The organism is Leucothrix arctica (assembly GCF_003172895.1).
GTDB classification, from domain to species: Bacteria; Pseudomonadota; Gammaproteobacteria; order Thiotrichales; family Thiotrichaceae; genus Leucothrix; species Leucothrix arctica.
The window spans coordinates 1-55,744 of sequence record NZ_QGKL01000044.1 but is presented as its reverse complement, the minus strand read 5'-3'; the positions used below and the strand labels follow the sequence as shown (position 1 = coordinate 55,744).

Below are 55,744 nucleotides of genomic sequence, written 5' to 3'. Positions count from 1 at the left end.
ACTCAGAGCGAATGATGTCAAACATGCCCTGTGCTTTATAATGAATGCTTTTCAAATTGGCAATATCATCTTGTTGTGAGTTCTCTTCCAAGTAGGCAGCAAGGTCAGATAGCTCCGTTGCGCCAAGATAAGCACAACTAGACTTCATGCCATGTGCAGCGGCCTTGACTGCTTCTGGGTCTTCATCAGAAAGACCTGTTTTGATGTTCTCTAGCGCTTGCTGGTTTTCAGTAAAGAAAATATCCAAGAACATTGGCAAGTCATCACCAAGTAATGACTTTATTTCGCCAAAGGTTTCGTCGTCGAGCAGCTTAGTCGTATCGCTCATAGTTACACCTCGATTAATTTTTTATTATGTGACGTTGGGTATAAACTTTATTCTACGACTTTAAAATGGAATCTCCGATGAACAACAGATAGTTTGGTTGCTTATTGGGTGTTTAAATTCGAGTTGACGGGCATGAAGCAACAGCCTAGGAGACCGACTTAAGCTTTCCAGCGGTGCATATAAGTCATCGCCCAAAATAGCGTGACCAATAAACTCCATGTGAACACGCAACTGATGAGTACGGCCTGTAATCGGTCGCAAGTCCATAAGCGTTGAGTCACTGTCAGTGTTACGCGACATGACATTAAAGAAAGTTACCGCTGGCTTACCCATCAGCATATTGACTTGTTGCTTTGGTCTGTTTGGCCAGTCTACAAGTAGCGGTAGGTCAATACGGCCACTGGTTTGGTGAACGATTCCCTCAACCACCGCACTGTAGTGCTTTTCTGTTTTTCGCTCTTGAAATAGCAGGCTTAATTCACGGTGCATGGACTTGTTTCTTGCTAGCACCATGACGCCAGATGTGTCCATATCAAGTCGATGTACGATCAGTGCCTCAGGATACTCTTGCTGCACACGGCTAATCAGGCAGTCTTGTTTGTCTTCGCCACGCCCAGGTACAGACAGCAATCCTGAAGGCTTGTCGATGAGTATCAGGTCATCATCCATTTGGAGAATATTTAGACCTTCATGGACGGGTGGTCGGTATGGATTTATATTCATTTGTCTTCAATGAGTGAAATTATGTCCCAGTGACGTTCCCGTGCGATAGCGGCAAGCTTATCGTCAGGGTCTACCGCGATAGCAGTTTCTACGCGTTCCATTAAGGGTAAATCATTATGTGAGTCGCTGTAAAAGTAACTTCCCTCTAATGTTTCGTCATTTGTCTTTAACCACTCTTCTAAGCGAGTCACTTTGCCTTCTTTGAAAGAGGGTGTACCTTCAACTTGTGTTGTGTAGCGACCATCGACGATTTTTGGTTCAAGCGCGATAAGGTGTTCGATACCAAAAGCGTCTACGATCGGACGCGTCACAAAGCTATTCGTTGCGGTGATGACCATCAGCGTATGCCCCATTGCCTTATGCTGTGCGATCAATGCTTTTGACTTACTCGACATGATTGGCTCAATGCTTTCGGTCATAAACTGTTGATGCAGTTCAGCCAGTTCATCCATTGTACGACAAGCGAGTGTTTCAAAGCTGAATGCTGCAAATTCATGGATATCCAAAGTGCCAGCGACATACTGCGCATAAAACTCATCATTTCTAGCAGTGTGTTCTTCTTTGTTAACGAGATTTTTAGAGACCAAAAACTGTCCCCACTGGTAATCGCTATCGCCGCTAAGGAGTGTGTTGTCTAAATCAAAAAGTGCCAATGTCATCGTAGAACTCATTTATGATTGGTTAAAAACCTACCATATATCGAATAGGTAAAATTTTTAACATAAAAAAGGAGGATTATAGCTGCTAACGTTTGCTGATTCATGACAGTTGTGAAAAAATCAACACACGAGAAAGGAAAGGGAGAATGTCATGATAGACGAAAATGGCTTCAGGCCAAACGTAGGCATCATCCTCTCCAATAATGACGGCAAAGTGTTTTGGGGTAAACGAATAGGGCAACGCTCTTGGCAGTTTCCTCAAGGTGGCATAAATGAAGGCGAAACACCTTTAGAAGCTATGTTCCGCGAGCTGGAAGAAGAAGTTGGTCTGACAGCTGAACACGTTGAAGTTATGGGTTTTACTGATGATTGGTTAAAGTATCACCTGCCAAAGCATTTGATTCGTCGACGTTCTACGCCGACGTGTATTGGTCAAAAGCAGCTTTGGTTTTTATTGCGCTTAACCACGGATGATTCTAGCGTCAACTTACGGGCCAGTGATGTCCCTGAATTTGATGGCTGGCGTTGGGTTCACCACGGTCGACCTGTTAGAGAGGTTGTATACTTCAAACGTTCGGTGTACGAAAAAGCGATGCAGCAATTAGCACCGCTTTTAGCGAGTACATAATATTGTAGCGGTTATTGTCGGACTTAAAACGGTTTGACAATAACCAACACAACTATCCCAATCAGCGCAATCGCAGGTGCTTCGTTAAACCAACGATACCAAGTATGACTACGGGTATTTTCACCCTTTCTAAACGTCAACATGATGCGGTAACACCAGTAGTGATACCCAAATAGCCCCAGTACAAATAATATTTTGACTTGAAACCATCCCGCTTGAACGAGGTAGCTAGCATTCATCATTAGTAATGCTAGTGCAAAGATGACGGTTGCCGCTGCGCCTATCGTCATTATCCCAAACAGTCGTCTTTCTAAGGTTTTGAATAGCTCGAAGCTTGCTTTGTTTTCTTCCATTGCGTTGTAGATGAAAAGTCGTGGTAGGTAAAACAAGCCTGCGAACCAAGTCACCATAAAGATAACGTGAAAAGCTTTAAGCCATAGGTACATGAGGTTTTCCTTGTGTTTGTTTTGTCAAAGGCCATAGATTGCCAAAGAATTCCCCGCTATTATACGGGGCACTAATTTACAGTTGCGAGTTATTATGAAAAAGATAGGCATAGTGGGTGCGACCGGTTATACCGGTGTTGAATTACTTCGGTTGCTAGCGATGCATCCGGGCGTTGAAGTGAGCTTTGTCACATCACGAAGTAATGCTGGCACACGCGTAGACGCTATGTTCCCTAACTTGCGCGGTCACTGTGATTGCTTATTTAGTGACCCTAGTGATGATGCGATGGCTGACTGCGACTTAGTCTTTTTTGCCACGCCAAACGGTGTCGCAATGAAGCAAGTGCCACAGTTACTAAAAGCAGGCGTTAAAGTTATCGATTTAGCGGCTGATTTCCGTATTAAAGATGTGGATGTTTGGCAGGAATGGTATGGCATGACTCATGCGTGCCCAGAGCTACTAGAAACAGCTGTTTATGGTTTGCCTGAAATGTTCCGTGATGAAGTTCGTGGCGCACAGTTAGTGGCCAACCCAGGTTGTTATCCAACGGCTGTTACCTTGGGTTTATTGCCATTGATTGAGTCAGGTAAAGTTGACTTAGAAAACTTAATTGCAGATACCAAGTCAGGTATTAGTGGTGCAGGGCGTCAGCCTAACTTAGCGAATATTTACAGTGAAGCAGGTGAGAGCTTTAAAGCGTATGCGACATCTGGTCACCGTCACCAGCCTGAAATCGTTCAGACACTTAATGCTGTTGCAGGCACGGACGTTGACTTAACGTTTAGTCCACACTTATTACCGATCATTCGTGGTATTCACGCGACGTTATATACGCGTGATGATCAGTCGTTAGATCTACAAAGTTTGTATGAAGAGCGTTATAAGGATGAGCGTTTCGTCGATATATTACCTGCAGGTTCACAACCAGAAACGCGTTCAGTGAAAGGCAGTAATATGTGCCGTATTGCAATGCACCGTCCGGGCAATGGTAGTCGTATTATCGTGTTGTCGGTGATTGATAATGTGGTTAAAGGTGCAGCAGGTCAGGCCATTCAAAATATGAATTTGATGTTGGGTTTTGATGAGGCTGAAGCATTGCGTCACCCTGGAATGCTTCCATAAACCAGACTTAACGATACGCATTGATGTAATTGGAGTATCATGAGTACTTGGGATTTGTGAGGGCTTGTCCCGAGTATTTGTGCGATGAGAGATGAGTAGGTGATTTGAGTATGTTTAAAAAGAACAAAAACAAGCAGGTTAAACCAGCAGCAGCGGCTAAAAAGCCGAGAGTGGACGCATCTTTAAACCGTAAGTTGAAAATTGCGGGTGATGTGTATTTCTCAGGTATCCTGCATGTTGAGTGTACGGTTGAAGGTGACCTTATCTCAGATGATGAGAACAGCACCTTGATTTTGAGTGATGCCGGACATATTAAAGGTAGTGTGAAAGCGGCTAATGTGATGGTTAATGGTCGCATTGACGGAAATGTACTGGCTAACAACAAGGTTGAGCTGTACGAGAAGTCACGAATTAACGGAGACTTGCACTATAATTTGTTAGAAATGGCAGCAGGTTCAGGCGTGAATGGTAAGTTGGTTCATCATGAGCTAGTGAGCTATAACCCAAATAACACGATCTCTGCAGAGGCTGCGAGTATTGCGGCTGAAGGGAAAGTATCAGTTAAATAGTCTGCTTTTTAGGTGGATTAGGAAAATATCGTTATACTCTATGTATTGACGAATAGGAGTTAAGTATGTCAGTTGAAACTATGTCGGCAGAAGATATGTCGCCGTTGAACTTTACAGATGCAGCAGCTGCAAAAGTGAAGACGCTAATTGAAGAAGAGAACAACGAAGAACTAAAGCTACGTGTGTTTGTATCAGGTGGTGGTTGTTCTGGTTTCCAGTATGGCTTCACGTTTGATGAAAACCTAAATGATGGTGATACATCTGTTGTTAAAAACGGTGTAACGCTATTGATTGACCCAATGAGCTACCAATATTTAGTCGGTGCAGATATCGACTATAGTGAAGGTCTTGAAGGCGCTCAGTTTGTTATTCGTAACCCGAATGCAACGACAACCTGTGGTTGTGGATCATCGTTCAACGTCTAATACGCGGTTGTTTTTAACGCGCTAGATATCAAAACCCCGCCATTGGCGGGGTTTTCTTGTTTCTTGGATACCTTATTTTATGACTACTCTTTCAATATACGATGCGGCTTATGCATGTTTGATGCAGCCAGTGCCTTCGTTAAAAGTAATGGCGACTCAGGCTTTGTTTGAGGAATACGCTAACAACGCACCGCTACGCCGTGAGGCAAGTGGTGAGGTATTGAAAGTAGCAGTTTCAGGACGTCCTGATAAGCCTGAATTGATTTCACCGCGTGATGTTAAGCAGCGAAAACTAACCACGCCAGAAGGTCGGGCTACGCTAGTTCACGCGATTTCTCATATTGAGTTTAATGCGATTAATTTGGCGTTGGATGCAATCTATCGCTTCCGTGATATGCCAGACCAATATTATCGAGACTGGTTATTAGTGGCTGCTGAAGAAGCAAAGCACTTTAGTATGTTGACGGTACGCTTAAAAGATATGGGTTATGAGTACGGTGATATGACTGCTCATAACGGTTTGTGGGACATGGCTGTTCGAACGGATCATGATGTTTTAACGCGAATGGCATTAGTGCCGAGAGTATTTGAGGCACGTGGTTTAGATGTCACACCAGGCATGATTCGGCGCTTGGAGCATACGGGTGATGATGAAACCATTACTGTTTTAAAGGTTATTCTGGAAGAAGAAATTGGTCACGTAGCCATCGGTTCACATTGGTATAAATACTGTTGTGAGCTTAAAGGTGTCGAGCCTGAGTCCACTTTTCGAGATTTACTGCTAAAGTATATGGGTGGCGGCTTACGCGGGCCATTTTATATGGAAGGACGTTTACAAGCAGGGTTCACTGAAGAAGAGATGGAAGCCCTCATAAAAATGTAAACTATCAGGTATACAAATAATTAACGTTTGCAGTTTCTCAGCTGAGATATACTGTCTTTATTGATAAGGCATGGATATAAGAATAATAAAATGTGCTTTTTTGTTGTCAGGGTTCGACGACTTTTAAAAAGAGTATGGATACATTGAAAAGAGTTATATTGCTTGCTGCTGCAAGTTGTAGTTTATTAGGCACGGCTAATGCTGATGAATCATTGTCATTAGAAAGCCGTCTGAAAGAATTTAATCAGCCTGCAGTTGTTATTGAGCGCGTTATATCCTCAAAACCTAAAGCTAAAAAAGTTAGTAATCACACTCCTACTTCTAAGCGCAGGCGCTTGACTGGGCCTTGTTATGAGTACTCGGCTGAAACATTGCGAAGCAAAGCAGATGCTTATCAACCACACATTCGAACGAATAGTGCTAAGTATGGTGTTGATGAAGCGTTAATTATTGCAGTAATTACTGCTGAGAGTTGTTTTCGTCAGACGGCGCGTTCCCCTAAAAGCGCTCAAGGTTTGATGCAGTTAATCCCTGCAACGGCTGCTCGATTTGGTGTGAGTGACCCCTATCAACCCTCTCAAAATATCCGTGGTGGTACTCGTTACCTAAAGTTCTTATTGAAGCGTTTTTCTGGAAAGATGGAACATGCAATTGCGGGTTATAACGCAGGTGAGGGTGCGGTTGACCGTTACTCGGGCATTCCCCCATACCGCGAAACAAAAGAATATGTCCGTCGTGTACTGAGTGTTTATCATCGATTAAAAGGCAGTAGTGCAGCCGTAAGGTATGCCCACAAGAGCCCTACGACTAAGGCTAAAGCGATTTACGCAGTACAGCGAAAGACTCCTGTACGTGGAAACTTCATCAAGCCTGACTATAAGTGGCGATCTCGAGCTGCAACTAAGGCAGCAGTGGCTGCACATGAGCGACAGCAAAGGCGTTTGATTGCTCAGAGAACTAATTCTTACACATGTCGTGACTCTAGCTCCTCTAAGATACGTCGATCATCTGACTTAATTAAGCGTACCAAGCTGTGGCGCCGTTTTTATACTGTAAGGAAGGGGGTTCCGTTGTCTACTATATCTAAGCAGACTGGGGTGGGCTTGAAGCATTTATTATCATTGAACCGCGGTATTTCTAGACTTAATGTTAAAGTAGGGCGAAAGGTCTTGGTATGGCAGTGCGTAAATCGTTAGCAGTTGCTTTGACTTTAAGCACTTCATGTACTATCTTATAAATCACTGCTTAGCAGTTGTTAAATAAAGAATAATAATAGAGCCAAACAGGCCAGTTGGGGAGGCGCCTGCACATTTTTTTGCTATGTTATTTACTTGTAGCAATTAGTGCTGAGTCTACATTTCACTATTTACAGTTGATCGGTAAAATTTATACCGTTGATTTGTTTCTTGGATTCCTCCTGGTTAGTTTCCTGTTAGTTTGACGGCTTAATGATCCGACTTTGCGTGGATTGGTTGTCAAAAGTCAGAGTTTAAGAGAATCTATTAATGAATAGATATATTCAGAAAGTGTCATGCGTAATCGTGACATTACCATTGATGACGATGTTCAGTGTGGGGCACGCAGCATCTAAATCAGTAGACACGATTGAGCAAGATTTACTTAAAGTAGTCGCGTTGCTTGATGATAAGCGTGTTAGCACTCAGTTTCCCCCTTCGTTAGAAAAGGAACTGAGTAAAAGTGTTAAAGATATTGCTGGGGCTAGTCAGTCAGCTAAAAGCAGGAACGTATCTAAAAATGCGTTAGCTGATATCAGTCAGTCAGACATGAAGTTGTTGCTTAATGCCTCGTCTAAGACAAGTACTCAAAAAGTGACGACAAAGGCTAAGAAACGTTCGCGTTATTTGCCTTGCTATCAATACGGTTACACTAAGATTCAAAGCAAATCTAAGCAGTATCAACGCTCAATTACCGAAGCTAGTCGTAAACACGGTGTTAATGAAAACCTCATTAAGTCGGTTATTACTGCTGAGAGTTGCTTCAAGATCCGTGCACGCTCACATAAAGGCGCACGCGGTTTGATGCAGCTAATGCCAGCAACAGCCCGTCGTTTTGGTGTCCGTAACAGCTATAGTAGTCACCAAAATATTGGTGCGGGTACTCGCTACCTTCGTTGGTTGTTGGACCGTTATAAAGGCAATATGCATTTTGCCCTAGCAGGTTACAATGCGGGTGAAGGTAAGGTTGATCGTTATGGTGGAATACCACCGTACAAAGAGACACGTGAATACGTACGCCGTGTAATGGGTGTTTATAAAACCCTTCATGGTAAAAAAGAAGTTTCTGCTTATGGTTCTTCGACTGCTCAGCCAAAGACAGTTGGCGGGCTTAAGAAGACAAGAGCGGATTACCAGCGTATTTGGAAGCAACAGCAGAACAAGCGAAAGACAGCAAGCCAAAGCACTCAGCCATTAAGTGAGCGACGTTGTTTAGAGGCTGTGCCTAACCATTTAAGTTACCAAACACGCTTGAAGCGTAGTGGTCATGGTGGCAGAATCTGGAGAAGATATTACAACTTACAAACGGGTGAAAATCTGTCGCATGTAATGAGAAAAACGGGTGTTCATATTAATACGATTAAACGTATGAATCATCTAACGCCTCAGTCGACAGTTTCAGCGGGTCAACAGTTGTTAGTATGGGAATGCCGTGCCTGATTAAGCTCATCGTACGGTTCAATAATTTTTTATGGAGAACCGTATGAGCCAGTTTTGGAGTCAACGCGTACAAGAGCTTGACCCGTATGTACCGGGTGAGCAGCCCAAAAATCAGCAGTATGTAAAACTTAATACCAATGAAAGTCCATACCCTCCATCGCCATTAGCAATTGCTGCAATGCTGGAGGGTGTTTCTGACACCTTACGATTATACCCAGACCCAAATGCTGATGACTTGAAGCAATCTATTGCTGACTTTTATAGTGTCGATAAGGCCTGTGTATTTGTTGGTAATGGTTCTGATGAGGTCTTGGCTCATGCCTTTGTTGGACTTCTAAAGCAGTCTAAACCTCTGTTATATCCAGATATTAGTTATAGCTTTTATCCAGTTTATTGCAAGCTGTTTGGTATTGATGCTGTCAAAGTGCCGCTAACTGATAACTTTGAAATAGACCCTAAAGACTATCAGCAAGAGAATGGTGCGATTATATTTCCTAATCCTAATGCACCAACGGGTATGGCTTTAGCATTAGATACTATAGAACAGATCTTAAAAGATAATCCAAGCTCAGTTGTTTTGGTTGATGAAGCTTATGTGGACTTCGGTGCAGAGACAGCGATTAGCTTAATTGGACAATATCCTAATTTGTTAGTGGTTCAGACATTATCTAAATCACGAGCGTTAGCGGGTATTCGTGTGGGTTTTGCCGTAGGTAGTCCAGAACTGATTGATGGGCTTGAGCGTGTAAAGAACTCGTTTAATTCGTACCCTTTAGGGCGAGTTGAACAGTTAGGTGCAACTGCTGCAATGAAAGATCGTGAGTATTTTGACGAGAGCCGTCAGAAGATTATGACAACACGGGAGCAAACAACGTCGACTCTGGTTGGGTTGGGTTATACGGTACTGCCATCAAGTAGTAACTTTATATTTGCGAAGCCGCCAGAAGGGCAGTCAGCTGAGAAGATTTACCTGTCATTGAAAGAGCAAGGTGTGCTGGTACGTTATTTTAACAAGCCACGCATTTCAGAATACCTCAGAATTACGATAGGTACTGATGATGAAATGTCCGTATTGTTTGATCGTCTAAAAACCGTCTGATTGATGAAGGTTTAGGTCTAAAAAATTAGTTTCGGGTGGTGGCATTTGCAAAAAGAAGCCACTGTCCTGAAGCTGCTTAATGACTTCTTGCGTGTCATAACGCATTAGCTTTCTACTCTCTTCAAGAGTGAAACTAAATGAAAACTCTAGTGTACCTACACGTCTTCTAAGTTCCTCTGGAATACTTTCAAAGTCGTCTTTTTTAGTCAGGTAGATATACATGCCTTTTTTGAATTTGCTACGGTATACATGACACTCAACTGAGTTACCCATTATCTCGCTGCCTTCTGAACCATTACTTCAACTGACTTAATATTACCTAGCATCATTTCATAGGCAATTTGGCCATCGCCATATTGTTCGATGAAAACGCTGCTAGCGGTTAGGCTAGTGATTCGACCGTCTGTGACATTGTGATCTACATCAGTAATTCGCACGATACGACCTACCAGTGCCTGAATATTATTTGCTGGGACTGACTCAAAATCAAGTCTATACAACGCCTTACTTGGTAAGCGCGTTAAGAATCTCTCTTGGCTAGTTACTGCTGTGTTTTGATTGTTATTCGGGGTAACGGTATTTGTATTGGCACCTATTGCCGAGCCATTCACCACTGTGACAGGTGAAGAGATTGCCGCAGTATTATGATTACCACCCCAGTACGATTGGAATGTATTACCTGCTCCAGCAAACCATGAACCTGCGGCTACTGCTAAGCCAATGATACCCAGTATTAACCATTTATTCGTTCTATCCCAAAGTGTCGGTAACGCGATTAGGTTTAGTACAGGGATAAGTGCTAGCAGACCTGTGATTACGTGGAACCGAAACCCTTCAAAAGCGAACTTTAGGTAACTAATGACAAAGAGGGTGATACCGATGATAGCGGCTATTAATACAGCAATTTCCATGATGAGGCAGGCGTCTCGTGGCTGAGAATATTATGAATTCCATTCTAACCTTATTGGAAGATGAAATGCTAATAAGTAGAGGTAAATGGCAGTTTTAGTATAATATTGATGCATGAGAATTATTACTGTGAATACCAACGGCATTAGAGCGGCAGCCAGAAAAGGCTTCTTTGAATGGCTAGCTCAGCAAGATGCGGACGTGGTTTGCGTTCAAGAAACAAAAGCGCAAATTGACCAACTATCTGACCCCATATTCCACCCTGAGGGTTACCACTGCTACTACCATGACGCAGAAAAAAAGGGTTATAGCGGTGTGGCATTATTTTGCAAACACAAGCCAGATGAAGTCATCGTGGGGATGGGGTTTGACGAACTGGACTGCGAAGGACGATATTTAGAAGCGCGTTTCGGTAAGTTAAGTGTCATGAGTTTATACCTACCGTCCGGCTCTGCTAAAGAAGAGCGCCAGCTGGTGAAATATCGTGGTATGGACTTCTTCTTACCTAAAATGAAAGAACTGCGCGATGAAGGTCGTGACTTTGTTATTTGTGGCGATTGGAATATCGCGCATAAAAACGAAGATATTAAAAATTGGAAAGGTAATAAGAAGAACTCAGGCTTTTTACCAGAAGAACGTGCTTGGTTAGATACGTTATTCGACGAAGAAGGCTTTGTTGATGCTTTCCGTGAAATCGAGCAGGAAGAGCATGCATATACTTGGTGGTCAAACCGAGGTCAGGCATGGGCAAATAATACGGGTTGGAGAATTGATTATCATATCTTGTCACCAAGCCTAAAGGGGACAGTGCAAGCGACTCAGGTCTACAAGGAAGAGCGTTTTTCAGATCATGCGCCACTGACGATTGACTATAACTATGAGATTGCTAATACATGAGTGAAGTAGCCGTTAAGCAAGGCTGGTGGGAAGTGATTTTAAGCTTCTTCCATCCTAGAGTCATAACCATGCTGTTTCTTGGTTTTTCAGCAGGTGTCCCTATATTGCTTATCTTCTCGTCACTTAGTTTGTGGCTTGGAGAGGCGGGAGTTCAGAAGTCAGCAGTCACCTTTTTTAGTTGGGCAGCATTGGGTTATTCGTTTAAATTTGTTTGGGCGCCCCTTGTAGATAAAATGCCCCTTCCGCTGTTAACTAAGTGGTTAGGGCGACGTCGAAGTTGGATGTTGCTATCTCAGTTTATGGTGATTGGTGCTATTTTATGGATGGCATTTACTGACCCCGCTTCAAGTCCAGGAAGTCTAACCATCATGGCGCTAGCCGCTGTATTGTTGGGTTTCTCGTCTGCAACACAAGATGTTGTCATTGATGCATATCGAATTGAATCTGCTCAAAACGAGCTTCAGGCATTGATGTCATCAACCTATATTGCGGGATACCGAATAGGAATGATCGCTGCGGGAGCAGGGGCGCTTTATTTGGCGCATTATTTTGGCAGTGAAAAAGACGCATATAACTACACTGCTTGGATGAATACTTATACCGTGATGGCCGGGGTGATGTTAATCGGCGTACTGACGACCCTAATCATACCTGAGCCTGCTGAATACCAAGCAAGTGGCTTAACTTATAACACCAGTGACTATGCTCGTTTCTTCCTACTCTTTGTATTAGCGGTTGCTAGTTTTATAGCTATCTTTTTTCTGAGCTCGAAAGCAGGGTATAAAATAGGCTATGGTCCGTTTTATGAGATGGTACAGGCTGCGAAAGAGCACCTCACTGCAATATTTTCAAATAAGAAACTTGCAAGTTTGTTAGTAGAAACAGGGCGCTTAAGTGCCGCGATATTGACTGCATGGCTTATTGCGAAAGTGATGATGGGTGCAAAAATTGTTAACGGAACAATGGTGAAAGAGTCCTATGTTGATCCTATCCGTGACTTCTTTACTCGCTACGGAATGGGTTTGGCAATTTTGCTATTATGCTTGGTTGGTTTTTACCGTATTTCAGATATTGTACTGGGTGCAATTGCCAATGTCTTCTATCAAGACTTAGGTTACACCAAGCTAGATATTGCGAATGCTTCTAAGGTCTTTGGCTTGGTTGCTACCATCATAGGTGGCTTCTTAGGTGGTCTCTTAGCTGTTCGTTATGGCGTGATGAAAATCCTATTTTTGGGTGCAGTTTTATCTGCATTGACCAATTTGTTATTTATTTGGCTATCTCAGACTGATGCATTCACCACTAACGCTTTCCTTTGGATGTCTCAGTCAGGTGTAAGCTTCTTTACTTGGATATCTTCATTAGGTTTCGATAGCCTCTCTGGCTTTTCTAGCGCAGGTGCTAACTTCTTTAATGGCTTGGCAGTGTCAGGCGCAGGGGTGTTCAAGTTATTTATTGTTATTGGTGCAGATAATCTGTCGGCAGGCTTAGCGAGTGCGGCATTCATCGCTTTCTTATCAAGCTTAACGAATATTTCATTTACAGCAGTACAGTATGCAATCTTCAGTTCGTTAATGACTTTATTCCCTAAAGTCTTGGGTGGTTACTCTGGGACGTTTGTCCAATCGATGGGGTATACCAACTTCTTTATTATGACGACTTTACTGACGATTCCAGTCGCTATATTAATTTTAGTTACGAGTAAGTACTTTAAAGGTGAAGTGAAGATGGCAACTTAAGATTGTTGTCGTTGGCTAGCCTCACTAAGGGCGCAGTGGCTTCATTGTCATTGCGCTTTTTTGTTGCATGTAATGCAGCCATTCGCCAACATTTACTTTGTAATCAATGCTATCCAAGGGCATTTGGATCATTAGGTCGATACCGGCAAGTCTCTTAAGTATCATTGTTGAATGTGCGATATTATCGATTCTAACGAGCATAGTAAAAAGAGAAATTCATGTCAGTAAAAATTGGTTTAGCTTTGGGAAGTGGTGCAGCACGAGGTTGGGCACATATTGGTGTCATTCGAGCGCTAGAAGAGCATGGCATAGAAGTGAGTGTTGTCAGTGGTTGCTCTATTGGTGCAATCGTGGGAGCAGCTTATACATCCTCTAACTTAGACGCGTTAGAAAAATGGATTAGGTCACTTAATCGTATGGATTTAGCGAAATATGCAGGATTGGGAGTAGGGTCAGGCTTTATTAACACTAGCCGATTGAACGATGACTTTGCTTTGAATATCTGCCCTAAGGGTACGCTAATAGAGTCATTTGATAAGCCATTTGGAGCGGTAGCTACTGACCTAACGACTGGTCGTGAAGTTTGGTTTACAGAGGGCGATGCACTAACGGCGCTTTGGGCGTCAATTGCAGTGCCTGGTGTTTTTCCTTCCGTTAGTCATAATGGAAGCTGGCTTGTGGATGGTGGTCTTGTTAACCCTATCCCCGTCAGTATGTGTCGATCTTTGGGGGCTGAAGTGGTTATAGCGGTCGGACTAAATAGTGATATTGTGGGTAAGCGTAGTCGTAAAAAAGTCAAGGGCGAGACAGAGAAGGAGGTTGGAGAAGAGGTGAGCAAGGTAGAGTTGGTTGAAGCCGATAGTAAGTCTGACGATATGTTCGGTTTGCTGACAGGGACGCTGAAAGAATACTCCTCATCATTTTTCCCCAATAAGCAGCAATCCGATGCTCCAAAGCAACCAAGCTTTTTTGATACGATTGCAAGTTCTGTCAATATTATGCAGGATCGAATCGCACGTAGCCGTATGGCGGGTGATCCACCCGATGTATTAATCTCACCACGCTTATCTCATATTGGTTTAATGGAGTTTCATCGCGCGGAAGAAGTGATAAAAAGTGGTTATGATTTGACAATGCAACAGATGGATAAAATTCGTTATGCGATTGGTGAATAACACTTTATAAGTGTTATTGGACTGGCGCTGACAGGTAAGCGGCGCGGCATAAAATAGTAAACCAAAGCGGCTTTGCTTTTATTTCCTCAATAGTTATTGCGCCTGCGTTGTTAAAGTCTTCAAGTAGCATCGCTTCGACTTGACTTGCAAAGTATACGTCATCTATTAATGCCGTGATCTCAAAGTTTAAACGGAAAGAGCGGTTGTCCATATTAGCCGTTCCAACTGCAGATAAGTAAGAATCTATTAAAAATACTTTTTGGTGTAGAAAGCCTTTCTTGTAGCGCATGATTTTTACGCCCGCTTTTAATATGCCGGGTAAGAAAGCAAAAGCGGATAGGTAAATGAGTAAGTTATCAGGTTTCTCAGGAATTAATATTCGAACATCAACACCCCGCAGCGCGGCCAATCTTAGTGCTTGTTGTACGCCTTCATCAGGCACAAAGTAGGGGCTAGCTATCCAGATACGTTGCTTCGCTATATGGATGGAATGTTGCATCATAAGACTGGCTGTTTCAAAAGGATCCGATGGCCCAGACGGTAGTATCACCGCGCGTTGATAATTTTTCGTGTCAGGAACGCAGGGTGTCCAGTTAAGGTCCGGTAATTGCTCTGTGACCCATAACCAATCTTCAATAAAAGAGTGTTGCGCTCCCATAACGACAGGACCGCTCAGTTTTATATGAGTATCACGCCAGTAAGGGGATTTAGGGTCTTTCTGAATATATTCATCACCGACATTGTGACCACCAATCCAGCTATGTTTACCATCAATGACAATCACTTTTCGATGGTTTCTGAAGTTCAGTTGAAATCTATTTTGAAAGCTTCTATGAGAATGGAAAGAGTGTACCTGTGCCCCTTTATCGGTCAACTTATCTAAGTAGTTCTCATCGAGCTGATAGCTTCCAATTTCATCATAAAGTAAAAAAACCCTAACACCTCGCGCTAAAGCATCTTGTAGATGTTGCGATAATAACTCACCGAGTGAGTCATCTTTTATGATATAAAATTGGATCAGTATGTAATCTTTTGCCTGTTGTATACCGGTGAAAATATCATCAAAAGTGACTTGGCCATTAATTAAAAGCTTGATGTGATTTGCTTCTGTAAAAGGCAGTTTTGCCAATACTTCAAAGGCTCTGAGCGACTCATTTTGTTGAGGTCTCGGCGCAAAATACCCACTTATTTTGTATTTAACAGAGTCTAGTTTTTTTCTCGCACCTTGTTCACCTTCTGCACGAGAGGATACATATCCTTTGTAGCGAGTTCTGCCGAAAATAAGGTAAGCAGGAATACCTAACCAAGGGAAGGCAATCAAAGTTACTACCCAAGCCACAGTCCCTTGAGAGGTACGAGTGGCTAATAAAGCATAAACGGCCATTACTAGCCCTAAAAGCTGTACTGCTGTGATTATGATTGCGATCATTGCTATCCTTGTGTCAGTTGACTCAATATGACGAACAAATACTCTTAATTCCTTAGCTAAAGCCTGAGTATTAGTTGCCTGCAACTAAGTATTGTTATCTGTACTGTGAAGCCTTGAAAGGCAGTGCTACAATCCTACGCTCTAATTATTCGCTAGATTTGGGAAGACTTTATGACCAGCGTTGTAATACCAGTAAAGCCGTTTGACCTCGTTATCTTTGGCGCGACAGGTGATCTTGCCATGCGCAAATTGCTACCTGCCTTGTTCCGACGTCATGCAGTTGCTCAAATACCTGAAGAAGCACGAATAGTTGGCGTGTCGATGAGTGAGCACAGCACTGAAGAGTTCCGTGAGCTTGCATCTAACGCTTTAACTCAGCATATTCCTGAGGATGAACTAGATGAGACACTATTAGCAAGTTTCTTAGATCGCTTATCGTATATTGCTAACGATGTAACAGACGTTAATGGATGGACAGAGTTAGTCGATACCATGGCGTTATTTCCTGACCGAATTCGTGTTTTTTATCTGGCCGTTGGCCCATCATTGTTTGGCGCTATTTCCCGCGGTCTTGCATCTGCAGGCTTGTCTGACGGTAAGGCAAGACTCGTTGTTGAAAAGCCGTTAGGTCATGATTTAGATAGTGCAAAGAAACTCAACGCTGAAATCGGTGATGTGTTTAATGAGGATTGCACTTACCGCATTGATCACTATCTAGGTAAAGAAACCGTTCAAAACTTGATGGCACTGCGTTTCGCAAATGCGTTGTTCGAGCCTATCTGGAATGCGCAATCAATTGATCATGTACAAATCACCGCCGCTGAATCATTGGGTGTGGGTACGCGTGGTGGTTATTATGATAACTCCGGCGCTATGCGTGACATGGTGCAAAATCACTTATTACAATTATTATGTTTGATCGCGATGGAGCCGCCTCATGACTTTAACGGTGATGCTGTACGTGATGAAAAGCTAAAAGTATTACGCTCACTAAAGCCGCTAGCCGGTCATGACGCGCTTGAGAATACGGTGCGTGGGCAATATCGTGCGACAGAAACTTCACCATCTTATGTTGATGAAGCAGGTAATCCTCAAAGTAAGACAGAATGCTACGTGGCGATAAAAGCTGAAATTGGTAACTGGCGTTGGTCTGGCGTGCCTTTTTATCTGCGTACAGGTAAGAAGTTACGCTCTCAAGCGACAGAGATTGCGATTGTCTTTAAAAAGCCGCCTCACTCTGTTTTTGGTAACTTATCTACACCGCTAAATCCGAATGTCTTAAGTATTCGTTTGCAGCCAGACGAAGGTTTGCAAATCGAGCTAATGACGAAAGAGCCGGGCCCAGGTGGTTTCCGTCTGCACTCAACGCCATTGGATGTAACCTTCGCTGAAAAGTTAGGTGATGAGTTTGAAATGCCTGATGCTTATGAGCGTCTGTTGATGGATGTGGTTCGTGGTGACCAAACACTATTTATGCGTGGTGATGAAGTTGAAGCAGCATGGCAGTGGATAGATCCTATAATGGATGCGTGGGAAGCTTCAGGTGTTGCACCAGAGACCTACGACAGTGGTTCTGTAGGTCCTACAGCATCTGTAGAAATGATGGCTAAGACAGGGCGTCGTTGGAGAAAAATTTAAATTAGATTATTAACGTATGAATCATTTTGATTACGGTTAATTTATGTTTTGAACGATTAATCGAGTAGTGCTACTAATCGATATAACTATAAAAACATAGTTAATCATAAAAATTATTCATCGCAAAAATTGGCGACCTCCCTGAAAAGGGTAGGTCGTTTTTTTATGCCTGACACGTTAAAGTATCACCCTATAAACATGCTAACTAATTTTCAAGGAATATACGGTCAATGATTCAAGGTTTCTTTCAAGGTATTGCTTTTCTTTTCCAAGGCTTTTCGCTGATTACTCAGAAAAATATTCGAGGCTTTGTAGTTATCCCACTGCTCATTAATATTGTCGTTTTTTGTGGTGCTATTTGGTTGGCTAATGTGCAATTTGATATCTGGATGGATAGGCTGTTGGGATGGCTACCATCATGGCTGTCTTGGGTAGAGTGGATACTCTTTCCTTTCTTTGCCGTGTTGATCTTACTCGTCATTTATTACACCTTCAGTATTGTGGCAAACTTTATCGCAGCGCCTTTTAATGCATTACTCGCGGAAAGAGTTGAGAAGGTACTAGAAGGTCGAGCATTGCCTGAGTCATCAGGTTGGAAAGCGTTGGCCAAAAATATTGGTAAGACCTTAGGAAGTGAAGTGAAGAAGGTTTTTTATATGATCAAGTGGATGCCGTTGTTATTGATAATAACGGTCATTCCGGGAGTAAACTTGATTGCACCTCTGGCATGGGTTGTCTACGGCTCTTGGATGTACTCACTTCAATACAGCGACTTTCCAATGGGTAACCATGAGTTATTCATTAAGGAAGAGTTAGCTATTTTAAGGAAAAATCGAGCACACGCACTGGGATTCGGTGCTGCCACTAGCTTGATTACGATCATCCCAGTACTTAACTTTGTTGCAATGCCAGTCGCGGTCTCTGGTGCTACGGCTATGTGGGTAAAACGATTATCCCACGGATAAGCCAAGCTTTGAACTCAGGTGTTCTAGTTGTTGCTTTTTCTTAAGTAGATTCTTTAGTTTTGTCGGTGTGAAATACAATAAAGTCATGCCGACTACTATCAGAACTCCAACAGTTACTAGAACAATAGTCTGTACGCTGCCATTAACCACTAAGTTATGACCTAGGGTAGCTGCAATAGAACTGATAGCGTAACTGAGTACCAAGGCAACAATAGCGACAATGCTTGAGTAAATGAGCCATTGTCCGGCTTTGTGTACACGTGACGCACAATATTGGTGTTGCTCAATATCCTGCACGAAGCATTGGTTTCGAACATTTAACGCATTCATTACGAACTGACGGCTTTGCTGATGAATAAGGTGACTACTTTGATTATCATCACTCAGTAGCAACTCGGGCAACTCTTTTATCGTGTTAACTTGCTTCTGCTTTATGGTTCCCAAGCTGTTTGGCGCACCAAGTTCCTTGTCTAAATCCAGCAAGTTAATGGGGTCATTTTCCCACTGCTTATGAAGCTCACTTAATATGTTTTGCATGTGTCGTTGTGACAACGTAACAAAGAACCGTTTGAATGAAGGGTTTCTTTTAAAGTCTGTTTCTATACTCGCGAGACTTTCATATTTAGGTGACTTATTTATTAGTAAACTCAACTGCTTTAGTGACTCAGATGTACGGTTTGCCAACGCTAGCATACGAACATATTCGAAATGTAGCTCAGCATCGTAATGAGCTGCAACTGCTTTTGCCGTCTTGATTGCTAGTAAGGCTTGAGGATATCGTTGTGCTCTATAACGGACTTCTGCAAGGTGTCTTAGTGCAAAGCAAGCAAGTTCAGGGTTATCTTTTTGGCTTTGCAGTGCCGCAATATTGAAGTGTAAGTCTGCTTGTTTTAAATCTTTTTTAAGTAAATACAGCCAAGCGATATGAAAGTGACGCAGGTAGTCATTAGGCGTTTGAATAAGCTGTTCTTTAATTGCGTCAGTGGATTTACTGAGGCTACGCAACTCTTCACAAGGGAGCTTACTCACCAGTTGGTTGATATCGAATATAGTTTGTTCACACAGTGTTTTGAAAGTGTGGTTGTAGTCGCTTTTCCACTGTGACGCGCACTCACGTTGCCTCGTCGTTGCAAGAAAACCAAGTTTCATGCCCTGAGAGACTGCTTTACTAAGGTCTTGTGTGCGCGTGTTGTGATACAGCGCAAAATATTCGATATTGATACGATGAAACGCGCGCGGCTGTCCGTCCGGCGCAAGAATGGTGGTCGATATCGGCGTATTTGATTGTTCTTGATATTTGACTGACATAAGTTATTTTCATCACATCCATGTATATAGGGGGAACATTAGATGTCTTTATTCGTTGGGCATGCTCTTTTATATACTAACGTGTATGTAATTAGGATGAATGGAGCGGAATAAATATATTTATAACAAATTGCTTAAAAATAAAGCCTAAAATTATTAGGGATTGGCTGCCTGTTGCTCGTTGTTTATACTTACAAGGTGAATAATTTATTGAAAATGAAAAAAACTCAATTACTTGAGCATCAAACGCGACTGCGAGCGTGTAAGGCTTGCCCTGAAATGATTGGCCCTGTCATTACCGGAGCCGCAGTGATTTCTAAGGTTATGCTCATCGGGCAGGCACCCGGTGACCGAGAAGGCGATATTGGTAAACCTTTTGCTTGGACAGCTGGAAAGACACTGTTTAAATGGTTTGCGAGTCAGGGACTGTCAGAAGAGCAATTTCGTGAGCAGGTTTATATTGCTTCAGTAGGGCGATGTTTTCCAGGGAAAAAACCAAAGGGTGGTGACCGCGTTCCCAATAAAACTGAAATTGCCAACTGTCGAGTATGGATGGACGCTGAGTTTGCTATCCAACAGCCTAAGTTAATTATTTTGGTGGGGAAATTGGCAATTTCGCAGTTCTTGCCGTTAAATAAGCTCACCGATGTCATAGGCTTGCAGTTTGAACAAGAAATTGAGGGTGAGTTATGTACGTTAATACCACTACCTCATCCTTCTGGCGCTTCTACATGGCACCAAACTGAGCCAGGCGCTAGTCTTCTACATGCTGCTTTACATTTGCTGGGCGCACACCCAGAGTGGCAGAAATTGAAGTAATTTGTATCAGTGATTGCCTGATAGAGACTAGACGCTTACAATTACCGCCTTTGACTTTTTGAATTTAGCCCACATAGTTGAAACTAGGTATTTAACCTGATCAACTAATAGACGGAGTAACTACATGCCTTGGAATGAACCAGGTGGTAATAAGGATAAAGATCCGTGGAGCAGTAAGCCTTCACGTGAGTCATCTTCATCCGATAGCATCGAAAACACGATTCAAAAGATGAATGACAAGCTCAGTCAGCTATTTGGTGGCGGTTCATCTAATAATAATGATGGCGACGGCTCAAATGGTGGTCCAGGAATAAACTTAAATGTCGTTATTGGTTTGGCAGCTGCTGCTTTAGTGCTTTGGCTGTTTACTGGTTTCTACACTGTTGACTCAGCACAGCGTGGTGTTGAACTACGTTTTGGTCAATACAATAAAACAACGATGCCTGGTTTGAATTGGAAGCTTCCATACCCAATCGATACGGTTGAAAAAGTTGACGTTGACCGTAACCGTACGGCAAAAGATTCTGGTGGCGTAACGCACATGTTGACTAAGGACGAGAACATCATTTCTATTGATGTATCTGTTCAGTACAACGTAAAGAACCCAGAAAACTACTTGTTCAATGTTTGGCTAGCTGATTATGAGCAAAACCAAGTCAGTGGAACTATCTACAACGTGATGCGTAGTGCAGTACGTGAAGTAGTTGGTCGTACAACGATGGATTCTATCATCGGTGCTGATCGTGAAAAAATTGCTCCAGAAATCCTAGAGATCATGCAACGAGTGTTGGATGATTATAAATCTGGATTAGATGTAATCAAAGTAAACGTAACTAAAGCAGAAGCACCTACTCAAGTTAAGGATGCGTTCGATGACGCTATCCAAGCTCGAGAAGATCAAAATCGCTTTAAGAACCAAGCAGAAACTTACGCTAAGCGTGTTATTCCTGTCGCTCGTGGTAACGCTGCACGTATCATTGAAGATGCAACGGCTTACCGTAGTCGTTTAATCTCGAAAGCACAGGGTGAGGCGTCTCGTTTCGAGCAGCTATCTACTGCTTACTTGAAAGCGCCAGATGTGACTCGTGAACGTCTTTATCTAGAAACGATGGAACAAGTTCTAGAGAAAAGCTCTAAAGTCATGATCGATTCAAGCTCAGGAAATAACATGCTGTATTTGCCATTAGATAAGATGCAATCAGGAGGCGCTGGTAGTGGCTCTTCAGATAGCGATGCAGCCCGTGCTGCGGTATCTAGCGTGCTAGAAAGTGGTTTACGTAATAGTGCGGTAACAACAAGTACTGTTAATGGTGTTCGTAGTTCGGTTAGGGAGGGCAGATAATGAAAAGTCCTATATTAATTGCTATTGCCTTAGCTCTCGTCGTGATCTTTAGTTCGGCTTACATAGTTGATGAACGTGAGACAGCTATTAAATTTAGATTTGGTGAAATTGTTCAAGACGACATTAAGCCGGGTTTACACTTTAAAATTCCTGTCATTCACCGTGTTGAGAGCTTCTCTTCGCAAATCCTAACAATGGATGCGAAACCAGAGCAGTTCCTAACGAATGAAAAGAAGTATGTTGTTGTTGATTTCTTTGTTAAGTGGAAGATCTCTGAAACAGGTAAGTTCTACCGTTCAACAGGTGGTGATTTACGTGTTGCTTTGAATCGTTTGGAGAGCATCATGAAAGATGGTCTTCGTAACGAGTTCTCGAAGCGTACCATCCAAGAAGCGATTTCTGGTGAGCGTGATCAGATCATGGAAGGACTACAAACCAAGTCAAATGAAGCAGCTAACCAGTTAGGTGTGACCATTGTTGATGTACGTGTTAGTCAGATAGACTTCTCTGAGAAGAACAGTGAGTCAGTGTTTAAACGTATGCGTTCAGAGCGTCAGCGTGTAGCACAGGACCTACGTTCACGTGGTGCTGAGGAAGCAGAGCGTATTCAAGCTGCTGCCGATCGTGATGCGATCATCATTGAAGCTGATGCTTATAGTGCTGCGGAGAAAATTCGTGGTCAAGGTGATGCTAAAGCCGCTGATGCTTATGCTGAAGCGTATCAGAAGAATCCTGAGTTTTACTCATTCCACCGTAGTCTAGAAGCTTATCGTAAGTCGATGGGTAAAGCTGGCGATGTGATGGTTATGGAGCCAGACTCTGAGTTCTTCCGTTACTTCAAAAACAAGACTCAATAAACCAATAGTTAGAGCGGTCGGTAAGTGAATATTAATTGGAACGACTTACTTACCGCTCTGGCCTTGGTGCTAATTATAGAAGGGCTGTTACCGTTTGCAGTGCCTTCAAAACTAAAAGAAGTCTATCAATCTTTGCTCCAAATGCCCGACAAGTCTTTACGAAGACTTGGTTTAGGCAGTATGGTTGCAGGGTTGGTACTTCTTTTTTTGATTTAATGCTGCACGAGAATCGTTTTACATGAAATATTGGTTACTTCCAGATGGAATTAACGAGTCATTGCCGGCTGAAGCGAAAGCCTTAGAAGCAATGCGTCGCGAACTGCTAGATGTCTATCGCGGATGGGGTTATGGCTTTGTCATGCCACCATTAGTGGAATATCTAGAATCTCTAAGTATTGCAATGGGCTCCCAGCTCGATGTACAGACTTTTAAAATTACAGACCAAACCAATGGTCGCTTGATGGGAGTTCGTGCAGACATTACACCACAAGTCGCACGTATCGATTCACATCGAATGTCTCAACTACCGAATCAACCAAACCGCCTATGTTACATGGGCACAGTACTGCGTACCAAAAGTGAAGAAGCGGGCGGCTCACGCTCACCTATTCAAGTTGGTGCAGAGTTGTTTGGTCACGAAGGTATTGAGAGTGACTTTGAAGTAATTAGCTTAATGCTAGAAACATTGAAAGTAGCAGACGTTGAAAAGGTACTGATCGACTTAGGCCACATCGGTATTTTGCGCAGTCTAATTGCTTCGGTTGGTTTAGATACTGATCAGCAAGCTGCTTATTTGGATCAGCTTGAGCGTAAATCGATTCCAGAAGTAGATCAGTGGGTGTCAGAGAGTGGCTTTGATAAGTCTGCAACTGACATGCTTTGTTGCTTACCAACATTGCACGGTGATGTATCTGTACTAGAAACTGCGAAAGTTAAACTTTCAGCGGCAGGTTCAGACATGGCTGATGCGATTGAATACTTACAAACGTTAATTAACCGTTTGCAGAGTACATTCCCTAGTTTAGCGATTAGCCTAGACCTTGCGGATATGCGCGGATATGCTTACCACACAGGTATTGTTTATGCTGCCTATGTTGAAGGTTCTGGTCGTGAAGTGGCTCGAGGCGGTCGTTATGATGGCATCGGTGAGCACTTCGGTAATGCACGCCCAGCGACAGGCTTTAGCACTAACTTGCGTACACTAGTAAGATTGAAAGGTGATGTTGCACCACTTGCTATTGAAGGTATTCTTGCACCGTTTGAGGGTGATGCTGAGTTATCAAGTAAAGTCGCAGAGCTACGCTCACAAGGTGAGATCGTAATAAGCCAATTAGCGCCATTAGACCAGTTGACTGTAAAAGAGCAAGGTTGCAGTCGCATACTAGCTAAGCAGAGCGGTGAATGGCAGGTTGTTACTGCTTAAGCAGTAGACAGCACAATATATTTAGTTTGATCAAGAGAGATTAAAGATGGGTAAGTTTGTAGTAGTACTGGGCACTCAATGGGGTGACGAAGGTAAAGGCAAGATCGTTGATTTGCTGACAGAGAATGCAGCAGGTGTTGTACGCTTTCAAGGTGGACACAACGCAGGTCATACCTTAGTTATCAAAGGTGAGAAAACAGTACTGCATCTGATTCCATCAGGTATTTTACGTGAAGGCGTAGAGTGCATGATCGGTAACGGCGTAGTGTTGTCACCAGAAGCGCTATTTAAAGAAATAGACATGCTTGAAGCCGAAGGCGTACCTGTTACAGAGCGTTTACAGTTGTCAGTCTCTTGCCAGCTCATCTTGCCATACCATGGCGCACTAGATGCGGCTCGTGAAGCAGCGCGTGGTTCAGATAAGATTGGTACGACAGGCCGCGGTATTGGTCCGGCATACGAAGACAAGGCAGCACGTCGTGGTCTTCGTTTGGGTGATTTGCTTGATGAGCAAGGCTTCGCTGAAAAACTTAAGACAGTGATGGAATACCATAACTTCGTGCTTGAGCACTATTACAAAGCAGAGCCACTTAGCTATGAAACAGTATTAGCAGACACATTAGCTTATGTTGATCGTTTGCTACCAATGATGTCTGATATCCCAACACGCTTGCATGAGTTAAGTGCTGCTGGCGAAAATGTTATGTTTGAGGGTGCTCAAGGGTCATTGCTGGATATTGATCACGGTACTTACCCTTACGTAACATCTTCAAGCACAACTGCTGGTGGTGCTTGTACAGGTAGTGGTGTAGGTCCGCGCGATTTGGACTATATCCTAGGAATTACTAAAGCTTACACTACACGTGTTGGTTCTGGTCCTTTCCCTACGGAACTATTTGACGACATTGGCGAAGCAATCGCTATCAAAGGTCAGGAAGTGGGTGCTACTACAGGTCGTCCGCGTCGTTGTGGTTGGTTAGACGCTGTTGCACTAGGTAGTTCAATGCGTATAAACAGCATTACGGGTATCTGTGTTACTAAGCTTGACGTATTGGATGAAGTTGAAACAATTCACATCTGTACGGCTTACGAGCTAGATGGCGAAATTATTGATGTTCCTCCAGCAGGGGCAGCAGCATTTGAACGTTGCAAGCCAGTATTTGAGACTATGCCTGGTTGGATGAGTAATACATTTGGTGCAACGTCTTATGACGCGCTGCCAGAAAACGCTCAGAAGTATCTGGAGCGTATGGGTGAATTACTAGAAGTACCGGTAGATATTATCTCGACGGGTCCTGATCGTGATCACACGATGATTATACGTAATCCTTACGACGTATAAGACTCTTGATTCGATTAGATAAGCTACTGAGTAACGCGTCTAACCTGACGCGTTCTCAGGCAGTAAAAGCCATCAAAGATGGCGATGTATTGGTTGACGGTGAAGCGGTGACTAAAGGGGCTGCAAAGGTTACTGAAGAGAATTTGGTGACTTACCTTGGTACACAAATCACTGAGCCAAAGCCTCGCTATTACATGTTAAACAAACCTGTTGATTGCGTTAGTGCCAATCGTGATAAGAACTCCCTAACCGTTTTTGATCATCTCTTAGTGCCTAGAAGAGATCAGCTTCATGTGGCAGGGCGTCTAGATCGCGATACGACAGGTTTGATACTGGCTACAGATGATGGCCAATGGTCACATCGCTTAACATCACCAAAGCATGAGCATTTCAAACGTTACCGAGTAACGTTGGTCGGCCCATTGACTGATGATGAGATAGTAAAGCTGGAACAGGGTGTGATGCTGGATGGCGAAGTTAAGTTGACTAAGCCCGCCATTGTTGAAGTGATTTCACCTAAAGTGATTAACTTAAGCATTAGTGAAGGTCGTTATCATCAAGTAAAGCGAATGATGGAAGCAGTTGATAATGAAGTGATGGAGTTACATAGAGAAACCATTGCTCATATCACGCTTGATCCTGATCTGGCGCCTGGTAAGTGGCGTGCACTGACTGAAGAAGAGATCAGCTTGTCATAAGCGTAAAATTGCGGTACTCTGCCGCACCTTAATTGCACAGCCTATGTTGTGAAGTTAACCACGGAGGGGTGTCCGAGTGGCTTAAGGAGCACGCCTGGAAAGCGTGTAAAGGTTAATAGCTTTTCGAGGGTTCGAATCCCTCTCCCTCCGCCAAATTATTGCTACGCTACGTAGTATTTAAAAAGCCCGAGTAGCTAATATCTACTTGGGCTTTTTTTGTATCTGAGACGTTGGCATCTATAAAGCTTTGCTATGCCAATGATCTAATAAGTTAGTAACGGTTATTGCTCACATGTGTTTATTTAAACTAGCAACGTTTAACGTGTCATACTTCTGACGTAGTACACCGCCAGAATGAAAGTCCGAGTGTTCAGTAGGGAGATTAAGGACGAATGGTTGAGAATTTAGTATATTCCTATAAGGGTATGAACCCTGCACTTGTTATAATCAACCTACTCTAATGTAATAATTATTCAGGAATGCTTTAAATGACCGAAGATGGCGTACCCCGCAAAAAGTTATCGCTTAAACGTAAAGTTAAGCCGAAAACAGCGGAGACTGTTGAGAATACAGAAGTGAAGTCTGATGAGGTTAAGGAATTCGTTCGCGGTCGCAAGCGTGTTCTTAAAATGCAGTCTGCTTCCGAAAAGAAGGCTATTAAAGATAGTCATCTATCTCCAGCGGAGCGTCAGTCTCGTGAGTTGAAGCGATTATTGGCGGAGACTTTTTCAGTATGGCGTCGTCGTCGTCCTTTAGCACGTGGTATTGATGACCAGATCGCTGAAGTAATTGCTGAAAAGAAGCTTGAAATCAGTAAGCGTGCCATTAAAAAATTATTACACAGGCATACAAATCATAAGTCTTATCTTGCTAATGTTGCACGTGGCGGAAAGCGTTTTATGTTGGACGGTACTGAAGACGGTGATGTTCAACAAACTGAGCGTGAGCACGCAAGGCGTACAATGGATGGTGCAGGCGACTAGATTACCTCATATGTAGATAGTCTGTAGCACAACTATTCTGTTCTCTTGTAATTCCTTACGATGTCCTCATACTCTGTCTGAATAGATAACCAAACAGGACAGAAAATGGCTAAGTACGCCACCGAAAAGGTCACCGATGTAAAGCATTGGAACGACACTCTCTTTAGTTTCAAAACTACCCGTGATGATGGTCTGCGCTTCCGTAATGGTGAATTCATTATGATTGGCTTGGAAGATGAGCCTAAGCCATTAATGCGTGCATATAGTATAGCGAGTGCTAACTATGACGAGTACTTAGAGTTTTATAGTATCAAGGCGCCTAATGGGGCGTTAACGTCTCGCTTGCAGCATCTTAAAGTGGGCGACGATGTTCTTATCGGCAGTAAGCCTACGGGTACTTTAGTGCCAGATGACCTTAAGTCAGGCCGTAATCTTTTCTTATTTTCTACCGGAACGGGCTTAGCGCCTTTTCTGAGTATTATCAAAGACCCAGAAGTGTACGATAAGTTTGAAAAAGTCATATTATTTCACGGTGTTCGTTTTCTGAGTGAGTTGGGGTATTACGACTGGTTATCAGAGGGACTAAAGTCTCATGAATACCTTGGCGAAGTAATTAGTGAAAAGTTGTGCTACTACCCTGCAGTAACGCGTGAGCCATTTCGTAACCAAGGTCGTTTAACTGACTTAGTTGCATCTGGTAAATTGTGTGAAGATTTAGGTTTACCTCAGTTAAACCCTGAAACAGATCGTGCCATGGTCTGTGGTAGCCCGGCAATGCTTGCAGATACGTGCAATATGTTAGATAACTTAGGCTTTGAAATCAGTCCAAAAATTGGTGTTCAGGGTGATTATGTTATTGAGCGTGCTTTCGTAGAGCGCTAATGTCGTCTTGTATTACTAGGGTGTGTCTCATCATTGCCCTAGTAATTTAGACGTAGGTTTAAAATTCGCTTTTAAAACGTGGTTTATCTTGCATCTTAGTATGTCTCTTCGTATGTTGTAGTTACTTAGCGCATCATTTTTTGGAGGAGAAACATATGTTTAAAGGATTACTGCTAGACCGTGTAGACGATAAGCTGACAGCCACGCTTGGTGATATCTCACCGCAAGGTTTGCCTGAAGGTGATGTTACTTTAAAAGTTTTATACTCCACTCTGAATTATAAAGATGCTTTAGCTATAACGGGCAAAGCACCTGTTGTTCGCTCTTTCCCAATGGTTCCAGGTATCGACTTTGTCGGCGAAGTCCTTGAAAGTAAGTCTGATCAATGGAAGGCAGGCGATCTCGCCATATTAAATGGCTGGGGCGTTGGAGAAATGCATTGGGGTGGTTTAGCTGAGCAGGCAAGAGTCAAGAGTGAGTGGTTAGTACCACTACCAGCTTCAATGAAACCTAAGCAAGCTATGTCACTGGGAACAGCAGGTTATACTGCAATGCTAAGCGTCATGGCTTTAGTTGAACAAGGCGTTAAGGCAGGTGATGGTGAGATCTTGGTTACTGGTGCCAACGGTGGCGTAGGTAGTGTTGCAATCATGTTGTTATCAAAACTTGGTTATAACGTTGTTGCCTCTACTGGTCGTATGGAAGAAAAGGAACATCTACTGTCGTTGGGTGCATCAGATGTAGTTCATCGTGATGAATTATCAAGTGCAGGCCGCCCGCTCTCAAAAGAGCGTTGGGCAGGGGCTATTGATAGTGTAGGAAGTCATACACTAGCAAATGTATGTGCTTCGATGCGTTATGGTGGGGTTGTTACAGCTTGTGGTTTAGCGCAAGGCTTTGATTTTCCAGCAACTGTAATGCCTTTTATTCTTCGTGGTGTTCGTTTAATTGGTATTGATAGTGTCAATGCGCCCATTGATAAGCGGATTGTGGCATGGGCTCAACTTTCAGAGCTTATTGATACAGAGCTCTTAGCTGAAAATACTCAAGACATCACTCTAGATGAGTGTGTAGATGTTGCTAATGATTTATTGGCAGGAAAAGTTCGTGGTCGTGTTGTTGTAAACTGTCAGGAATAAAATCTTTGGAGTGGCGGGTATGAGAAAACTGGAAGGAAAAACGGCTTTAGTGACGGGCTCTACCAGTGGTATCGGTTTGGGTATTGCCCAGCGGCTCGCCAATGAAGGCGCCAATATCGCCTTAAATGGTTTTGGTGATCTTGATGAGATTGAGTCGATTCGAGTAGCTATTGAGGAAAGTAACGGCGTTACCGTCCGTTATTTTCCATCGGATTTAACTCAAGTTGATCAAATAGAAGCAATGATGCTGTCGATAGCTCAAGAACTCGGGTGTGTTGATATATTGGTTAATAACGCGGGTATGCAACATGTGTCTCCCGTAGAGGACTTTCCTGTTGCTAGCTGGGATAAGGTTATTGCACTTAATTTGAGTGCCGTATTTCATACCACACGTTTGTTGATACCTGCGATGAAGGAAAATCGTTGGGGAAGAATTATCAATATTGCATCGGCACATGCCTTGATTGCGTCGCCTTATAAGTCAGCTTATGTTTCTGCAAAACATGGTGTAGCGGGCTTTACTAAGTCGGTTGCACTTGAGGTGGCAGGGGATGGCGTGACGGTAAATGCTATTTGTCCGGGATATGTTTGGACGCCCTTGGTAGAAAAGCAGATACCTGATACAGCCAAAGCTAGAGGTTTGACAGAAGAGCAAGTTGTTAATGATGTGTTATTGGCAAGGCAACCAACGAAAGCATTTGTAACGGTTGATCAAGTAGCCGCTTATGCCTCATTCCTTTGCGGAGATGAGGCTGCTTCAATAACGGGTTCGCTGCAGTCAATTGATGGTGGCTGGACTGCAAGCTAGAGTCTTAAGTGTTGCCGCTTTCAGCTTCACCTCTGATCCATTCGATAAAGGTACTGATTGTCTCTTGTTCGTGAGTTTGCTTGTTCTGATCCATAACAAGGTAGTAGTTATAATCCAATGGAAGAGTGAGATCGAATGGAGCAATCAATCGTCCTTCATCGATATCTTTAGATGCTAATTTATTGATCGTCAATACAACACCATGACCAGCAACAGCAGCTTCTAGTGCCAATGATACATGGTTAAATCGTGAGCCGCGTGTTGTATCAACATCTGTTACTCCAGCTTCTTTAAGCCAAGAATCCCAATCTTGTTGTCCACCGTGCAAAGTGTCATCGTGAATTAGTGTGTAGTGAGAAAGATTTTTTGGATTAGTTAGTGGAAACTCACCATTCAGAAGGCTTGGGCTGCATAGCGGTGTTACACCCACCGAAAATAATAACTCTGAATCGCAATCAGGGTAGTGCCCTTTACCAAAGCGAATAGATACATCAGTTCCGTCGCGACCATGTTTAGCGCCTTTGTAGGATTCTAAATAATCTGAGCTCGCCAAAATACGAAGATCTATATCGGGAAACATTTCGGTGAACTGATTCATTCTTGGAATAAACCATTTAGACGCAAAAGAAGGTGCCATGCCTACCGTAAGTTGTCTTCTATTAGTCCGTTGTCTAATTTCAGCAACTGCATCAGCCAATGTAGAAAAGCCCATACTTAGCTTGGGGTAGCAGTGTAAGGCGACTTCTGTGAGTTCTAGGCCTTGGTTTCCTCGAATAAATAATGTGACATCTAAGTATTCTTCAAGCACTTTAATGTGTCTACTAACGGCAGCCGGTGTAACAAATAACTCTGCTGCTGCTTTAGTGAGATTTAAATGTCTTGCTGCAACTTCAAAAGCTTTGAGTGCATTTAGAGGAGGTAATGGTGCTTTATGGGAAATGGTCATAGTTGAGTATGTAACTTGATTGGTGTGACTTATTATTCGTAGTTTACGGTGTTTGAATATTTAGCCGTCGATATGTAAAACTCAACGGTTAAATTACTTCATGTAGAATGAAGTTTGTGTAGTCGCCTTTTAAATACTTGAACGATAATAATGCATATTAAGTGCACATTCATTCGAGGTCTGTATGGTAGGTAGTCAAGCAACAGGAAGAAATATTATTTTCCACTGCATCGAAAGTACTTCACAGTAGTGCTTTTGAAGCGTGGTTCTCCTGATAATACACAACTGATAGTTGCTTGAATCTCATGTTAATGATTCCTCCTCCTCAACCATGGGGGTAGGGCGTAAGCACTATCCCCCTCTGGTTATTTAACAACCAGAGGTAAAGAATCAATAATTGTAGGATTTTCATCCTTCCTCAATAGGTAGTTATCGAGCCACTCAGTAAGCTAACCTAGCACGTTCCTCATCTCCTCAAATTTGGATCGCATACATATAATGTATTATGAGCTAAAGTTTAGTTTTCTTTCGTTAGTCGAGCAATATCTAATATATTATTAAAGGTGTAATTAAAGCCTAATTATAAATAAAAAAAGACACTATGTTACTTATTTGGGCTTCAATCGTGTTTTGTGTTTAGATTTACTGAAAGTGAGGTTTAAATATCCTGATGCGTTATTGTTTATCTTGAGCTAAGTGTCCGGCGCTAGATGCTTCAAGATAAATATAATCAACATAGCGATCAATGATGTGATCTTCGAAGTGATCTATTTTTTTATTTTTTAAGCCACTAATAAATCCATCCCAGGCATCTTTGCGTCGCTGTATTAAATTAAGTGAGGCGAGTCGCCCGGTTGAGCTGATGTAGTGTTCTGTTCCGGTATGACGATACCCCAGCCAAGCGGGTGGGACGCGTGTCACTATATCGTTGTTGTTTACCCACCTTACATGATCAACTTTTACAAAGTTGATATAGCGTTTATTACCAACACGCGGGCTGCCAAATGTATAAATTTGCGTAGGGTTTGATTTAATGTGTGAAAGTGCGCATCGTCCAGCGCAAATAGTAGCCATAGCACCACCCAGAGAGTGACCTGTGAACCAGAGGTTTTTATTGTTATTTTTTATACTTTCTTCCAGTATTGGCCAAATATCATCCACTTCACGTTTGAACCCTCTATGAACTCGACCAATTGTTTCGGCAATTGCTGTGGCTGCATCCAAGTCGGCTTTTAAGTCATTCCATTCATTTGGTTCGGTACCGCGGCATGCAATGACGTGGTCAGTGTCGTTTATAAAGGAATAGGCTTGTGAGCCGTCTCTATCATAATAAATCAACGTGTGAAAATTAAGTAAATCAGCTGCTTTTCGGGCCTCGACTTCAGGTAAGTAGGCAATCATAGAGAGCTCTGCAAATAAAAGTGAGCGTGCAAGTGGCTTTAAATGAGTAATAGAAGTGAAATTTTTTGAGCGAATTAGCAGGTCATCAAGTGTCTGCATGTCCTCATTAGCGGCTGGTGCAATATTTTTCAGGCTAATATTACTCATAATTTTTTATATTCGATGTGGAGGTGATTTGCAATTTTACAGTAATAGGCTCTTTGTGCATTATTTTATCTTGAGTTGGTTCATTACTGTTATATGGGGTGTATCATTTATAATAATTTTGTCAGTATTTAATTAAGGTCTTCGATGAGTCAAGTAAGCTGTGATAGTCCTTCGTTGGGTGTAACGTTAATGTCAGTCGACTCCGCTTTGTCGGCTTTAGAGTCATTAGTAGTACCGCTGTTAGAGTCTGAAGTTGTGGATTTATCAGCTGGGCTGCAGCGTGTATTGGCCAATGACGTTTATTCTAATCTTGATGTGCCGCCGCTAGCGAATAGTGCGATGGATGGTTATGCAGTAACCGTAACTGCTGGTGCTCCTGTGCCAAGAGAGCCAATAGAAATAAGTCAGAGAATTCCAGCAGGAACGATAGGTAGTGCCTTAAAAGCAGGGACCGCAGCTCGTATATTTACAGGTGCTCCTATTCCTGAAGGTGCGAATGCCGTGGTAATGCAAGAGCTCTGTAATGTAGATGGTACAGGTAACTCTGTTGTTATTAATGATGATGTTGGGGTTGGGCAGAACATACGCTTTGCTGGGGAGGATATTGCGCAGGGTGATTGTGTTTTAAAAGCAGGAAAGTTATTGCATCCTCAAGAGTTAGGTCTATTAGCGTCGCTTGGCTGCTCAACGATTAAAGTAATTAAGAAGTTACGAGTCGCAGTGTTGTTTACGGGTGATGAGTTAGTTCAGCCTGGGGATGATCTTGACGTTGGGCAGATTTATAACTCTAATCAATATACGTTGATTGGACTATTAGAGCGTTTAGGTTGTGAAGTCGTTAATTTTGGTATTGTTGAAGATACTTTAACAACGACAATTGATGCGCTTGCGGATGCTGCTTCAAAATCCGATTTGGTGATAACTAGTGGTGGGGTTTCAGTTGGCGAAGAGGATCACGTCAAGGCGGCTGTAGCTTCGTTAGGCTCGTTGGATTTGTGGCGAATAGCGATTAAGCCGGGTAAACCATTGGCATTTGGACAGGTTTCGGGTGTCCCGTTTCTTGGCTTGCCGGGTAATCCTGTGTCAGTATTTGTGACTGCGTGTGTGTTTGCTCGACCTTTTATTAAGGCTATGCAAGGTTTAGGCTTTAATAAGGCAAGAGGTCTTATGGTGCCGGCTGCGTTTGAGCTGAAGAATATTGCACGTAGAGAGGAATATCTAAGAGTTAGGTTATCTTATGGTGTGGATGATGTTGCTGTTTTAGAGGTTTTTCCTAATCAAGGCTCAGGTGTTTTAACTTCTGCTAGTTGGGCAACAGGTTTAGCTGTCGTTAAGCAGGGTAGTATTGTGAGTCAGGGCGAATTGCTTGAATATATGCCGTTTAGTACTTTTGATATTTAGGTGGGGATAAGAGTTTAAGAAATGAAATGGCGCGCTGGGGAAGATTCGAACTCCCGACCCTCTGGTTCGTAGCCAGATACTCTATCCAACTGAGCTACCAGCGCACTTTCATTTTAAACGATACAACTTAACTTTCATAAAACCATAAATAACTTGCTGATAAAGATCAGAAGTTTAACTATTTAAGGAAATAAAAAGAGATATTGGAATGGCGCGCTGGGGAAGATTCGAACTCCCGACCCTCTGGTTCGTAGCCAGATACTCTATCCAACTGAGCTACCAGCGCATAATTCCAAGATGGCGAATAATGATTACTTTGAAAGAAGTTGTCAAACTAAATGCCAACTAATTTCGTCATTATTCATCACGGTATCAAGATGGCGGAGAAAGAGGGATTCGAACCCTCGAAACGGGATAAACCGTTTACACCCTTAGCAGGGGCGCGCCTTCAGCCACTCGGCCACTTCTCCACTTGATTCGTGAGAGGCGGTAGAATACGCATTATGGGGGTGGAGGTAAAGTACTTTTTTAAATTATTTTGCAAATTAATTTTACATCGCGGTATGACGGAATAATTTGATTTATAAGGTCAGTCAGTTTAACCTTCCGCGACTGTATTAAATACATTACTAAGGAGGGCTTATGCGTCGGACATTGATTGCAGGTAACTGGAAGCTTAATGGTTCAAAAGACTCTATTACTAAATTAGTCTCAGAACTTACTACGGGTATAAGTGCTGTATCTAATGTAGATGTGGCAGTATGCTCACCTTATATATATGTACCTTTTACTGAATCACTTCTAACAGATAGTCCAATCTCGTTAGGAGCACAAGATGTATCAATGCATGCATCTGGTGCTTATACAGGTGAGGTTGCCGCTGTAATGCTTAAGGAGTTTTCTTGTAAGTATTGTTTGGTAGGTCATTCAGAGCGTCGTGCAATTCACGGTGAATCAGACGATATTGTTGTCTCTAAGTTCAAGGCGCTTAAGGTTGAGGGGCTTGTTCCAGTATTATGTGTTGGTGAAAGTCTGGAAGATCGTGATCAAGGGATTACAATGTCAGTTGTTGAAAAACAAGTGATGGCAGTAATCAATGAGTGTGGTATTGATGCTATTGATGGTTCTGTAATAGCATATGAGCCGGTTTGGGCAATCGGTACAGGTAGAACGGCATCGCCAGAGCAGGCACAAGAAGTGCATGCGGGTATTAGGGCGTTGCTAGAAAGATTTAATAAAGATATCGCTGTGAAGACTCAAATTCTTTACGGTGGTAGTATGAATCCTGCGAATGCATCTGCCTTACTTGCGATGCAGGACATTGATGGTGGGCTGATTGGTGGCGCATCTTTGAAGGCAGACGACTTCCTGGCTATTTGCCAGGCCGCATAACATAAAAAACTGATTACTATGCTTTATAATATTTTATTGATTGTACAACTAATTGCGTCACTTGGAATTATCGGACTAGTGCTAATGCAGCACGGTAAAGGTGCTGATGCAGGTGCTGCCTTCGGTGGCGGTGGTGGAGGCGGGTCAACAGGCGGAGCTTCTGGTTCTGTATTCGGCTCGAAAGGTTCTGGTAACTTCATGAGCCGCACGACAGCTATTTTAGCGACTATATTCTTTATCAACTCTTTAGTTCTTGCTTGGTTGGTTGCTCATCCAGAGGGTGCAGAATCAAGTGTTGTACAATCTGCTGTTGTAAGTCCTAGTCAAGCGCCGCAAATAGATGTACCATCTGCGCCGTCAGATGTTCCGGCCCCAACTGGAGCGGTTAGTTCAGACAGTGCTTCAGATATTCCGGAAGCACCAAAAGAGTAAGCTATTTTTGCCGATGTGGTGGAACTGGTAGACACGCCACCTTGAGGGGGTGGTGGCCCTAGGCTGTGCCGGTTCGACTCCGGCCATCGGTACCAATATTTTAAAATAAAGCCCGACATTGTTCGGGCTTTATTTTGTCTGGAATTTACTGACTTTTATTGGGTTTATGTCTGTCTTTAGTGTTTCGATCTAATTTTGTATCCAAAAAAGGCAGTAGTGCATGATTTTTGCCTCATAAAGAAGGTTGCCCATTGTATAGGTATGGATTATGCTTTGACATCAATCTATAGGGGTGTCATGACTAGTAGGTCATGAATGCAGAAGATAATCACGAGAGCTTTAAATGTAGCTCTATTAAAGTGCCCACAGTCACTACATGTCTAACAGTAGTTTATTTAGGAGTTCCAAATGCTGAACAAGAGTTATGCCTCAGCCGCTATTCTTTCTTTGCTTATACCAGTTTCTTTTGCAGCCGACGGTGATCGAGTTGATGCAACTGACACATTACCTGACGCAAAGCCTGGTGAGTGTTATTCAAAAGTTATCGTACCTGCAATATTTGACGACGTAACTGAGCAAGTTTTGGTGAAGCCTGAGACTAATACGGTAGAAATCATTCCTGCTACATACGATGTGCAAGAAAAAGAAGTATTAGTTAAGGAAGCTTCAACTAAGTTAGTTGCTGTTCCTGCGGTTTATCGTACTGTTTCTGAAGAAGTAGAAGTTGCTCCAGCAAGAACTGAGTGGGTAACGCGTCTAGATCGTCGTGGTATTCCTGCAAGTCCTGCTCTTTTGGCAGCGGCTACAACTAATGGTGTTGATCTGACTGCAGCGCAGCCAGAACAGTGTTTCAGTGAGTTCTACGTTCCAGCTAAGTTTGAAACGACTGAAAAAGAAGTATTAGTTAAGGAAGAAGCAGAATTAATCAGTATCGCAGATGCTCAGTATGAGCAAGCTGAAGAGACTGTAATGGTTAAAGCTTCTGCTAAAGAAAAAGTACTGGTTAAAGCTGAGTACGAAGTTGTTGAAGAGCAGGTAATGATCGAGCCTGCTAAGGCAGTATGGAAGAAAGGTACGGGTCCAATTACACGTATTGATAACGCGACTGGCGATATCATGTGTCTAGTTCAAATCCCTGCTAAGTACAAGACTGTTAAGAAAACAGTACTTAAGTCTGCTTCAACAGTGGAAGAGATTGAAGTACCCGCTGAGTCTATGGTTGTTCCTGTTAGTCGCCTAGTAAGTGACTCTGCAGCAGAGCGTGCTACGGTTCCAGCTGAGTTCAGTACGGTTAAAGTAACGAATAAAATAGCTGATGCAGCATTTATTTGGAGAAACGCAGAAGTTTCTGGTGAAGGTAAGGCGACAGGTAACACTATTTGTTTGCAAGCCGTTCCTGCAGAATTCAAAACTGTTAAGAAGCAGGTTGTTGAAGCGCCAGCTACTATTATGGAAGAAAAGCTTCCTGCAGTTTACCAGACTGTTCAAGTTAAGAATGTTTCTACAGAAGCAGAAGAGCGTACTACTGTAATTCCTGCGGCTTATGATTCAGTGCTTACTCGTGTGAAGAAGTCTAGTGAGCGTCTTGAGTGGCAGCGTGTTCTATGTGAAACAAACATGACGCGTGATACAAATAAGAAAATTCAGCAGGTTCTTAAAGATTCTGGTTTCTATGATGGCCCAATCGATGGAAGTATCGGTCGTGGTACATTGTTATCAGTTGAGAAGTATCAGAAGGATAATGACCTACCAACAGGTGGTTTGACTATTCAGATGTTAGAAAAGATGGGTATCATGTAAGATTAATTTCTTATTGATATAAAAAAGGCCGCTCATATGAGTGGCCTTTTTTTATGCCTGAAATATTTTATAGTTTTTCTGGTTCTAGGTTTTCTCTTAATGCATAAAACTCATCGCAAAAAGTGTCAAAGCGATCTTCATCTAGAGCCTTTCGAATACCTTGCATTAGTTCTTGGTAATAATAGAGATTGTGAATGGTGTTTAAGTGGGCGCCCAATATTTCTTTGCACTTATCTAGGTGTCTAAGGTAAGAGCGAGAATAGTTTTGGCATGTATAGCAACCACATCGTTCATCAATAGGTCCTGTGTCGAACTGATGTTTTTGATTGCGGATCTTTAGCGTGCCATAACGGGTGAATAAAAAGCCGTTTCTAGCGTTTCTGGTAGGTATTACGCAGTCGAACATGTCTACACCACGCTTAACCGACTCAATGATGTCCTCAGGCTTTCCTACACCCATCAGATAGCGAGGCTTGTCAGTAGGTAGGTTTGGTGTTGTTGCTTCTAATACCTGGTTTCTTTCATCCATTGGTTCCCCAACTGAAAGTCCACCTATAGCATAGCCATCAAAGCCAATTTCTTGTAAGCCGTTTGCCGATACTTTTCTAAGTTCATCGTACATACCGCCTTGCACAATACCGAACAGGGCTGCGTTGTTCCCCTCGTGTGCTGCTTTACTACGTTTTGCCCAGCGAAGTGATAGAGACATCGATTCGTCAGCTTGTTCGTAAGTAGCGGGGTAGGGAGTGCACTCATCAAATATCATTACTATGTCAGAGCCTAGGTCTTTCTGGATCTGCATTGAGTATTCAGGTGTTAGGAGTACTTTGTCGCCATTGATAGGTGATTGGAAGTGAGCGCCTTCTTCTGTGATCTTACGCATCTGTGCAAGAGAGAAGACCTGGAAGCCGCCTGAGTCCGTCAGGATAGGCTTTTGCCAGTGCATGAAGTCATGTAGGTCACCGTGAGCTTTAATGACTTCAGTGCCGGGGCGCAGCATTAGGTGGAATGTGTTACCGAGAATAATCTCAGCACCAATACCAGCTAGTTGCTCTGGGGTCATTGCTTTTACAGTGCCGTACGTGCCGACAGGCATAAATGCGGGAGTTTCGATTGTGCCGCGAGGAAATGTTAGTCTGCCGCGGCGGCTATCGTGACTAGTCTTTAATAGGTCGAACTGCATATGAGACATGAGAGTAATCTTTTTTCATACTTTAAAAGACGGCATATTACAGGTAATGTTTTAAATTTCAAAAGGCTATGTTGTTTTCAGGATTGGTGTGAGAATAATAATTAAATTAAATTGAAAAATACTCTTGACGGCATATCAGAATGCCCTTAATATGCGCGCTTCTTCGGGACAACAGCGACATGAGTTGCTCCTAAAGAAGCTTGGAAATCGGGGTATAGCGCAGTCTGGTAGCGCGCCTGCTTTGGGTGCAGGATGTCGGGAGTTCGAATCTCTCTACCCCGACCAAGTTTAGTTTTTTCGAGCATTGCGTCCGTAGCTCATCTGGATAGAGCATCGGCCTTCTAAGCCGAGGGTAGCAGGTTCGAGTCCTGCCGGACGCGCCATTGTTCGGTCGGAAACCATTTTTGATTATGGTGGGTGTAGCTCAGTTGGTAGAGCCCCGGATTGTGATTCCGGTGGTCGTGGGTTCGAGCCCCATCATCCACCCCATCAGTAAATGGTCGTAATGTTACATTTTGTGATATTATTTAGTGTCAAACAGTTATGTGTTATTTCCAATTGATACATGTAACTGATGCAGTAAACTAATCTGTAGTTTGTTGTGTTCAAGTCAAGTGCGAGAGTGGCGGAATTGGTAGACGCGCTGGTTTTAGGTACCAGTGTCGCAAGGCGTGAGAGTTCGAGTCTCTCCTTTCGCACCATTTGACTTATACTTACTCTGTTCAGAGTGATTTTTAAAAAAATATTTACATACTTTTACAGCTTCTTAGCGTCCATACGTAATTTTATTTAAATATCTTTAAAGTGGATATACACATATCATTAAATGACGTGTATAATCCCCGCTCCTAGCCCAAAGGGCAGGATGTGGTTGCTAGTTAAGTGCGAGAGTGGCGGAATTGGTAGACGCGCTGGTTTTAGGTACCAGTGTCGCAAGGCGTGAGAGTTCGAGTCTCTCCTTTCGCACCATTTAACTAATCCAATCCCTGTTCTGGGAATTTACGAATTTAAAGAAATATATCTTCTCACCGCTTGTGGCGGTGGTAAATGAGGTTTTGTGCATGCAAGTTTCAGTTGAATCTACTGGTAATATCGAACGTAAACTGACGATTACCGTCCCTGCCGCTCAAATTGACGCTGATGTTGAGTCTCGTTTGAAGTCAATGCGTGGCCGCGTTAAAGTTGATGGTTTCCGTCCAGGAAAAGTCCCATTAAGCGTTGTAAGTCAGCAATATGGCGACTCTGTTTACCAAGAAGTTTTGGGTGAGACTTTCCAGAAGACTTTTTCAGAAGCTATTGAGCAAGAAAAACTACGCGTAGCTGGTCAGCCAGAAATCGCACCTGAGTCACTAGAGCGTGGTCAGGACTTAGTTTATGTTGCAACTGTTGATATCTATCCTGAGTTTGAAATTGCTCCGATGGCTGATCTTGAGATCAAGCGTCCAGTAGCAACTATCTCAGACGAAGATGTTGACACAATGATTGAAAACCTTCGTTCACAGCAAAAAGAGTGGACTGACGTTGAGCGTGCTGCTGCTGATGGCGATACTGTTAAGATCAACTTTGTTGGTTCTTTAGACGGTGAGTTGTTTGACGGTGGTTCTGCTGAAGACTTCAGTGTTGAGCTTGGTGCTGGTCGTATGCTTAAAGACTTTGAAGAAGGTCTAGTAGGTATGTCTAAAGGTGAAGAGAAAGAGATTACTGTTTCTTTCCCAGAAGATTACCAAGCAGAAAACCTAAAAGGTAAAGACGCTCAGTTCAAGTTGACAGTAAACGAAGTAAAAGAAGCAACATTGCCAGAAGTTGATGATGCATTCATTGAAAAGTTTGGTGTTGATGCTGGTGATTTGGAAGCGTTCCGCGCTGAAATCCGTTCAAACATGCAGCGTGAGCTTGAGCAAGCTATCAAGAACCGCGTAAAGCAGTCTGTAATGGATGGTTTGTCAGATCTTCATGAGATCGACCTACCTAAAGCGTTAGTGACTCAAGAAGTGGGTTATGTACGTAACGAGATGGCTGAAAATGCTGGCGGTGCTGATATGTCTTCGCTTCCTGATGACTTGTTTAAAGAGCAAGCGTCACGTCGTGTAAAACTAGGTTTGATCGTTGGTGAGATTGTTACTAAGAACGAACTTAAAAGTGATCCTTCAAAAGTTGATGATATGTTAAATACATTAGCATCTACTTATGAAGATCCACAGCAGCTAATTGAGTATTACAAAACTAATCCACAAGCAATGCAGACTATTCAAGCTGCTGTTATGGAAGAGATGATTGTTGAATGGGTTATTGGTCAAGCTAAAGTTACTGATGAAGAAGTAGCTTTCACTGACTTGATGAACCCACAACAACAAGCTGCTGCATAATTAAAACAATAGGAGTCAATTCTATGTCAGGTGCATTAGATACGAGCGCATTGGGTTTAATCCCGATGGTAGTAGAGCAAACGTCACGTGGTGAACGTTCATACGATATTTATTCTCGTCTTCTAAAAGAGCGAGTGATTTTTGTTGTAGGTCCTGTTGAAGATCATATGGCGAACTTGATTGTTGCCCAGTTGTTATTTTTAGAGTCTGAGAATCCTGAAAAGGATATTCACCTTTACATTAATTCACCGGGTGGTGTTGTAACTGCAGGCATGGGTATCTACGATACTATGCAGTTTATCAAGCCAGACGTAAGCACTATTTGTATTGGTCAAGCGGCTAGTATGGGTGCTGTTTTGTTAGCAGGTGGTGCGAAGGGCAAGCGTTTTGCTTTACCGCATTCTCGTGTAATGATTCATCAGCCATTAGGTGGTTTCCAAGGTCAAGCAACGGATATTGATATCCATGCTCGTGAGATCTTGAAAATCCGTGATGAGTTGAATGGCGTTTTGGCTCACCATACAGGTCAGTCACTAGAGCAAATCGCGAAAGATACTGATCGTGATAACTTTATGGATGCGGAAGCTGCCGTAAAGTATGGTTTGATTGATGAAGTATTGGCTAAGCGTTAATTCATACTTTATTTGCTAAACTATAAGGGCCTATCGAAAGATAGGCCTTTTGCCATTTAGGGCTGTGCAGATTAATATGAGTATGAAAGTAGAGTTTTAAGTAACTTTGCATTGGTATTTTTATTTTTGCCTCCATATCAACGTGTATATTCGCAGCAAAACTGTCAGGTGCTTTCAACTAGGCTTACCTTACTTGTTATTACTGTACTTTCATGAAGAAGTTTATTAAGTTGAAGCCTTAGGGCTTTAATAAAGAAAATGAGGAATTTTCTCGAATGAGTAAAGACAAAAAAGACGATCAGGATAATGGGAAATTGCTGTATTGCTCATTTTGTGGCAAGAGTCAGCACGAAGTTAGAAAACTGATCGCTGGACCGTCTGTTTTTGTTTGTGATGAGTGTGTTGATTTATGCAATGACATCATCCGTGAAGAAATGCAGGAAAAAGAAGAGGGCGAAAAGCAGTCTCTTCCAGTGCCACGTGAGATAAATGGTTTTCTAGATGATTATGTTATTGGACAAGATTCGGCTAAAAAAGTCTTATCTGTTGCTGTGTACAATCATTATAAGCGTATGGAGTATAAAGCTCCTAAAGATGGTATAGAGCTATCTAAAAGTAATATTTTGCTAGTAGGTCCAACAGGTAGTGGTAAAACATTACTTGCTGAAACACTTGCTCGTACATTGAATGTACCTTTCACAATGGCAGATGCTACAACACTAACCGAAGCAGGTTATGTGGGTGAAGATGTTGAAAACATCATTCAGAAGCTTTTGCAGAAATGTGACTATGACGTCGAAAAAGCGCAGACAGGTATTGTCTACATCGATGAGATCGATAAGATTTCTCGTAAATCAGACAACCCTTCAATTACACGAGATGTTTCTGGTGAAGGTGTCCAGCAAGCTCTACTTAAATTAATTGAAGGTACTGTTGCTTCTGTTCCACCTCAAGGCGGCCGTAAGCATCCGCAGCAAGAGTTTTTGCAGGTCGATACTAAGAATATCCTGTTTATTTGTGGTGGTGCATTTGCTGGTCTGGACAAAGTTATTCAGGACAGAACGGAAAAAGGAAGTATCGGTTTCTCTGCTGTTGTTAAAGAAGTAACCGGTAAAAAGTCGTTCGGTGACACTATTCAAGGCGTTGAAGCTGAAGATTTGGTTCGTTACGGACTGATTCCTGAGTTTGTTGGTCGTTTACCTGTTATTGCTACACTGATGGAGCTTGAAGAAGAGTCATTAGTACGAATCTTGACAGAACCAAAGAACGCACTAACTAAGCAGTACACTAAGTTGTTTGAAATGGAAGGTGCTGAACTAGATATTCGCGAAGATGCTTTACATGCGATTGCTCGTAAAGCAATGGAACGAAAGACGGGTGCTCGTGGGTTACGAAGTATTCTTGAACGTATCCTTTTAGAAACAATGTATGACTTACCATCTGAAAAAGATGTCACTAAAGTTGTGGTTGATGCGGCTGTAGTCGCGGGTGAGAGTAAACCTTACTTGATATATGAAAGTAAGGACAAAAAAGACGCTAAGCCCGAGCGAAAAGTATCATCAGCTGATTAAAACTTTTCAAAAAGCCCCTTGCGTAAGCTAGGGGCTTTTTTGTTTATTATAAAGAATAATTATACTAAACCGTTGAGATTGGGAAATTCTATCCCATTATCCTTAAATGCTATTAAGTAAAAGCACTAGGCAAAGAGGTCAAAATGGCTAAATCAAAAACGATAAAAAATGTTCCCGTTCTTACACTTCGAGATGTCGTTGTGTATCCACATATGGTTATTCCTCTTTTTGTGGGTAGAGAAAAATCTATCCTGGCATTAGACGAAGCGATGGAAAGCGATAAGCAAGTACTGCTTGTTGCACAACGCAGCGCTGATGTTGATGACCCTAAAGCAGATGATGTTTACGAAATTGGTACGCTTGCGACCATTTTGCAATTGTTAAAGCTACCTGACGGTACACTGAAAGTATTAGTTGAAGGCGGCGAGCGCGCTTTAATTAAGAAAGTTAACACTGACGATAATTACTTCACAGCTGATATCACCGTTATTCCAGTTACTGAAGATTTTGATGAGCGTAAAGTTGATCTACTTTCTCGTATGCTGCTTAACCTATTTGATAAATATGTGAAGCTGAATAAGAAAATACCACCTGAAATTTTATCATCGCTCAGTGGTATAGATGACCCTGCACGCCTAGCTGACACGGTTGCTGCTCACTTGGGTTTAAAGGTCGCTGCTAAGCAAGAAATTTTAGAAGTGATCGATGTTAAAGAGCGCCTAGATCAGTTGATTGAATTAGTCGAAGGTGAGATTGATTTATTACAAGTTGAGAAACGTATCCGAGGTCGCGTTAAGCACCAGATGGAACGTAGTCAGCGCGAATACTATTTGAATGAGCAGATGAAGGCCATTCAAAAAGAATTAGGTGATATGGATGACGCACCTAATGAAAATGACGAACTCGCTAGTAAAATTGCTAAGGCAGGAATGCCTAAAGAAGCACTAGATAAAACGAATAACGAATTTAATAAGCTCAAGATGATGTCACCTATGTCTGCTGAAGCAACAGTCGTTAGAAATTATATTGACTGGATGGTTGGATTACCGTGGAAGAAAAAGTCCCGTGTAGTGTCTGATTTAAGTAAAGCGCAAGCGACATTAGATAAAGATCATTATGGTCTAGATAAAGTTAAAGAGCGTATTGTTGAGTATTTAGCAGTACAGCAGCGTGTAAAGAAGTTAAAAGGACCGATCATGTGTTTGGTTGGGCCTCCAGGTGTTGGTAAGACCTCTCTTGGGCGCTCTATCGCAGCCGCAACAGGTCGTAAGTACACTCGTATGGCGCTAGGTGGCGTGCGTGATGAAGCTGAGATTCGTGGTCATCGTCGGACATACATTGGTGCGCTGCCGGGTAAGATTATTCAAAACTTGACGAAAGTAGGGACTCGAAACCCACTATTTTTGTTAGATGAGATAGATAAGATGGCTACGGATTTCCGTGGTGATCCAGCTTCGGCAATGCTTGAAGTGCTTGATCCAGAGCAAAATCACACTTTTGCTGATCATTATTTGGAAGTAGATTTTGATCTTTCTGATGTGATGTTTGTTGCTACGTCAAATAGTATGAATATTCCTGGCCCTCTGTTGGATCGTATGGAAGTTATTCGTATTCCAGGTTATACCGAAGACGAAAAACTGAATATTGCTAAAAACTATTTAGTGCCAAAGCAGCTTAAAACAAACGGATTGAAGAAGGGTGAGTTAACAATCAGTGATGCTGCATTGTTGGACCTTGTTCGTCACTACACGCGAGAAGCGGGTGTTCGTAACTTAGAGCGCGAGATTTCTAAGGTTTGTCGTAAAGTTGTTCGTGAGCATTTGCTTAGTAAGAAAGAAAAGACAGCTGTTTCTCAGCGCAACTTAGATAAGTTTCTTGGTGTTCAGCGATTTGACTTCGGTCGTGCTGATAAAGAAAACCAAGTAGGGCAGGTAACTGGTCTAGCCTGGACTTCTGTTGGTGGTGAGTTACTGACGATAGAAAGCGTCAAGCTGGCTGGGAACGGTAGTATCAAGAGTACTGGTAGCCTCGGTAAAGTTATGCAGGAGTCTATACAGGCTGCTGAGACGGTTGTTAAAAGCCGTGCGCGAAACCTAGGTATGTCTCAGAAGCTTATCAAGTCACACAATGTTCATATCCATGTGCCAGAAGGTGCAACACCTAAAGACGGTCCTAGCGCAGGTGTTGGCATGGTGACGGCTATCGTATCGTCTATGACGGGTATTCCTGTTAAGGCTGACGTGGCGATGACTGGTGAGATAACGTTGCGTGGCGAAGTGCTTCCTATTGGTGGATTGAAGGAAAAGCTGTTAGCAGCGCACCGTGGCGGTATTACGACGGTTATTATTCCTAAAGAGAATGAAAAAGATCTTGCGGAAGTCCCTGACAATGTCACTGCAGGTTTGACGATCAAGCCGGTTAAGTGGATTGATGAGGTTTTAGAAATAGCGCTTGAGAGTGTTCCTAAGTCTTTAACAGAAGAAGAGTTTGAAAAAGACTCTGATACTACTTTGGATGGTGTTTCGAATGGAACAGATGCCGATGATCAGGCTCGAGCACATTAATGGTTGCTTGAGCAAGTAAACGTCTAGGTATTCACTAATTAGGGGTGAGTTGTTGATAAATGTATTTTTGTCATAACTCATCCCTTAAATTTGGTTGAACAATTAGGAAGTCGCTGGTATAACTGTGCGGCGTACTTGGCGCAACCTCATTATGCTGTTGGATTGGGGAGTTAGAGCTGGGCTACTTTATAATGGGTACAAACTTTTACACACCATTTATACAAGGATAACAATTTATGAATAAGACAGAATTAGTTGCTGCAATGGCAGAAGCGTCTGGATTAAGTAAAACTGATGCTGATTCAGCTTATCAGGCGTTCGTTGAAACAGTAACAGACGCACTGAAAAAAGAAGAAACAGTAACGCTAATTGGTTTTGGTACATTTACAGTTCGTGAGCGTGCAGCACGTACTGGCCGTAACCCACGTACTGGTGAAGAGATTCAAATTAAAGCATCAAAGAATCCTGTATTTAAAGCTGGTAAAGCAATTAAAGATGCAGTAAACTAGCGCGCTTTCTACTTGAGGGTGATTAGCTCAGTTGGTAGAGCGCTGCCCTTACAAGGCAGATGTCAGGAGTTCAAGTCTCTTATCACCCACCAATTTTTGTTCAGGAGCGGTAGTTCAGCTGGTTAGAATACCTGCCTGTCACGCAGGGGGTCGCGGGTTCGAATCCCGTCCGCTCCGCCACAAAAATTAAATCAAGAAAAAGCTTGCAGTAGAAAAAAAAGAAGGCATAATACGCCGACTTCAACGAAGCGGGTGATTAGCTCAGTTGGTAGAGCGCTGCCCTTACAAGGCAGATGTCAGGAGTTCAAGTCTCTTATCACCCACCACGGAGCGGTAGTTCAGCTGGTTAGAATACCTGCCTGTCACGCAGGGGGTCGCGGGTTCGAATCCCGTCCGCTCCGCCAGTATTTAGAAAGAGGATGTTATTAACGTCCTCTTTTTATTCTGAAGTTTGAAGTAGTTTTAAAAGTAGTACGACATCGGGTGATTAGCTCAGTTGGTAGAGCGCTGCCCTTACAAGGCAGATGTCAGGAGTTCAAGTCTCTTATCACCCACCACGGAGCGGTAGTTCAGCTGGTTAGAATACCTGCCTGTCACGCAGGGGGTCGCGGGTTCGAATCCCGTCCGCTCCGCCAGTTTTAAGAAAAGGATACCTTGTGTATCCTTTTTTTTCGTCTCGACTTTATTCCTGTTTAAATTATAAGCTCTGTTTTTCATTGGTATGACTTAGAGCAATCAGGTATCATAATCTTCGATAAAAACATCTAACGAATATAGAGAAATCATGCTTCAAACAATTAATGATAAAGCGAAAGGGTGGGTTGCGTACGCAATCGTTATTTTCATCAGCGTACCTTTTATGCTGTTTGGAATTGGTTCATATCTCGATAATGGTGAGCAGGTAAATGCTGCGACTGTTAATGGCGAAGATATCGACATTTCTGCGGTAACTAATGCGGCACTACAACAAAAGCAGCGATTAACGTCTATTTACGGGACTTTACCTCCTCAGCTAGATGACAAAACCATCAAAACACAAGTCCTTGATGAGCTAGTTTCACAAGAGCTTCTCAAGCAATCTGCAGCTGAGTACGGATATCGCGCTAGTAACGATGAAGTCGGTGAAATGATTCGTGGTATGCCTAACTTCCAGAAGGATGGCCAGTTTGACGAAACAACTTACCAGCAGCTTCTGACGGCAAACCGTTTGAATCCAACAACGTTTGAACAACAAACACGTGATGGTTTGACGCTTCAGCACATGACAGGAGCTATAGCAAACTCAGGGTTTGTATCTAAGCAGCAAGCATCACTTTATCAGTCACTGACTGAGCAAGAGCGTTCTGGTCAGACTTACACACTTAAGGCAGCAGACAATACAGCTAAGGTTGTTTCAGATGCTGAAAAAGTTAAAGCTTACTACGATGCAAATTCAGATCAGTTTATGAGTGAGGAACGAGTTAAATTAAACTACTTGCTTCTTGATCAGGCTGAGATGGTTAAAGACGTCGACGTTAATGAAGAAAAGCTATCTGCTTATTATGAGTCTACCGCTGGTAACTATCGTACAGATGAGCAACGTAAAGTAGCTCACATCTTAGTATCGGTAGCTAAGTACGGTAAAGAAGCCGCTGAAAAACGTGCTTCTGATTTACATGCTCAGATTGTTGCAAATGAAAAAACGTTTGAAGAGCTAGCAACATCAGCGTCTGACGACACATTAGCAGCAGACTCTGCGGGTGATATGGGTTTCATGGCGCTTCAAGATATGGCTGCTGAATTTGCAACGGCTGCATCTAAGCTTGCTGTTGGTGAAGTCTCTGAACCTGTATTGACAGATGCTGGTTATGAAATTATTAAAGTTTCTGAGATCACGCCTGAAGTACAAGCAGATTATGCTGACGTGAAAGATGAGGTTGAGTCGGCTTATCGTACTGCTGAAGCGACTAAGTTGTTCTACGAAAGAACTGAGACACTACAAACACTTGCTTTCGAAAACGACGGTAGTTTAGACCCTGCTGCAGCTTCTTTAAATGATGATATCAAAACGACTGGATGGATTACTCGTACTGGTGGTGAGGGTGTTATCGGTCAATCGTCAAAAGTTCGTACTGAAGCGTTTGGTGAAGAAGTGCTTAAAAATGGTATTAACTCTAGCTTGATTGAAATCAGCCCAACAGTTGCGGTTGTTGTACGCCTTAATACACATTCAGAGGCTGCAGTTAAGCCTTTTGAAGAGGTTGAAGCTGAAGCAACTACTGCTTACATCAATGATGAAGCTAGAAAGTTAACATTAGATGCAGGTAATGCATTGGTTGCTGAGTTAAGCAAGTCATCAGACTGGACAGCTTTAGCAACTGTTGCAGAGCTAAAGTCTGAAGACGTACAGCCTTTTGAAAAGCTGAAGCGTAATGATCGTAAGTTGGCACCTCAGGTGACACAAGAAATATTCAAAACTACATTGGTAGACGATAAGACTAGCTTCACAAATACAGTATTACCAAATGGTGATTTTGTAGTAATTGGTTTGAGTAGTGTAAGTGACGGTGACACTGAGGTAACTAAAGGCGGTTTGACTAGCTTTAACACCGACGTAGCTCGTCGTGAGCAAGCAGCACTGATTAAGTCTATGCGTGAGCAAGCGGAAGTAGTTATTAATGAATCTAGCTTAGAATAATATATACTAAGCTTTATAGAGCCCCTTTAGCGTAATCCGCTAAGGGGGCTTTTTTGTATGTGGTTAAGAATAGTTGAGTACCGATCTTATCCAAAATACCCATAGATGAAGTCTTAGTAGGGCATGGTGTTCATCGTGCAAGGATAATGCAGTTGTGTTCCATATTGTCGAAGTCCACTGTAAGCGGCATGCTTTAGCCTCAATTTACAAGCCTGGTTTTTAATGTTGAAACTTCTGTGCCTAAAGCTGTCTTAATATAGAATCAAAGCGTTGATACACATATGCCTGCTAGAAAGGTTTGCGGGTAAGTAATTATTGGAGTTGTTAAATGTTTAATAAGGTTTTCCTTAGTTTCATCATGTTTACATTTTTATTAGTAGGCTGTGGCGAAAAGGATCAAACACCTGAGGCAGTCGCTGCTGAGTTTTGGCAGGCTGTTATTGATAAGGATATGGAAACGGCTAAGACATTAGCTACATGGGACACTGTTGACTATCTAAGGTACATTCGTTCGGGACAGTTAAAGCCTGCACGTTTTGAATTAGGTGAGATTACACCTGGCGCACGAAGTGCTGTGATTGATACTGTCCTTCATTCTCGACCACAAGGGCAGTCCAGTATCAGAATACCCGGTCAAACCGTGCTGATAAAAACTGAGCAAGGTTGGCGTGTTGATCTTAAAGAAACCATTGGTAGTACCGTAAAAGAAACGGTTGGTACTGTGTTTGATCAGCTTAATAATATTATGAAGCAAGGTTTGCAGGGCTTAGATAAAGAGCTATCTAGCTCTATGAAAGAAGTAGAGAAAGCATTACAAGAAGGTGTCGATAGCTTACAGAAAGAGCTGTCAAAGCCACCTTTTAATGGCGAGTTAAATATACAGCCAGAACCTGAAGTAGAAGGTCAGCGTATCTAAAGTTGTGTAAAACTAGTTTGTGTAGCAATCGCATCGACAGGTACATCCCACTGCTGGGGTGTCTGCGGTGCGATTATTTGAAAATTGTAACAAAAGCCAATCAATAGCGGTTTCATTTGTGACGTTTTTTTAAAAGAAAATGTCCGATCATAAAACCCACCTCCCATGCCGATCCTATTTCCCATTGGATCCAAGCCCACTAATGGCATGATCACACAGTCCAGTATTGTTGGGTCTTTGAGTAAGTCAGACTCATTCACATCAGGTTCTGGTATTTTGAATTGATTTAATTTCATGGGAGTATTCGCATCAAACTTTGCGAACTCCAAATGGTTTTGTTGAGTTGATGATAATACCGGTAGGTAGAACTGTTTATTTGAATACAGATTGAAGTCTAATAGAGGGGTAGGGTTCGCTTCGCCTCTTACAGGTAAATAGATAGCTACGTGCTCGGCCTTATTAAGAATGCCGCTGTCTATGACCCTTTCGCAAATTTCCTTTGAGTAGGCGACTTGCTGTTCTTTAGTTAACGCTTGGCGAAGTGCCTGAATGTGTTTACGAATGGTGCTTTGATTTTCCATGAGACGTTACCTAGTCAATAAACGTTGCAGGAATGATGCTGTCTTCGGTCGATGAAATCCAGAAATAAAAAAGGCCGCACAATACGAGATTGGCGGCCCGGTGTTTCAGTGGCTACTTAGATCAGTCTAAGACGAGCACCTGCCCGAATGTTGTTAGATCGCATACCATTAATTCGCTTTAGCTTATTAACCGTTAAACCATGTTTCATAGCGATACGGTAAAGAGTATCACCACGCTTTACGCGATGAGTCTTATAACGAGACTTAGTGCTCTTTTTAACGTAACGCTTTTTATAACGTGCTTTTGTCGTAGAGCGAATACTTACCGCTTTTTCGGCAGGTAGTTGGTTAATAACATGTGCTAAACGTCCTGCTTGCTGTCTAGGTAGTAGGATACGCTTACTAACTCTAGGTGTTGTAATACCTTTCAAGAAGTTAGGGTTTAGACTTGTTAATGTATCCGCTGCTAGGCCAGCGTGAATAGCGGCTTTACGCAAGTTTACCGGCTTATTAATGCTAATCTCGACTAGCTTAGGTACATTTGGCGTTCTAGGTAGTCTAAAACCGTAAGCCTGAGGTTGAGCTATAATCTCTTTATAAGCCAATAGGCGAGGGACGTACTCACGTGTTTCACGAGGTAGTCTCAAGTTCCAATAATCAGTTTTACGACCACGAGCACGATTGTATTTGATCGCACGTGAAACGCGTCCTTCACCAGCATTGTAAGCAGCTAGTGCTAGGAACCAGTCACCTTTAAACTGACGGTGTAATTTTTGTAAATAATCTAGAGCAGCACGTGTTGATTCCAGAGCATCCATACGACCATCAAAGCCACTGTTTTGCTTTAGACCATATAGGCGACCCGTAGAAGGAATGAACTGCCACATACCCGCTGCACCAGCATGTGAATAAGCGGTGTTAACATAAGCACTTTCAACAAAGGGTAGTAAGGCAAGCTCAGTCGGCATACCACGACGCTTTAATTCGTTAACTACGATTTGTAAGTAATCAGTCGAGCGGTTAGCAATTCGCTGAAGTCGCTCTGGGTTTTTGCCGTATGAACGTGCAAAGTGTTTTACTTGAGCGCGCCATGCGTTATTTCCCCAATGGTATCCACCACGAATATGGTTCCACATATCTTCATTGGGTGCATACGGTACATGAGATTTCTGTTTGTTTTTTCTAGCTGCCTGAGCAGGAGCAAACTTCGCTTGTTGAGTTGCTACTCGCTGAACGACAGGTTGAGGGCGTTGTACTTGACGCTGTGCTTGGCGTGGAGCCTGTCGAGGCGCTGCTAACCCAGCCATCTCAAGTAATTCTTGACGGTATGCCGGATTATCTAAAATTGAGTCATAAGCATCTGTGCTAGCACTTACTTTGTATACTTGGGGGGCAGTATTACGTGCTGGCTGATAACGCTTATTAATACGACTTGGAGCCACTCTATGTTGAGGTGCTGGTGCCGCTTGAAAAGTATTTTGTGCGCCTGAGTTACCTAGTAGCAACTGAGCGGCATAAACTAGATCGCTATCATCAGTCACAACTGGTGCACGTTGTCGGCTAACCGTTGTAGGTGCTTGAGCGTAAACGTTTCTAACAGGGTAAGTTGGGTAGCGAACCTGACTGCTTGGACGTGAGCGAGTGCTGCTTAGGAATGCAACCTCTTCACTAACAATCGTGGGTGAGCTTGCAGATGCTTGTAGTGGAATTGATGTGGCGTTTTTAGTTCCAATACTGCTGCAACCAGTTATTGCGCTCATTGAAAGCGCCGCCGCGATGGCTAGCGATAATCGTCTAGACTGTCCCATTTTCTTTACCCTTTCCACTCAACGTTCTTGTGTGGATTATTATTATTTTTGGTGGTTTGTAGTTTTTTTTAGTTGTGATGTCAGAATAGTAAAATCTACCTGAGCGCTAGCTGAATTAGTGTCACTATGTGACGTTCGGTAGTCCTACAGGGTGAGTGCGGTATAATCTTTTCTACAATGATTCCGTGAATTCTAGTAGCATTGATTGCAGTGGAGAACATATATGCAAACGAGTGAAACCAATCTAACATTATGCCGAAACTGGTATGACACATTAGCCGGACAGCAAGCGCTGACTGAGCTGGATGCACTGTGTGCTGATTATATGTCGGAGATTTTCGGTTACTACGCGCTAGAGATAGGCGCGCTAAGTGGACATACTAAACTCCTAGAGCACTCGCGTGTCGCCTTCAGTGCTTCCTTAGGAAGTGACAGAAAAGCAAATGACATTATTGGCTCACCAGAGCAGCTACCTATAGAAACGGATAATGTTGATCTCGTTGTCGCTAGTCACTTATTAGAATCAAGCGTAGATCCTCATCAAGTATTACGTGAGATTGACCGTGTTTTAGTGCCTGAAGGGCAGCTGATTTTGATTGGCTTTAATCCGTGGGCATTGATGCGTTCAGGAAGTGCTTTACGTAAACAAGTCGACTTTCCAATTATGCCGCGTGTAAAAGATTGGTTCTCACTGCTGGGTCTGGAAGTTTTAGAGTTACAGTACCTAGGCTTTCGTCCTGGTCTGCAAAATGAAAAACTCTATAAGCGTTTAGCTTGGATGGAGTCTTTAGGTAAAGTTGCTTGGCCACTATTTAGTAACCTTTATGTCATTCATGCAAAGAAGCAGGTCATTGCAAGACGTCCTTACAAAAAAGTCTGGAAGTCTCCGATTCTTCTATCAGGTGGTAAAGTTGCACTTAATAGAACTGCGCAGCGAACGCGTAAAGAAAATTTCTCAGGCTAATGCCTGCAATTCGTAAGACTAATTAAAATATGACTGATAAAAAAAAGGTAGAGCTGTTTACTGATGGCGGCTGTCGTGGCAACCCTGGGCCAGGTGGTTGGGGATCTTTGCTACGTTTTGGCAAGCATGAAAAAGAGCTTTACGGTTACGATAAAGAAACGACTAATAACCGCATGGAGCTAATGGCTGCGATTGCAGGCTTAGAGTATTTAAATGAGCCATGTGAAGTGATATTAACCACTGACTCACAATATGTGCGTCAAGGTATTACCAATTGGATCACAGGCTGGAAGGCTAAAGGCTGGAAGACGGCTGCTAAGAAGCCTGTTAAAAATAAAGATCTTTGGATTCGTCTGGACGAGGCGAGCAATAAGCACGATATCGACTGGCGCTGGGTTAAAGGGCACAGCGGTCATGCAGAGAATGAACGTGTAGATGCTTTAGCGAATAGAGCAATGGACGAAAAATCAGGAAATAGCTAACGCAGTAGCGTTACATGGAAGACGAATATGGCTCGACAGATAATAATGGATACCGAAACAACCGGTATCGAGATCAAAGCTGGTAATAAGATTATTGAAATTGGTTGCGTGGAGCTGGTTGATCGTAAGTATACCGGCAACAACTACCACCAATACCTCAATGCTGACCGAGACAGTGAAGAGGGTGCACTAAACGTTCACGGCATTACCACTGAATTTTTGGCAGATAAGCCGCGCTTTCATGAAGTAGTTGACGACTTTATGGAGTATATCAAAGGCGCTGAGCTTATTATTCATAATGCGCCGTTTGATATTGGCTTCCTTAATCATGAACTGAGTTTGGTTAATTCCTCTTGGGGAAAGATTGGCGATATTTGTACGGTGGTTGATTCACTTGTTATGGCCCGTGATATGTTCCCAGGTCAACGTAATAGCTTGGATGCACTGTGTAAACGCCTTGATATCAATAACTCACACCGTGAGCTTCACGGAGCATTGCTTGACTCCGAGATACTAGGTGACGTCTACCTGATGATGACCGGTGGGCAGGTGATGTTGAGTCTAGATACTAAGTCAGCTGAAAGTTCGGAAGAAGATGAGTCAGAAATTATTGGTGGGATTTCATTGCCTAGCAATGCTTTGAAAGTGATTAGTGCCAATGCCGTTGAGATGCAGTCACATAATGATCGCATGGAAGCGATTATTAAACAGTCTGGCAAAACCTTGTGGCAATAAACAACAATATAATAACGAGTCGGTCTAAGCATATACATGGATGAGAATGTTGTAATGAAAAAGAAGTTTAGTAAACGAATGATCTTGCCATTTTATGTGCTTGTACTGTTGATACCATTTAATTTATTTATTCATAAGGCATTAGTTAGCTCTGGTTTGATTAATGAGAATCAGGGCGTAGGGATGTCGGTGATGTTGATTGTGACGGGTCTGTTGATTGGATTATTTGGGCTGATTTTTCGTTCATCGTTAGCGTGGTATTTTAAAGCGCTGATCGCTTTGTTGTATGTGCCGACGGTGATGTTTTCTTTGATCATTTCTGGGATGTGATTACTGCTTGAATGACTATTGCGGTATCTGTTTAATCGAGATAACAAATACCGCAACGTCCCAACTCTAAACGCTTAACACTTGTTCTCTGAACGAATGGATTAATGCACTAGCCTCTGTCTGGTTAGGTAAGCCTAAAGCGATACGTACTTCTGGGTGCTCTTCAAGTTTGAAGTTTTCCTCTAGTGTATCAAACGCTTTAGCTTGAGCTTGTAAAACATGAGCCTGTTGCGCCTCAGTCAGCTGCGGCATAATCCACTCATGAATACTCCACGACAATGCACCGTGACCAATTTCTTCCTCGGTAATATGGCCGATCACCTCACGAAATACATCATGTTCTGTTGTGGTCAACTAAAACTGGCCACCTCTTTAGAGGTTAATCCAAATTTTTCTTCTGCCATTATTGGCGATAGCCCGCCATTGTTAGCATGTGGGCGGTAACGATTATAATACTGATTAATGTATTGAGTAATCGCCTGAGCACCTTCGTTAAATGAAACGTAACCTGATTTTGGCATCCACTCGGTTTTAAAGCTTCTAAAGAACCGTTCTACGGGTGAATTATCCCAACAGTTTCCTCGTCGGCTAAGGCTTTGCCTCATGCCAAAATGCCACAGGCATTGACGGTACGCCTTACTGGTGTAGTGGCAGCCTTGGTCACTATGAAATAGAATACGTTTAGGTTTCCTTCTGCTTTCATAGGCCATTCTTAATGCCTTTTTTGTCAGTTCGCTATCTGGGCTTTTACTGGTAGCAAAGCCAACGATACGCCTTGCATATAAATCAATGACCACTGCAAGATACAACCAAGTTGAACCCGACCAAATATAAGTGACATCACCCGCCCAACCTTGATTTGGCTTGCTCGGCTGAAACTGCCGATTAAGCACATTTGGTATGCTTAGGTGTACTTTTTCTGCCTTTGCGTAGCGGTGAGTAGGTTTCTGGCGACTCACTAGACCTGCTTGTTTCATGAGTTTTCTC

At 42.7% G+C, this 55,744-nt stretch carries 55 protein-coding genes and 16 tRNA genes (1 of these 71 cut by a window edge); 52 read left to right on the top strand and 19 right to left on the bottom strand.

Features of this window, described 5'->3' with window-relative positions:
* The 3 genes in view from DKT75_RS21680 to DKT75_RS21670 are tightly spaced (at most 60 nt apart) and all read right to left on the bottom strand, a layout consistent with a single transcriptional unit that may run on beyond the window.
* Positions 1 to 328, bottom strand: the 5' portion of a protein-coding gene (locus tag DKT75_RS21680; protein WP_109827015.1) for an Hpt domain-containing protein. It extends 8 nt beyond the left edge of the window; 328 of the gene's 336 nt are visible here — the first part of the coding sequence; it begins with the start codon at positions 326 to 328; its stop codon lies beyond the left edge, outside the window.
* Between the two features lie 60 nt (positions 329 to 388).
* On the bottom strand, positions 389 to 1,051 hold the full coding sequence (locus DKT75_RS21675; RefSeq protein ID WP_109827013.1) for an RluA family pseudouridine synthase: 663 nt from the start codon (positions 1,049 to 1,051) through the stop codon (positions 389 to 391).
* Positions 1,048 to 1,710: a histidinol-phosphatase gene (locus tag DKT75_RS21670; protein WP_109827011.1), complete on the bottom strand. Its 663-nt coding sequence runs from the start codon at positions 1,708 to 1,710 to the stop codon at positions 1,048 to 1,050. The genes DKT75_RS21675 and DKT75_RS21670 overlap by 4 nt, the downstream gene beginning before the upstream one ends.
* A gap of 151 nt (positions 1,711 to 1,861) precedes the next feature.
* Between DKT75_RS21670 and DKT75_RS21665 the strand changes: the two genes are divergently transcribed.
* Entirely contained in the window at positions 1,862 to 2,338 is a 477-nt protein-coding gene (locus DKT75_RS21665; RefSeq protein ID WP_109827009.1) for an RNA pyrophosphohydrolase, read from the top strand.
* Positions 2,339 to 2,361: 23 nt separating this feature from the next.
* Here DKT75_RS21665 and DKT75_RS21660 read toward each other — a convergent pair whose 3' ends face one another.
* Complete coding sequence (locus DKT75_RS21660) at positions 2,362 to 2,784, bottom strand: CopD family protein (protein ID WP_109827007.1); 423 nt, start codon at positions 2,782 to 2,784, stop codon at positions 2,362 to 2,364.
* 94 nt (positions 2,785 to 2,878) lie between these two features.
* Between DKT75_RS21660 and argC the strand changes: the two genes are divergently transcribed.
* The 7 genes from argC to hisC all read left to right on the top strand — a co-directional run bounded on the left by argC (position 2,879) and on the right by hisC (position 9,558).
* Entirely contained in the window at positions 2,879 to 3,907 is a 1,029-nt protein-coding gene (argC, locus tag DKT75_RS21655) for an N-acetyl-gamma-glutamyl-phosphate reductase (RefSeq protein ID WP_109827005.1), read from the top strand.
* Between the two features lie 110 nt (positions 3,908 to 4,017).
* Entirely contained in the window at positions 4,018 to 4,476 is a 459-nt protein-coding gene (locus DKT75_RS21650; protein WP_109827003.1) for a bactofilin family protein, read from the top strand.
* A gap of 80 nt (positions 4,477 to 4,556) precedes the next feature.
* Positions 4,557 to 4,901: an iron-sulfur cluster insertion protein ErpA gene (gene erpA / locus DKT75_RS21645; protein ID WP_211665540.1), complete on the top strand. Its 345-nt coding sequence runs from the start codon at positions 4,557 to 4,559 to the stop codon at positions 4,899 to 4,901.
* Between the two features lie 79 nt (positions 4,902 to 4,980).
* Positions 4,981 to 5,784 carry a ferritin-like domain-containing protein gene (locus DKT75_RS21640; RefSeq protein WP_109826999.1) on the top strand — a complete coding sequence of 268 codons (804 nt, stop codon included), beginning with the start codon at positions 4,981 to 4,983 and terminating at the stop codon, positions 5,782 to 5,784.
* A 143-nt stretch (positions 5,785 to 5,927) separates the two neighbouring features.
* A complete protein-coding gene (locus DKT75_RS21635; protein WP_211665533.1) occupies positions 5,928 to 6,980 on the top strand; it encodes a transglycosylase SLT domain-containing protein in 1,053 nt (350 codons plus the stop codon).
* A gap of 309 nt (positions 6,981 to 7,289) precedes the next feature.
* Positions 7,290 to 8,459: a transglycosylase SLT domain-containing protein gene (locus DKT75_RS21630; RefSeq protein ID WP_211665532.1), complete on the top strand. Its 1,170-nt coding sequence runs from the start codon at positions 7,290 to 7,292 to the stop codon at positions 8,457 to 8,459.
* 43 nt (positions 8,460 to 8,502) lie between these two features.
* A complete protein-coding gene (gene hisC / locus DKT75_RS21625) occupies positions 8,503 to 9,558 on the top strand; it encodes a histidinol-phosphate transaminase (RefSeq protein WP_109826994.1) in 1,056 nt (351 codons plus the stop codon).
* Here the strand turns inward: hisC and DKT75_RS21620 are convergent.
* Positions 9,544 to 9,831, bottom strand: coding sequence for a YcgL domain-containing protein (locus DKT75_RS21620; protein ID WP_109826992.1), 288 nt, complete (start codon positions 9,829 to 9,831; stop codon positions 9,544 to 9,546). The genes hisC and DKT75_RS21620 overlap by 15 nt on opposite strands.
* Positions 9,831 to 10,469, bottom strand: coding sequence for a hypothetical protein (locus DKT75_RS21615; protein WP_109826990.1), 639 nt, complete (start codon positions 10,467 to 10,469; stop codon positions 9,831 to 9,833). Before DKT75_RS21615 ends, DKT75_RS21620 begins: the two co-directional genes overlap by 1 nt.
* A 112-nt stretch (positions 10,470 to 10,581) precedes the next feature.
* Between DKT75_RS21615 and DKT75_RS21610 the strand changes: the two genes are divergently transcribed.
* Entirely contained in the window at positions 10,582 to 11,364 is a 783-nt protein-coding gene (locus tag DKT75_RS21610) for an exodeoxyribonuclease III (protein ID WP_109826988.1), read from the top strand.
* Positions 11,361 to 13,103: an AmpG family muropeptide MFS transporter gene (locus DKT75_RS21605; RefSeq protein WP_245923300.1), complete on the top strand. Its 1,743-nt coding sequence runs from the start codon at positions 11,361 to 11,363 to the stop codon at positions 13,101 to 13,103. The genes DKT75_RS21610 and DKT75_RS21605 overlap by 4 nt, the downstream gene beginning before the upstream one ends.
* Positions 13,104 to 13,127: 24 nt before the next feature.
* Here the strand turns inward: DKT75_RS21605 and DKT75_RS22145 are convergent, their stop codons facing one another.
* Positions 13,128 to 13,268 (bottom strand): hypothetical protein, encoded by a 141-nt coding sequence (locus DKT75_RS22145; RefSeq protein ID WP_211665531.1) that lies wholly within the window; start codon positions 13,266 to 13,268, stop codon positions 13,128 to 13,130.
* Between the two features lie 53 nt (positions 13,269 to 13,321).
* Here DKT75_RS22145 and DKT75_RS21600 point away from each other — a divergent pair, with 53 nt between their 5' ends.
* Entirely contained in the window at positions 13,322 to 14,278 is a 957-nt protein-coding gene (locus tag DKT75_RS21600; protein WP_109826986.1) for a patatin-like phospholipase family protein, read from the top strand.
* Positions 14,279 to 14,291: 13 nt separating this feature from the next.
* Here the strand turns inward: DKT75_RS21600 and cls are convergent, their stop codons facing one another.
* A complete protein-coding gene (gene cls, locus DKT75_RS21595) occupies positions 14,292 to 15,707 on the bottom strand; it encodes a cardiolipin synthase (protein ID WP_109826984.1) in 1,416 nt (471 codons plus the stop codon).
* A 171-nt stretch (positions 15,708 to 15,878) separates the two neighbouring features.
* Between cls and zwf the strand changes: the two genes are divergently transcribed.
* Positions 15,879 to 17,345 (top strand): glucose-6-phosphate dehydrogenase, encoded by a 1,467-nt coding sequence (gene zwf / locus DKT75_RS21590; protein ID WP_109826982.1) that lies wholly within the window; start codon positions 15,879 to 15,881, stop codon positions 17,343 to 17,345.
* Positions 17,346 to 17,575: 230 nt separating this feature from the next.
* Complete coding sequence (gene cysZ / locus DKT75_RS21585) at positions 17,576 to 18,310, top strand: sulfate transporter CysZ (RefSeq protein WP_109826980.1); 735 nt, start codon at positions 17,576 to 17,578, stop codon at positions 18,308 to 18,310.
* On the opposite strand, the gene DKT75_RS21580 is transcribed toward cysZ, so the two are convergent.
* The gene (locus DKT75_RS21580; protein WP_109826978.1) at positions 18,296 to 19,618 is read right to left on the bottom strand and encodes a tetratricopeptide repeat protein; all 1,323 of its coding nucleotides are present in this window, start codon (positions 19,616 to 19,618) and stop codon (positions 18,296 to 18,298) included. The genes cysZ and DKT75_RS21580 overlap by 15 nt on opposite strands.
* Positions 19,619 to 19,834: 216 nt before the next feature.
* Between DKT75_RS21580 and DKT75_RS21575 the strand changes: the two genes are divergently transcribed.
* The 12 genes from DKT75_RS21575 to DKT75_RS21520 all read left to right on the top strand — a co-directional run bounded on the left by DKT75_RS21575 (position 19,835) and on the right by DKT75_RS21520 (position 29,911).
* On the top strand, positions 19,835 to 20,437 hold the full coding sequence (locus DKT75_RS21575) for a uracil-DNA glycosylase family protein (protein ID WP_109826976.1): 603 nt from the start codon (positions 19,835 to 19,837) through the stop codon (positions 20,435 to 20,437).
* 124 nt (positions 20,438 to 20,561) lie between these two features.
* Positions 20,562 to 21,779, top strand: a complete 1,218-nt coding sequence (gene hflK, locus DKT75_RS21570) for an FtsH protease activity modulator HflK (RefSeq protein WP_109826974.1) — start codon at positions 20,562 to 20,564, stop codon at positions 21,777 to 21,779.
* Positions 21,779 to 22,636 carry a protease modulator HflC gene (hflC, locus tag DKT75_RS21565; protein ID WP_109826972.1) on the top strand — a complete coding sequence of 286 codons (858 nt, stop codon included), beginning with the start codon at positions 21,779 to 21,781 and terminating at the stop codon, positions 22,634 to 22,636. The genes hflK and hflC overlap by 1 nt, the downstream gene beginning before the upstream one ends.
* A 24-nt stretch (positions 22,637 to 22,660) precedes the next feature.
* Positions 22,661 to 22,852, top strand: coding sequence for a DUF2065 domain-containing protein (locus tag DKT75_RS21560; protein WP_211665530.1), 192 nt, complete (start codon positions 22,661 to 22,663; stop codon positions 22,850 to 22,852).
* 22 nt (positions 22,853 to 22,874) lie between these two features.
* Positions 22,875 to 24,059 (top strand): ATP phosphoribosyltransferase regulatory subunit, encoded by a 1,185-nt coding sequence (locus DKT75_RS21555; RefSeq protein ID WP_109826970.1) that lies wholly within the window; start codon positions 22,875 to 22,877, stop codon positions 24,057 to 24,059.
* A 46-nt stretch (positions 24,060 to 24,105) separates the two neighbouring features.
* Positions 24,106 to 25,401, top strand: a complete 1,296-nt coding sequence (locus tag DKT75_RS21550; RefSeq protein ID WP_109826967.1) for an adenylosuccinate synthase — start codon at positions 24,106 to 24,108, stop codon at positions 25,399 to 25,401.
* 5 nt (positions 25,402 to 25,406) lie between these two features.
* Complete coding sequence (locus DKT75_RS21545) at positions 25,407 to 26,099, top strand: pseudouridine synthase (protein ID WP_211665529.1); 693 nt, start codon at positions 25,407 to 25,409, stop codon at positions 26,097 to 26,099.
* A 62-nt stretch (positions 26,100 to 26,161) separates the two neighbouring features.
* Positions 26,162 to 26,252 (top strand) — tRNA-Ser (locus DKT75_RS21540).
* 335 nt (positions 26,253 to 26,587) lie between these two features.
* Positions 26,588 to 27,082, top strand: coding sequence for a ProQ/FINO family protein (locus DKT75_RS21535; RefSeq protein WP_109826964.1), 495 nt, complete (start codon positions 26,588 to 26,590; stop codon positions 27,080 to 27,082).
* A 105-nt stretch (positions 27,083 to 27,187) separates the two neighbouring features.
* On the top strand, positions 27,188 to 27,964 hold the full coding sequence (locus tag DKT75_RS21530) for a ferredoxin--NADP reductase (protein ID WP_109826961.1): 777 nt from the start codon (positions 27,188 to 27,190) through the stop codon (positions 27,962 to 27,964).
* A gap of 155 nt (positions 27,965 to 28,119) precedes the next feature.
* A complete protein-coding gene (acuI, locus tag DKT75_RS21525) occupies positions 28,120 to 29,103 on the top strand; it encodes an acrylyl-CoA reductase (NADPH) (RefSeq protein ID WP_109826959.1) in 984 nt (327 codons plus the stop codon).
* A 19-nt stretch (positions 29,104 to 29,122) separates the two neighbouring features.
* Complete coding sequence (locus DKT75_RS21520; protein ID WP_109826957.1) at positions 29,123 to 29,911, top strand: 3-hydroxybutyrate dehydrogenase; 789 nt, start codon at positions 29,123 to 29,125, stop codon at positions 29,909 to 29,911.
* A gap of 4 nt (positions 29,912 to 29,915) precedes the next feature.
* Here the strand turns inward: DKT75_RS21520 and gcvA are convergent, their stop codons facing one another.
* A complete protein-coding gene (gcvA, locus tag DKT75_RS21515; RefSeq protein ID WP_109826955.1) occupies positions 29,916 to 30,857 on the bottom strand; it encodes a transcriptional regulator GcvA in 942 nt (313 codons plus the stop codon).
* Positions 30,858 to 31,532: 675 nt separating this feature from the next.
* Complete coding sequence (locus tag DKT75_RS21510) at positions 31,533 to 32,405, bottom strand: lipase family protein (protein ID WP_109826953.1); 873 nt, start codon at positions 32,403 to 32,405, stop codon at positions 31,533 to 31,535.
* A gap of 144 nt (positions 32,406 to 32,549) precedes the next feature.
* On the opposite strand from DKT75_RS21510, the gene DKT75_RS21505 reads away from it, so the two are divergent.
* On the top strand, positions 32,550 to 33,806 hold the full coding sequence (locus DKT75_RS21505; protein ID WP_109826951.1) for a molybdopterin molybdotransferase MoeA: 1,257 nt from the start codon (positions 32,550 to 32,552) through the stop codon (positions 33,804 to 33,806).
* Positions 33,807 to 33,833: 27 nt separating this feature from the next.
* Here DKT75_RS21505 and DKT75_RS21500 read toward each other — a convergent pair.
* From DKT75_RS21500 to DKT75_RS21490, 3 genes are all read right to left on the bottom strand, one after another.
* Positions 33,834 to 33,910, bottom strand: a tRNA-Arg gene (locus DKT75_RS21500).
* 105 nt (positions 33,911 to 34,015) lie between these two features.
* Positions 34,016 to 34,092 (bottom strand) — tRNA-Arg (locus DKT75_RS21495).
* A 92-nt stretch (positions 34,093 to 34,184) separates the two neighbouring features.
* Positions 34,185 to 34,276, bottom strand: a tRNA-Ser gene (locus tag DKT75_RS21490).
* Positions 34,277 to 34,448: 172 nt separating this feature from the next.
* Here DKT75_RS21490 and tpiA point away from each other — a divergent pair.
* From tpiA to DKT75_RS21470, 4 genes are all read left to right on the top strand, one after another.
* Positions 34,449 to 35,198 (top strand): triose-phosphate isomerase, encoded by a 750-nt coding sequence (gene tpiA, locus DKT75_RS21485; protein WP_109826949.1) that lies wholly within the window; start codon positions 34,449 to 34,451, stop codon positions 35,196 to 35,198.
* 18 nt (positions 35,199 to 35,216) lie between these two features.
* Entirely contained in the window at positions 35,217 to 35,630 is a 414-nt protein-coding gene (gene secG, locus DKT75_RS21480; RefSeq protein ID WP_109826947.1) for a preprotein translocase subunit SecG, read from the top strand.
* Positions 35,631 to 35,639: 9 nt separating this feature from the next.
* Positions 35,640 to 35,725, top strand: a tRNA-Leu gene (locus DKT75_RS21475).
* A 313-nt stretch (positions 35,726 to 36,038) separates the two neighbouring features.
* A complete protein-coding gene (locus tag DKT75_RS21470; protein ID WP_109826945.1) occupies positions 36,039 to 37,430 on the top strand; it encodes a peptidoglycan-binding domain-containing protein in 1,392 nt (463 codons plus the stop codon).
* Between the two features lie 67 nt (positions 37,431 to 37,497).
* Here DKT75_RS21470 and tgt read toward each other — a convergent pair whose 3' ends face one another.
* The gene (gene tgt / locus DKT75_RS21465) at positions 37,498 to 38,613 is read right to left on the bottom strand and encodes a tRNA guanosine(34) transglycosylase Tgt (protein WP_109827029.1); all 1,116 of its coding nucleotides are present in this window, start codon (positions 38,611 to 38,613) and stop codon (positions 37,498 to 37,500) included.
* Between the two features lie 217 nt (positions 38,614 to 38,830).
* Here tgt and DKT75_RS21460 point away from each other — a divergent pair.
* From DKT75_RS21460 to DKT75_RS21375, 18 genes are all read left to right on the top strand, one after another.
* Positions 38,831 to 38,907 (top strand) — tRNA-Pro (locus tag DKT75_RS21460).
* A 21-nt stretch (positions 38,908 to 38,928) separates the two neighbouring features.
* Positions 38,929 to 39,005, top strand: a tRNA-Arg gene (locus tag DKT75_RS21455).
* A gap of 30 nt (positions 39,006 to 39,035) precedes the next feature.
* Positions 39,036 to 39,111 (top strand) — tRNA-His (locus DKT75_RS21450).
* A 127-nt stretch (positions 39,112 to 39,238) separates the two neighbouring features.
* A tRNA-Leu gene (locus tag DKT75_RS21445) sits at positions 39,239 to 39,323 on the top strand.
* Between the two features lie 183 nt (positions 39,324 to 39,506).
* Positions 39,507 to 39,591: transfer RNA gene (locus tag DKT75_RS21440), tRNA-Leu, on the top strand.
* A 92-nt stretch (positions 39,592 to 39,683) separates the two neighbouring features.
* The gene (tig, locus tag DKT75_RS21435; RefSeq protein WP_109826942.1) at positions 39,684 to 40,988 is read left to right on the top strand and encodes a trigger factor; all 1,305 of its coding nucleotides are present in this window, start codon (positions 39,684 to 39,686) and stop codon (positions 40,986 to 40,988) included.
* A 23-nt stretch (positions 40,989 to 41,011) separates the two neighbouring features.
* Positions 41,012 to 41,620 carry an ATP-dependent Clp endopeptidase proteolytic subunit ClpP gene (clpP, locus tag DKT75_RS21430; RefSeq protein ID WP_109826940.1) on the top strand — a complete coding sequence of 203 codons (609 nt, stop codon included), beginning with the start codon at positions 41,012 to 41,014 and terminating at the stop codon, positions 41,618 to 41,620.
* A gap of 275 nt (positions 41,621 to 41,895) precedes the next feature.
* Positions 41,896 to 43,191, top strand: a complete 1,296-nt coding sequence (gene clpX, locus DKT75_RS21425; protein ID WP_109826938.1) for an ATP-dependent Clp protease ATP-binding subunit ClpX — start codon at positions 41,896 to 41,898, stop codon at positions 43,189 to 43,191.
* 143 nt (positions 43,192 to 43,334) lie between these two features.
* Positions 43,335 to 45,755 (top strand): endopeptidase La, encoded by a 2,421-nt coding sequence (gene lon / locus DKT75_RS21420; protein ID WP_109826935.1) that lies wholly within the window; start codon positions 43,335 to 43,337, stop codon positions 45,753 to 45,755.
* A 236-nt stretch (positions 45,756 to 45,991) separates the two neighbouring features.
* Complete coding sequence (locus tag DKT75_RS21415; RefSeq protein WP_109826932.1) at positions 45,992 to 46,264, top strand: HU family DNA-binding protein; 273 nt, start codon at positions 45,992 to 45,994, stop codon at positions 46,262 to 46,264.
* A 16-nt stretch (positions 46,265 to 46,280) separates the two neighbouring features.
* Positions 46,281 to 46,356 (top strand) — tRNA-Val (locus tag DKT75_RS21410).
* An 11-nt stretch (positions 46,357 to 46,367) separates the two neighbouring features.
* Positions 46,368 to 46,444 (top strand) — tRNA-Asp (locus DKT75_RS21405).
* A gap of 70 nt (positions 46,445 to 46,514) precedes the next feature.
* Positions 46,515 to 46,590 (top strand) — tRNA-Val (locus DKT75_RS21400).
* 1 nt (position 46,591) lies between these two features.
* Positions 46,592 to 46,668, top strand: a tRNA-Asp gene (locus tag DKT75_RS21395).
* A gap of 77 nt (positions 46,669 to 46,745) precedes the next feature.
* A tRNA-Val gene (locus DKT75_RS21390) sits at positions 46,746 to 46,821 on the top strand.
* 1 nt (position 46,822) lies between these two features.
* A tRNA-Asp gene (locus DKT75_RS21385) sits at positions 46,823 to 46,899 on the top strand.
* Positions 46,900 to 47,048: 149 nt separating this feature from the next.
* Positions 47,049 to 48,941, top strand: coding sequence for a SurA N-terminal domain-containing protein (locus tag DKT75_RS21380; RefSeq protein WP_109826930.1), 1,893 nt, complete (start codon positions 47,049 to 47,051; stop codon positions 48,939 to 48,941).
* A gap of 328 nt (positions 48,942 to 49,269) precedes the next feature.
* A complete protein-coding gene (locus DKT75_RS21375; RefSeq protein WP_109826928.1) occupies positions 49,270 to 49,857 on the top strand; it encodes a hypothetical protein in 588 nt (195 codons plus the stop codon).
* Here DKT75_RS21375 and DKT75_RS21370 read toward each other — a convergent pair.
* Complete coding sequence (locus DKT75_RS21370; protein WP_109826926.1) at positions 49,854 to 50,438, bottom strand: 5-formyltetrahydrofolate cyclo-ligase; 585 nt, start codon at positions 50,436 to 50,438, stop codon at positions 49,854 to 49,856. The two genes, DKT75_RS21375 and DKT75_RS21370, sit on opposite strands and share 4 nt — an antisense overlap.
* A gap of 116 nt (positions 50,439 to 50,554) precedes the next feature.
* Positions 50,555 to 52,246, bottom strand: coding sequence for a transglycosylase SLT domain-containing protein (locus DKT75_RS21365; protein ID WP_109826923.1), 1,692 nt, complete (start codon positions 52,244 to 52,246; stop codon positions 50,555 to 50,557).
* 223 nt (positions 52,247 to 52,469) lie between these two features.
* On the opposite strand from DKT75_RS21365, the gene DKT75_RS21360 reads away from it, so the two are divergent.
* Genes DKT75_RS21360 through DKT75_RS21345 form a run of 4 tightly spaced genes read left to right on the top strand, consistent with a single transcriptional unit; the run spans position 52,470 to position 54,757 of the window.
* Positions 52,470 to 53,210, top strand: coding sequence for a class I SAM-dependent methyltransferase (locus DKT75_RS21360; RefSeq protein ID WP_109826921.1), 741 nt, complete (start codon positions 52,470 to 52,472; stop codon positions 53,208 to 53,210).
* Between the two features lie 29 nt (positions 53,211 to 53,239).
* Positions 53,240 to 53,692, top strand: a complete 453-nt coding sequence (rnhA, locus tag DKT75_RS21355; RefSeq protein WP_109826919.1) for a ribonuclease HI — start codon at positions 53,240 to 53,242, stop codon at positions 53,690 to 53,692.
* Between the two features lie 27 nt (positions 53,693 to 53,719).
* Positions 53,720 to 54,427 carry a DNA polymerase III subunit epsilon gene (gene dnaQ / locus DKT75_RS21350; RefSeq protein WP_109826917.1) on the top strand — a complete coding sequence of 236 codons (708 nt, stop codon included), beginning with the start codon at positions 53,720 to 53,722 and terminating at the stop codon, positions 54,425 to 54,427.
* A gap of 54 nt (positions 54,428 to 54,481) precedes the next feature.
* Positions 54,482 to 54,757 (top strand): hypothetical protein, encoded by a 276-nt coding sequence (locus DKT75_RS21345; protein WP_146201419.1) that lies wholly within the window; start codon positions 54,482 to 54,484, stop codon positions 54,755 to 54,757.
* A 66-nt stretch (positions 54,758 to 54,823) separates the two neighbouring features.
* Here DKT75_RS21345 and DKT75_RS21340 read toward each other — a convergent pair whose 3' ends face one another.
* Both DKT75_RS21340 and DKT75_RS21335 read right to left on the bottom strand, forming a co-directional pair.
* Positions 54,824 to 55,111, bottom strand: a complete 288-nt coding sequence (locus DKT75_RS21340; protein ID WP_109826913.1) for a hypothetical protein — start codon at positions 55,109 to 55,111, stop codon at positions 54,824 to 54,826.
* Positions 55,108 to 55,744: IS3 family transposase (locus tag DKT75_RS21335; protein WP_109826910.1), on the bottom strand; the 637-nt coding region annotated here is incomplete at its 5' end. The genes DKT75_RS21340 and DKT75_RS21335, both read right to left, overlap by 4 nt.

Excerpts from the sequence above, each read along its gene's own strand:
- DKT75_RS21510 (WP_109826953.1), bottom strand. The coding sequence starts at position 32,405 with ATGAGTAATATTAGCCTGAAAAATATTGCACCAGCCGCTAATGAGGAC.
- hflC (WP_109826972.1), top strand. The coding sequence starts at position 21,779 with ATGAAAAGTCCTATATTAATTGCTATTGCCTTAGCTCTCGTCGTGATC.
- DKT75_RS21550 (WP_109826967.1), top strand. The coding sequence starts at position 24,106 with ATGGGTAAGTTTGTAGTAGTACTGGGCACTCAATGGGGTGACGAAGGT.
- DKT75_RS21375 (WP_109826928.1), top strand. The coding sequence starts at position 49,270 with ATGTTTAATAAGGTTTTCCTTAGTTTCATCATGTTTACATTTTTATTA.
- DKT75_RS21600 (WP_109826986.1), top strand. The coding sequence starts at position 13,322 with ATGTCAGTAAAAATTGGTTTAGCTTTGGGAAGTGGTGCAGCACGAGGT.
- cls (WP_109826984.1), bottom strand. The coding sequence starts at position 15,707 with ATGATCGCAATCATAATCACAGCAGTACAGCTTTTAGGGCTAGTAATG.
- DKT75_RS21345 (WP_146201419.1), top strand. The coding sequence starts at position 54,482 with ATGAAAAAGAAGTTTAGTAAACGAATGATCTTGCCATTTTATGTGCTT.
- DKT75_RS21575 (WP_109826976.1), top strand. The coding sequence starts at position 19,835 with ATGAAAAAAACTCAATTACTTGAGCATCAAACGCGACTGCGAGCGTGT.
- clpP (WP_109826940.1), top strand. The coding sequence starts at position 41,012 with ATGTCAGGTGCATTAGATACGAGCGCATTGGGTTTAATCCCGATGGTA.
- erpA (WP_211665540.1), top strand. The coding sequence starts at position 4,557 with ATGTCGGCAGAAGATATGTCGCCGTTGAACTTTACAGATGCAGCAGCT.
- DKT75_RS21605 (WP_245923300.1), top strand. The coding sequence starts at position 11,361 with ATGAGTGAAGTAGCCGTTAAGCAAGGCTGGTGGGAAGTGATTTTAAGC.
- zwf (WP_109826982.1), top strand. The coding sequence starts at position 15,879 with ATGACCAGCGTTGTAATACCAGTAAAGCCGTTTGACCTCGTTATCTTT.
- tig (WP_109826942.1), top strand. The coding sequence starts at position 39,684 with ATGCAAGTTTCAGTTGAATCTACTGGTAATATCGAACGTAAACTGACG.
- hisC (WP_109826994.1), top strand. The coding sequence starts at position 8,503 with ATGAGCCAGTTTTGGAGTCAACGCGTACAAGAGCTTGACCCGTATGTA.
- argC (WP_109827005.1), top strand. The coding sequence starts at position 2,879 with ATGAAAAAGATAGGCATAGTGGGTGCGACCGGTTATACCGGTGTTGAA.
- DKT75_RS21580 (WP_109826978.1), bottom strand. The coding sequence starts at position 19,618 with ATGTCAGTCAAATATCAAGAACAATCAAATACGCCGATATCGACCACC.
- DKT75_RS21380 (WP_109826930.1), top strand. The coding sequence starts at position 47,049 with ATGCTTCAAACAATTAATGATAAAGCGAAAGGGTGGGTTGCGTACGCA.
- DKT75_RS21650 (WP_109827003.1), top strand. The coding sequence starts at position 4,018 with ATGTTTAAAAAGAACAAAAACAAGCAGGTTAAACCAGCAGCAGCGGCT.
- DKT75_RS21360 (WP_109826921.1), top strand. The coding sequence starts at position 52,470 with ATGCAAACGAGTGAAACCAATCTAACATTATGCCGAAACTGGTATGAC.
- hflK (WP_109826974.1), top strand. The coding sequence starts at position 20,562 with ATGCCTTGGAATGAACCAGGTGGTAATAAGGATAAAGATCCGTGGAGC.
- DKT75_RS22145 (WP_211665531.1), bottom strand. The coding sequence starts at position 13,268 with ATGATACTTAAGAGACTTGCCGGTATCGACCTAATGATCCAAATGCCC.
- tgt (WP_109827029.1), bottom strand. The coding sequence starts at position 38,613 with ATGCAGTTCGACCTATTAAAGACTAGTCACGATAGCCGCCGCGGCAGA.
- DKT75_RS21370 (WP_109826926.1), bottom strand. The coding sequence starts at position 50,438 with ATGGAAAATCAAAGCACCATTCGTAAACACATTCAGGCACTTCGCCAA.
- DKT75_RS21610 (WP_109826988.1), top strand. The coding sequence starts at position 10,582 with ATGAGAATTATTACTGTGAATACCAACGGCATTAGAGCGGCAGCCAGA.
- DKT75_RS21535 (WP_109826964.1), top strand. The coding sequence starts at position 26,588 with ATGACCGAAGATGGCGTACCCCGCAAAAAGTTATCGCTTAAACGTAAA.
- secG (WP_109826947.1), top strand. The coding sequence starts at position 35,217 with ATGCTTTATAATATTTTATTGATTGTACAACTAATTGCGTCACTTGGA.
- DKT75_RS21630 (WP_211665532.1), top strand. The coding sequence starts at position 7,290 with ATGAATAGATATATTCAGAAAGTGTCATGCGTAATCGTGACATTACCA.
- gcvA (WP_109826955.1), bottom strand. The coding sequence starts at position 30,857 with ATGACCATTTCCCATAAAGCACCATTACCTCCTCTAAATGCACTCAAA.
- DKT75_RS21470 (WP_109826945.1), top strand. The coding sequence starts at position 36,039 with ATGCTGAACAAGAGTTATGCCTCAGCCGCTATTCTTTCTTTGCTTATA.
- DKT75_RS21530 (WP_109826961.1), top strand. The coding sequence starts at position 27,188 with ATGGCTAAGTACGCCACCGAAAAGGTCACCGATGTAAAGCATTGGAAC.
- DKT75_RS21415 (WP_109826932.1), top strand. The coding sequence starts at position 45,992 with ATGAATAAGACAGAATTAGTTGCTGCAATGGCAGAAGCGTCTGGATTA.
- DKT75_RS21365 (WP_109826923.1), bottom strand. The coding sequence starts at position 52,246 with ATGGGACAGTCTAGACGATTATCGCTAGCCATCGCGGCGGCGCTTTCA.
- DKT75_RS21660 (WP_109827007.1), bottom strand. The coding sequence starts at position 2,784 with ATGTACCTATGGCTTAAAGCTTTTCACGTTATCTTTATGGTGACTTGG.
- DKT75_RS21670 (WP_109827011.1), bottom strand. The coding sequence starts at position 1,710 with ATGACATTGGCACTTTTTGATTTAGACAACACACTCCTTAGCGGCGAT.
- DKT75_RS21640 (WP_109826999.1), top strand. The coding sequence starts at position 4,981 with ATGACTACTCTTTCAATATACGATGCGGCTTATGCATGTTTGATGCAG.
- lon (WP_109826935.1), top strand. The coding sequence starts at position 43,335 with ATGGCTAAATCAAAAACGATAAAAAATGTTCCCGTTCTTACACTTCGA.
- rnhA (WP_109826919.1), top strand. The coding sequence starts at position 53,240 with ATGACTGATAAAAAAAAGGTAGAGCTGTTTACTGATGGCGGCTGTCGT.
- DKT75_RS21665 (WP_109827009.1), top strand. The coding sequence starts at position 1,862 with ATGATAGACGAAAATGGCTTCAGGCCAAACGTAGGCATCATCCTCTCC.
- DKT75_RS21675 (WP_109827013.1), bottom strand. The coding sequence starts at position 1,051 with ATGAATATAAATCCATACCGACCACCCGTCCATGAAGGTCTAAATATT.
- DKT75_RS21505 (WP_109826951.1), top strand. The coding sequence starts at position 32,550 with ATGAGTCAAGTAAGCTGTGATAGTCCTTCGTTGGGTGTAACGTTAATG.
- DKT75_RS21520 (WP_109826957.1), top strand. The coding sequence starts at position 29,123 with ATGAGAAAACTGGAAGGAAAAACGGCTTTAGTGACGGGCTCTACCAGT.
- acuI (WP_109826959.1), top strand. The coding sequence starts at position 28,120 with ATGTTTAAAGGATTACTGCTAGACCGTGTAGACGATAAGCTGACAGCC.
- cysZ (WP_109826980.1), top strand. The coding sequence starts at position 17,576 with ATGATTCAAGGTTTCTTTCAAGGTATTGCTTTTCTTTTCCAAGGCTTT.
- dnaQ (WP_109826917.1), top strand. The coding sequence starts at position 53,720 with ATGGCTCGACAGATAATAATGGATACCGAAACAACCGGTATCGAGATC.
- DKT75_RS21555 (WP_109826970.1), top strand. The coding sequence starts at position 22,875 with ATGAAATATTGGTTACTTCCAGATGGAATTAACGAGTCATTGCCGGCT.
- tpiA (WP_109826949.1), top strand. The coding sequence starts at position 34,449 with ATGCGTCGGACATTGATTGCAGGTAACTGGAAGCTTAATGGTTCAAAA.
- clpX (WP_109826938.1), top strand. The coding sequence starts at position 41,896 with ATGAGTAAAGACAAAAAAGACGATCAGGATAATGGGAAATTGCTGTAT.
- DKT75_RS21620 (WP_109826992.1), bottom strand. The coding sequence starts at position 9,831 with ATGGGTAACTCAGTTGAGTGTCATGTATACCGTAGCAAATTCAAAAAA.
- DKT75_RS21615 (WP_109826990.1), bottom strand. The coding sequence starts at position 10,469 with ATGGAAATTGCTGTATTAATAGCCGCTATCATCGGTATCACCCTCTTT.